Consider the following 56,130-nt stretch of genomic DNA (forward strand, 5'->3'; position numbering starts at 1 on the left):
CATGCGCGGTCGCCGCGCGCTCCAGGCGCTGCCGCCCGAGCGGCGCGCGAAGCTGCCGCCGGCGGCGCTCGCTCCCGCAGCCGTGGGGTACAAGCCGTGGTAGGTGACCGGCTCAACTGGCGCGCTGCGGCCGCCAAAGAAGGAATCTGACGATGGAAAACAAACCGCATGCGTTCTGGGCGGGCATGTTCACGATAGGCCTGCTCATCGTGATCGCGCTTGTCGTCATCTTCTTCAGCGCTGACCACACCGTGCGCGTGCCGTACGACCTCATCTCGCGCTCGAGTGTGACGGGCCTTTATCCGGACGCGTCGGTGCGTTTTCGCGGCATCGACGTGGGCAAGGTGCAGTCGATCAAGTTCGATACCCAGCATCCGGGCCAGATCCGCATTCGCATTCTCGTCGACCAGAAGGCGCCGATGACGCGCTCCACTTTCGGCTCGCTCGCGCTGCAGGGCGTGACGGGCATCGCCTTCGTGCAGCTCGACGACAACGGCGTGGACCTTTCGCCGCTGCATTCGTCCGCGGCGCATGTGGCCGAGCTGCCGCTGCGCCCGGGCCTGCTCGATCAGCTCCAGCGCCGCGGCGACGCGCTGCTGCGCAAGCTCGACAACATCGCCGGCGACATCGACGAAATGCTCTCCGAAGACAACCGCAAGCAGGTGATGGAGGCCGTCACCAGCCTGCAGCAGGCCGCGAGCAGCGTGAACGTGCTCGCCCAGCAGCTCCAGCCCACCGCGAAGCAGCTTCCTGGCGCGGTGACCGACCTGCAGCACGCGCTGCAGTCGACCAACACGCTCATTACGAGCATGAACCGCCCGGACGGCCCGTTCCAGACCAACCTGAACAAGGCCGGCACGGCGGCAGCCCAGGCGGGCGCGGCGCTCAGCTCGATCGACGTGTCGATCCAGGACCTGTCGGCGCGCGTGGGTTACGACACGCTGCCACGCGTCGATTCGCTTACCGACGACGTGCGCTCGGCCATGCGCGCCGTGGACCGCGCGGCGGGCACCTTCAGCACGAGTCCGCGCAGCGTGCTGTTCGGCGGCGCGCCGCAGCCCGCGCCCGGGCCCGGCGAGCCGGGCTTTGCGTGGCCGTCTGCCGGGGGCACGAAGTAGGCCGCGCCACGAGTCATACGGCCTTTCGCGACACCATTCGATGCACACCGCGCGGCGTATGCGCCGCGCGCCAAAGAAGGAAACGCAATGTCACGCACACCACGCCTGCCACGAACGATGCAACGTGCCGCAGCGGCCAGCACAGCCTGGCTCGCGGCGCTCGCGCTCGGTGCGCTCCTGGCCGCCTGCGCGGGCAATCCGGGTTCGATCAACGATGTTCGCTATGACCTTGGCCTGCAGTCGTCGCAGAGCCCTCAGGGCGCCCCCGCCGCGCAAGGCAAGCCGCTGCTGAAGGTGCTGGCGGTCAACGCGCCGCCGCCGCTCGACAACGACGGCATCCTCTACCGGATGAGTTCCGATTCCCAGCGCACGGCGCGCTACGCGAACAGCCGTTGGACGATGTCGCCCGCGCGTCTGCTCACGGAACGCCTGCGCACGTCGCTTGGCGCATATGCAACGGTGCTCGCAGGCGGCGACGCCGTGCAGGCGCCGATGCTCAAGGTCGAACTGTACGAGTTCGAGCAGGTGTTCGAGAGTCCGACGCAAAGCGCGGGCGTACTGGCCGCGCGCGCCACGCTCATGCAGGGCGGCCGCGTGCTGGCGCAGCGCTCGTTTGCCACGCGAGCGCCGGCGGCCACGCCCGACGCCGCGGGCGGCGTGCATGCGCTGCAGGCGGCCAGCGACGAGTTCGCGAGCCAGCTCGGCGCGTGGCTGAGCACGCAGTCGCTCGCGGGCACGCCTTGAGGGGCACGTTCAAGAGCGCATTCAAAAGCGCAGACCGGCGTTGCGCGATGGCGGCGCGCGGCGCGGCATCGGGGGCAAGGGCAGGATAGCGGCATGATCGAAGCGGGACGGCTCCGGCTGCGCGCCCCGCATGGCGGGCGGCGCGCGATGGACGGCGACGAGGGTGGCCAAAGCGGTGGCCAGAGCGCGAGCGGCGAGCGCGGTACGCTCGCCAGCGGCGACACGCCCGCGCCGCACGCTGACACGTTCGCGGCTCCATCGCCACCATCGCCACCACCGCCCGCCGCCCGCGAGCCCCTGCCGCGCCAGGCGTCGACGCTCTCGCGCCAGTCGCTCGCGCTTTACACGGCGCTGATCGTCTACGGCTCGTGGTATCCGTTCTCCGGCTGGCGCTCGCTCGGTCTCAGTCCGTTCGCCTATCTCGGCGATCCATGGCCGCGCTACTGGACGGTTTTCGACATCGTCACCAACGTGCTCGGCTACATGCCGTTCGGCGCGCTCGTCGTGCTCGCCGCGTGGCCGCGCTGGCGAGGCGTGCGCGCCGTGCTGCTCGCCGCCGTTGCGGGCACGCTGCTCTCGGGCGTGATGGAGGCTGTGCAGACCTGGCTGCCCACACGCGTGGCGTCCAATCTCGATCTCGCTTCGAACGCACTCGGCGCACTGCTCGGCGCGCTCGTGGCGGCGCCCGCCACCGGCGCGCTGCTCGAGCGCGGTTTCCTGCGCCGCTTGCGCTTTCGCTGGTTCGAGCGCGACGCGGCCGTGTTGATGGTGCTTGCAGGGCTCTGGCCGTTCGCGACGATGTACCCCACGCCGCGCCTGTTCGGTCTGGGCGAATGGGCGCGCGCGCTGTGGCAACGCCTCGACGGCTCGATGCAGGACGCCGTGCTCGCCTGGACGCCTGCCGCCTGGCATCTGCGCGCGCTGCCCGACATGCTCGCCGCGCGCCTGCCCGATAGCGGCTGGGAGGCAATCGTCACGACGCTCAACCTGTTCGGCGCGGCGGCGTTCGCGACGCTCCCCATGCGAGCGCGCGCGCCGCGTGCGCGGCTCGTCGTCGCGCTCCTTGCGGCGACGCTCGTCGTCAAGGTGGGCGCGACCTTTCTGCAGTCGCAAAGCGGGCTCATCTTCGACTGGGCCACGCCGGGGGCCCTCGCGGGCCTCGTATGGGGCACCTTGCTCGCGTTGCTCGCCTTGCGTCTGCCGCGCGCCTTGCGCGCTGCGGCGGCGACGCTTGCGCTTGCTGTGGCCCTCGTGTTCGTGAACGTGCTGCCCGTGAACCCGTACTTCGACGTCGTGCTCGCGGACTGGCGGCAGGGCCGCTACCTGCACTTCAACGGCCTCGCGCGCTGGCTCGCATGGACGTGGCCCTGGGCCGCGCTCGCGTGGACGGCGTTCTCGCTCGAACGCGCGTGGCTCGTGCGGCGCGCGCGCCGGGCCGCGAAGCGCGCTCGCCGCGGCGCATGAAGGCACGCGGCGCTCACCAGAGCGTTCGCGCCGCGCTCGTTATAATCGACCGGATCGCCGCACGGCCACGCCGGCGCGCAACACAATGCTCAAGTCATACCTCAGGCGGGCCACACGCTTTCAGCCAGCCTGCGCTCACTGCACGACACTCACCGGTGCCCCACGCCATGACCGATTCGTTCTACAAGTACCACGTCTTTTTCTGCCTGAACCAGCGCGAGCCTGGCGCGGACCGCCCGAGCTGCGCGAATTGCAATGCGCAAGCCATGCAGGAGTACGCGAAAAAGCGCGTGAAGCAGCTTGGTCTCGCAGGACCGGGCCAGGTGCGCATCAACAAGGCGGGGTGCCTCGACCGCTGCGAGGAAGGCCCGGCCGTCGTCGTGTATCCGGAAGGCACGTGGTACACGTATATCGATGAGAGCGACATCGACGAAATCGTCGTTTCGCATCTGCAGAACGGCCAGGTGGTCGAGCGCCTGAAAATCGATCGCTGATCGACCCTCATGCAAGGCCAATCTGTACCCGTAAGGACTGCCGCACGATGAACGCCCAGACACAAAAATTCCAGATCGACGGTCCCGTCGGCAAGATCGAATGCGCGCTCGACCTGCCCGACGCCGGCACGACGCCGCGCGGCATTGCGCTTGTCGCGCATCCGCATCCGCTCTTTGGCGGGACGATGGACAACAAGGTCGCGCAAACACTCGCACGCACGCTGGTGCAACTCGGCTACACGACCTATCGCTCGAACTTTCGCGGCGTGGGCGAAACGGCGGGCACGCACGACAACGGCATCGGCGAGCAGGACGACCTGCTCGAACTGATTGCACACATGCGCGCGCAACCGGGCCAGGCCGACGTGCCGCTCGTGCTCGCGGGCTTTTCGTTTGGCACCTTCGTGCTGTCGCACGTCGCGAAGCGCTATCTCGAAGCCGGCGGTGCCATCGAGCGCATGGTGTTCGTCGGCACCGCCGCAAGCCGCTGGGACGTCGCGCCGGTGCGCGACGACACGCTCGTGATCCACGGCGAACTCGACGACACCGTGCCGATTCTCTCGGTGTACGAATGGGCGCGCCCGCAGGAATTGCCGATTGTCGTGATTCCGGGGGCAGAACATTTCCTGCATCGCAAGCTGCATATCCTCAAGCGCATCATCGTCGAAGCCTGGCGCTGACAGTTCACGGGCATCGGGCGCCGATGTTTCGGGGCCCGATGCAAGCCGCTCGTCACCTGGCCGTCACGTCGCGTCTGGCGAGAGAAATGCGTGAAAAATGCACGACAGGTATGCGCAAACGTGTGACATCGCGAAAATTCGCCGCGACGTGACGCGTATAATGTTCGCCAATTTTGTGCTTGCTGCGCTGCGATCGGCGCGTGCACGGCACCCGCATTCCGGCTTTCTCCGACCGTGCGCCGCATGGCGCGCTACGTTCATCCCGTCCCCATTCAGCCCGACCTGAACCTATGCGTTTTCTCTCCTCCGGCCAACCGTCTTCTTTTGTTCCTTCTTCCCTCGTTCGCAATGTCACGCTCGCAGCGCTTGTGCCCGCCGCGCTTCTGGCGAGCGCGAGCGCGTTCGCTCGCACGCCCGCACACACTGCGGGCGTGAAAGTACAGGCGCAGCCGCAAGCAGAAGTGGCTGTCGGCACCCCTGCGGACAACGTACTCGGCGGGCTGCCGCCTCCGGGCGTGAATGCGCGCTCGTGGGTGCTCGTCGACGCCACCGCGAATCAGGTGCTCGCTTCCGGCAATGCCAATGAGCGCGTCGAGCCTGCGTCGCTCACGAAGCTCATGACCGCGTATCTCGTGTTCGAGGCGCTGCAGAGCAAGAAGATCACGATGGACCAGATCGTCACGCCGAGCGAAGCCGTGCGCCGCGTGAAGAACGACGAGTCGCGCATGTTCATCGAAGCGAACAAGCCGGTCTCGGTGCATGACCTCGTGTACGGCATGATCATCCAGTCGGGCAACGACGCGGCCATCGCGCTCGCCGAACTGGTGGGTGGCAGCGAAGCGAACTTCGTCACCATGATGAACGCCGAAGCGCAGAAGCTCGGCATGACGCACACGCATTTCGCCGACGTGAACGGCATGCCCGACCCGAATCACTACACGTCGGCTGGCGACCTCGCCACGCTCTCCACGCGTCTGATCCGCGACTATCCCGAGTACTACGAGATCTTCTCGGTCAAGGAATTCAAGTACAACAATATCAAGCAGCCGAACCGCAACCGCCTGCTGTGGATCGACCCGACGGTCGACGGCCTGAAGACCGGCCACACGCAAGCCGCGGGCTACTGCCTGATCGCATCGGCCCACCGTCCGCTCGCGAGCGGCGGCAACCGCCGTCTCGTCTCGGTGATGATGGGCGAGGAGAAGGAACACGACCGCGTGCAGGACAGCCTGAAGATGCTGAACTACGGCTATAGCGCGTACGACACCACGCGCATCTATCAGGCGAACCAGGCCGTGGCGACGCCGCGCGTCTACAAGGGCACGCTCGACGCCGTGAAGGTCGGCGTACAGAAGGACCAGTACGTGACGCTGCCCAAGGGCGCCGCCGACAAGGCCAAGCCGCAGGTCGAACTGAGCAGCCCGCTGATCGCGCCGTTCACGGTTGGCCAGCAGGTTGGTACCGCGAAGTTCGTGGGCGCCGACGGCAAGGTGCTCGCACAGGTTCCGCTCGTCGCACTCGAAGCCGTGCCGCAAGCCGGTATCGTCGGCCGCGTGTGGGATTCGCTCATGCTCATGGTCAACAAGAAGAAGTGATGACAGGCGCTCCAACGACGCAAGCCGCCGAGCCGCTCGTCTGGCTCAACGGTGAACTCACGCCGCTTTCCGAAGCGCGCATTCCCGTGCTTGATCGCGGTTTCATCTTCGGCGACGGCATCTACGAGGTCGTGCCCGTTTATGCGCTCGACGCAGCCGATGGTGAAAGCAAGGTGCGCGTGCCGTTTCGCATTGCGCAGCACCTCGCGCGGCTCAAGCGTTCGCTGGAGAAGGTTGGCATTGCGAATCCGTTCGACGAGGCGGGCTGGCGCGCACTCGTCGCGCGCCTGATCGAGGCGAACGAAACGGCGGGCGCGCTCGCGCGGGATGCGCACGCCAACTTCTACGTGCAGGTCACGCGCGGCGTCGCGCCGCGCGGCCACGCGTTTCCCGCGGCGGCCACGCCCACTGTGTTCGCGATGGTCAATCCGCTCAAGCTGCCCGGCCAGGCGCAGCGCGAGCATGGCGTGCGCTGCGTCACCGCTGAAGACAAGCGCTGGCTGAATTGCGACATCAAGTCGACTTCGCTGCTCGGCAACGTGCTGATGGCGCAGCACGCAGCGGAAAACGACGCGTTCGAGACGATCCAGCTGCGCGACGGCTGGCTGACCGAGGCTTCGTCGGCGAACGTGTGGGTCGTGAAGGGCGGTGCGCTCTTTGCGCCGCCGCGCAGCAACCGCATTCTCGAAGGCATCCGCTACGGCCTGATCGAGGAACTGGCCGAGGCGTGCGGCGTGCGTTTCGAAGCGCGCGAAGTGGCCGAGGCCGAACTGCGCGAGGCAGACGAAATTCTCGTGACGTCGGCAACGAAGGAAGTGCTGGCGGTCGTCGCGCTCGACGGCAAGCCGGTCGGCGCCGGCAAGCCGGGCCCGGTGTACGCCGCGCTCCATGCGGCGTACCAGCGCGCGAAGCAACGCGAGGCGGAGGCTGTGCAAGCACTGGCCGCCGAGCTACAGGTAGTGGAGAAATGAATATGACACAACAGGCAAGCAACCCCGAAGCGAAAGAATCGCTGATCGAATTCCCCTGCGACTTCCCGATCAAGGTGATGGGCAAGACGCATCCGGAATTCCAGGACACCATCGTGACGGTGCTGCGCGAATTCGACGGCGGCTTCGACGCCACGACCATCGAGACGCGTCCGTCGAGCGGCGGCAACTACACGGGCCTCACCGTCACGGTGCGCGCCACGAGCCAGGCACATCTCGACGACATCTATCGCGCCCTCACCGGGCATCCGATGGTGAAGATCGTGCTGTAAGCGCTGGCGCTTCGCTGGCAGTGATTCGAACGACAAGGGCCGCCATGCGCGGCCCTTGTTGCATCTGAGGCATTCGTTTCAGGGCACGTCGCCCACACGGGCGCGTTGCGCCGCCGCGGCCGCCGTCATCAGCGGACCGGCTTCGCAAGCGTCCTCGTAGAGCCGCCGAAAGCGCGCGACCTCGTCGAACACCCAGTCGCGGAAGGCCTGCACGCGCTCGGTCTGCATGCGTTGCGGCTGGCAGATGAAGTAGTAGCGCCAGGGGCTCGGCCCGTCGACGTCCTTGAAGAGGCGCACGAGACGCCCGAGCGTGATCTCGTGCATGGCGAGCGAGCGGCGCACGAGCGCGATGCCCTGGCCGTCCATGGCCGCCTGCAGCAGGTTCGACGAGTCCTGGTAGAGCACGCCGCGCTTCGGTTCGGGCAGGTCCTGGAGGCCCGCGGCGTCGAACCAGGGGCGCCAGAGTTCGTCGTCCGAGCGCAGCAGCGGCAGCTTCGCGAGGTCGCGCGGGTCGGTGGGCAGCTTGCCGCCGTTGAAATCGGGCGAGCAGGCCGGAAAGAAGATCTCGTCGAGCAGCAGCTCGGCGTGCAGGCCCGGATAGTGTCCGTAGCCGAAGCGGATGGCGACATCGACATCGTCGCGCGCGAAATCGGTGAGCGAATTCGTGGATTGCAGCTCGACGTCCCACTGGGGATGCGCCTCGATGAAGCGGCCGATGCGCGGCGTGACCCAGCGCGCCGCGAACGACGACAGCATCGACACCACGAGCCGCCGGTCGCGGTCGCCCGCGCGGATTTCCTGGGTGGCGTGCGCGAGCTGGTTGAGCGCGTCGCGCACCTGGCCGGCGTAGCGGCGGCCGGTGTCGGTCACGCGCACGCGCTTGCCGTCGCGCGCGAAGAGCGCCACGCCCAGCTCCGCTTCGAGCGCGCGGATCTGGTGGCTCACGGCGCCGTGCGTGACGAAGAGTTCGTCGGCGGCGCGCGAGAAGCTTTCGTGGCGGGCGGCCGCTTCGAAGGCCTTGAGCGCATTCAGTGCGGGTAGCTGGCGCAGATCCATATCGTATTTTTTCTCACATAGCCGTGAAAATTGATCGTTTTTCCCGATCCCTTATGGCGTCTACGATTGTAGCCATCGGAGCAGGTCATTCGGAGTCGAAAATGAGAGAAATTTCTTCGGATATCACGTTTGAAGTGGCGGCCGACCAAACGGCCTCGGTGCGCGTCACGCGCAGCACGCGGCTCACCGTGAAGTGCGGCACCGTCTGGGTCACGCGCAGCGACGACACCGCCGACTACTGGCTGGAACCCGGCCACACGCTGCGGCTGCGGCGCGGCGAACGCTTGTGGATCGGTGCGGAAGGCGGTGCGGCCGCGTGGGTTGGGTTCGCCGCGCCGGCGCGCCTGAGCGAGCGCGTGGTCGATATCGCCGCACGCGCTGCGCAGCGCGCAGGCGTTCACATTGGCGACGGCTGGCGCACGGTTTGAGCCCACGGTTTGACCCAAAAGCGGCGGCGATGGGCGGGCAACCCATCGCCGCCGTTATCCGCAGCATGCCCGGCGCGCTTGTCCCGAATTCGGTAAACTCCCGAAATCATGTGCGCCACCCCGGTTTCACCCTCGCAAATCTCTTCGGACCCCGGCATAGCCGCGGCCGATTCCCAAACGGCAGGTTCGTCCATCGTCGTGCGCTGGCGCGGCGACGAGGCTTATCAAACAAGCTTCGACGCCATGCGCGAGTTCACGGCCGCCCGTGACGCGCATACGTCCGACGAAATCTGGCTCGTCGAGCATCCGCCTGTGTTCACGCTGGGCCAGGCCGGCAAGCCCGAGCACCTGCTGGTCGCCAACAGCGGCATCCCGCTCGTGCAGATCGATCGCGGCGGGCAGATCACGTATCACGGGCCGGGCCAGGTGGTGGCCTACCTGCTGCTCGACTTGCGGCGCCGGAAGCTGATGGTGCGCGAGCTCGTCACGCTCATCGAGGACGCCGTGATCGAAACACTGGCGGCGTATAATCTCGCGAGCGAGCGCAAGGCAGGCGCCCCCGGCATTTACGTGCCGCAAGAGGCCAGCGGCGCGAGCGCCGCGCACAAGGGCGCGAAAGTCGCCGCCCTCGGGCTGAAGATCCGCAATGGCTGCAGCTATCACGGCGTGAGCCTGAACGTATCGATGGATCTGAACCCATTTCTCGCGATCAATCCGTGTGGTTACGCCGGTCTCGAAACCGTCGACATGGCCACGCTGGGTGTGGAGGCGAGTTGGCGCGATGTTGCCGCCACGCTGGCGGCGCGGCTCGAGGCGAATCTCGCGGCGCACGCAGCAACACTTCTCACGGTAGCCGAAGCGGCTGCCACAGACCCTTCGGCCGAAGCGGCTGGAGTGGAACCGGCCGTATCGGCCGTCTCCGGCGGGGAACCGCCGCAACCGCAGGCTGGCGTTGCACCGGCGGCCTGACTGGATCGAAAGCATGACTGACATCACTGCGAACCCCGCTGGCGCCAACGCCGACGCCGTTCCCTACGACGCCACCGCAAAACAGAAGGCGCAGGCCAAGACCTCGCGCATTCCGATCAAGGTCATTCCCATCGAGAAGCTCAAGAAGCCCGAGTGGATCCGCGTGAAGGCGGCCACGGGCAACTCGCGCTTCTACGAAATCAAGAACATCCTGCGCGAGCACAACCTGCACACGGTGTGCGAGGAAGCGAGCTGCCCGAACATCGGCGAATGCTTCGGCAAGGGCACGGCCACGTTCATGATCATGGGCGACAAGTGCACGCGCCGCTGCCCGTTCTGCGACGTGGGCCACGGCCGCCCCGATCCGCTCGATCCGGACGAACCGGCGAACCTCGCGCGCACCATCGGCGCGCTCAAGCTCAAGTACGTCGTGATCACGAGCGTTGACCGCGACGATCTGCGTGACGGCGGCGCCGGCCACTTCGTCGAATGTATCCGCCAGGTGCGCGAGCAGTCGCCCGAAACGCGTATCGAGATTCTCACGCCGGACTTCCGCGGCCGTCTCGATCGCGCGCTGCAGATCCTCAACGCCGCGCCGCCTGATGTGATGAACCACAATCTCGAAACGGTGCCGCGTCTCTACAAGGAAGCGCGCCCGGGTTCGGACTACGCGCACTCGCTCAAGCTGCTCAAGGACTTCAAGGCGCTGCATCCCGAAGTCGCGACGAAGTCGGGCCTGATGGTGGGCCTGGGCGAAACCGAAGAGGAAATTCTTCAGGTGATGCGCGACCTGCGCGCGCACGACGTCGACATGCTGACGATTGGCCAGTACCTCCAGCCTTCCGAGCATCACCTGCCGGTGCGTTCGTACGTGCATCCGGACACGTTCAAGATGTACGAGGAAGAGGCATACAAGATGGGCTTCACGCACGCGGCCGTTGGCGCCATGGTGCGTTCGAGCTATCACGCCGATCTGCAGGCGCATGGGGCAGGGGTGGTTTAAACCAGCCCCCGCTTCCTGCAAGCACGCAACACGAAAAGCCCGCTGAAAAGCGGGCTTTTTCGTTATGCGCTGCGCTCGAACAGCGCGTGTCGTGCGTCGATTTCCACGCCATCCATTGCGGCGCGAAAAGCAATGCTCCAGCAGCGTCATTAGCTAACGCGGATAAGTTAGAACCACCCGCCGCCAGACTCCCTATAGTCGGAACCTTCATTCACTCGAACGTCGTTCCGCCGGAGTCTCCCGATGAACCCACGCGCTCTCCCTGCCTTCGCACGCCGCCCGCACATCGCCGCCGTTGCATTCGCCGCCGCCTGCCTCGCAGCCACGTTCGGCGCGCCGCGCGCGCAGGCCGAAACGCGTGAGGTCGTGATCGCGTATCAGGACATGGTGGTGCCGTGGCGCTACGCGCAGGCCACGGGCGAAGTCGAGAAGGAAACGGGCTACAAGGTCACCTACCGCAAGCTCGCGAGCGGCGCCGACGTGATCCGCGCGCTCGCATCCGGCTCCGTGCAGCTCGGCGAGGCCGGTTCGAGCCCGATCGCAGCGGGCCTTTCGCAGGGTGTGGATCTCTCGCTGTTCTGGATTCTCGACAACATCAACGACGCCGAAGCGCTCGTCGCGCGCGACGGTTCGGGGGTGACGAGCATCGCGGGCCTCAAAGGCAAGACCATCGGCGTGCCGTATGTTTCGACCTCGCACTTTCACGCGCTCGTCGCGTTGCAGAACGCGGGCGTGAATCCCGCCGACGTGAAGATCGTCAACCTGCGTCCGCCCGAAGTCGCGGCCGCCTGGCAGCGCGGCAACATCGACGCGACCTACATCTGGGACCCCGTGCTCGCGCAGGTCAAGAAAAACGGCAAGGTGCTGATCACGTCGGGCCAGGTGGCGAAGGCCACGGGCAAGGCGACCTTCGACGGCTTCGTCGCGGACAAGCGCTTCGCGAAGGACAACGCCGATTTCGTCGCGAAGTTCGTCAAGGTGCTGGCCGCCGCGGACGCCGATTACAGCGCGCATCGCGGCGCCTGGAACGCGGCTTCGCCGCAGGTGCAGGCCGTCGCGAAGGAGTCGGGGGCGAATGCCGCCGAAGTGCCGGCGAGCCTCGCGCTCTACGCCTTCCCCACGCCCGCCGAGCAAGCCTCGAAGCAATGGCTGGGCGGCGGGGCGCAGTCGGGCGCGGCGCAGTCGCTGCTCGCCACGGCGACCTTCCTCAAGGAGCAGGGCACGATCCAGAACGTGCTGCCCGACTACTCGGTGGGCGTCGATCCGCAGTACGTGCAGCGCGCCGCCGCGCATTGAACGCAAGGAGCTTTACAACATGAGCGCGCTCGCGATCCGCGATCTCACCGTCATCTATGAGGGCGCGCAACGCGGTGCGCCGCCGAACGTCGCGCTCGCGAACGTGAACCTCGAAGTGGCGCGCGGCGAGTTCGTCGTCGCGCTCGGCGCTTCGGGCTGCGGCAAGACCACGTTGCTCAACTGCATCGCGGGCTTCATCGAACCCGCGCAGGGCGAGGTGCGCGTGAACGGCGCGCGCGTGGAGGGCCCGGGCGCGGAGCGCGGCGTGGTGTTCCAGAAGCATGCGCTGCTGCCGTGGCTCGACGTGCTCGACAACGTCGCGCTCGGTTTGCGTTTTCGGGGCGTGCCGAAGGCGCAGCGCGAGCGCATCGCGCGCGAGCAGCTTGCGCTCGTGGGGCTCGAAGCGCAGGCGCGCGAACGCGTGTATGCGCTCTCCGGCGGCATGCAGCAGCGCGTGGGCATTGCGCGCGCGCTCGCGAGCGACCCGCAGATTCTGCTGATGGACGAACCGATGGGCGCGCTCGACGCCCTGACGCGCGAGCAGGTGCAAACGCTCGTGCTCGACGTCTGGGCGCGCACGCGCAAGACGGTGTTCTTCATCACGCACAGCGTGGAGGAGGCGCTTTTTCTCGCGACGCGCATCGTGGTCATGACGCCGGGGCCGGGCCGTATCGAGCGCGAGTACGAAGTGCCGTTCGCGCGCCAATACCTCGCCACGCGCGATGCGCGCGCGGTGAAGTCGTCGCCGGAATTCATTGCGTGGCGCGAGCGGCTAGTCGATTTGCTGCACGCGGACGCGGGCGCACACGCACACGAGGAGCCGGTATGAGCGTGCCGCAGGAATCGTTGAGAGAAGTCGCGCTGAAGGCGCGTCGCGTACAGCCCCACGGCGGCGAGGCGCATGGGGCGCGCGAGGCGCAAGCCGCCCGCTCGAAAGTCTGGCGCATGCCCGGCGAAGGTCCGACCGCCGCGCTGAGCGCGGCGTCGGTGGCGGCGCTCGCGCTGCTCTGGTGGCTCGCCACGCACCTGCACTGGCTGCCGCCGCTTTTCCTGCCAACGCCCGAAGCCGTCTGGCAAGCGTTCGCCGACGCCTGGCACGGCCGCATCCAGGGCGGTCTGCCGCTTTCCGAGCATCTGTTCTGGAGCGCGCTGCGCGTGTTCGGCGCGTTCCTGCTCGCGGTCGTGACGGCCGTTCCCGTGGGCATCCTGATGGGCGTGTCGCGCATCGCGCGCGGCCTGCTCGATCCGCCGCTCGAGTTCTACCGGCCGCTGCCGCCGCTCGCCTATCTGCCGCTGGTGGTGATCTGGTTCGGCATCGACGAGACGGCCAAGATCGTCGTGATCTGGCTCGCCTGCTTCGCGCCCATCGCAATGGCCGCGCGCGCCGGTGCGAAGAGCGCGAGCGTCGAGCAGATCCGCGCGGCGGCGTCGCTCGGCGGCGGCTTCGCGCAGATCGTGCGCTTCGTCGTGCTGCCCGCCGCGCTGCCGGAGATCCTCACGGGCCTGCGCATCGCCATCGGCTTTGGCTGGACCACGCTCGTGGCCGCCGAGATGGTCGCCGCGACGGCGGGTCTCGGCCAGATGGTGCTCAACGCGTCGAGCTTCCTGCGCACGGATGTCGTGGTGATGGGCATCGTGCTGATCGGGCTCATCGCCTGGGGCTTCGATCTGGGCATGCGCGCGCTCGAAAAGCGCCTCGTGCCGTGGAAGGGGCGAGGCTGACGCAACACCCCCGCCGTTTCTGGAAATCCAAACAGCAGTAGGGCGCGATTCTGGAAAACCAGATTCGCGCCTTTGTTCATTGAGTAAAAGTCCTTATAAATCAACGTGATGAGCGTTGATGCTTGCTGGCATTCTCCTTGCAACTAAGAACGCGCGGCCACCCAGGCCGCGACAAAAAAACAGTCAGGAGACAGCCGATGTCCGATCCCATCTTCCGGTTTCGCTGATTCCCCAGTTTCGTCCTGTCGCGGCCCGAACCTCCTTCGTTCGGCCATTGGCTTAACTCATTTGCAGGAACCATCGTGAAGAAACCTCTCCACAAAGTCCTCTACGTCCAGGTGATCGTGGCGATCGTCATCGGCGTGATCCTGGGCCACTACTGGCCCGCCCTCGGCATCGACATGAAGCCGCTCGGCGACGCCTTCATCAAGCTCATCAAGATGGTGATCGGGCCGATCATCTTCTGTACCGTCGTGACCGGCATTGCGGGCATGGAGGACATGAAGAAGGTGGGCCGCGTGGGCGGCAAGGCGCTGCTCTACTTCGAGATCGTCTCGACCTTCGCGCTCGTGCTCGGCCTCATCGCCACGCACGTGCTCAAGCCGGGCGCGGGCTTCAACGTCGACGTGAACACGCTCGACGCCAAGGCCGTGGCGAGTTACGCCGAAAAGGCGCACGGCCAGAGCAGCGTCGACTTCCTGATGCACATCATTCCCGACACGATTTCCTCGGCGTTCGCGCAGGGTGAGATCCTGCAGATCCTGCTGATCGCGCTGCTGTTCGGCGCGGTGCTCACGCAGATCGGCGAGCGTGGCCGCCCGGTGACCGCGTTCATCGAAAGCGTCTCGGGCGTGCTGTTCGGCATCGTAAAGATCGTGACGAAGCTGGCACCGATCGGCGCGTTCGGCGCGATGGCGTTCACCATCGGCAAGTACGGCGTGGGCTCGCTCATTCCGATGCTCAAGCTGATCGGCACGTTCTACCTCACGTCGATCGTGTTCGTGCTCGTCGTGCTCGGCGCGATCGCGCGCTTCACGGGCTTCTCGATCATTCGCTTCGTTTCCTACATCAAGGAAGAGCTGCTGATCGTGCTCGGCACGAGCTCGTCGGAATCGGCGCTGCCGCAGCTGATGCAGAAGCTCGAGCGCCTTGGCTGCTCGCGCTCGGTGGTGGGCCTCGTGGTGCCGACCGGCTACTCGTTCAACCTCGACGGCACCAACATCTACATGACGATGGCAGTGCTTTTCATCGCGCAGGCGACCAACACGGACCTCACGTGGACCCAGCAGCTCACGCTGCTCGCGGTGACGATGCTCACCTCGAAGGGCGCGAGCGGCGTGACCGGCGCGGGCTTCATCACGCTGGCGGCAACGCTTGCCGTGGTGCCGACCATTCCGCTCTCGGGCATGGTGCTGATTCTCGGTATCGACCGCTTCATGAGCGAGTGCCGCGCGCTCACGAACATCGTCGGCAACGGCGTGGCGACGGTCGTGGTCTCGGCATGGGAGAAGGAGCTCGACCGCAACAAGCTGCGCGCCGTGCTCTCAGGCCAGACCGAAGATCTGAAGGAAAGCGCGGGCGCGTAAGCGGCGCCGGCGCGCAAGCCGCGAGGCGCGCGCCGCCCGCCGATGTTCCTTCTCTCGTTGTTTCGCGGCCATGGCCGTTGGGCGGCGCGCCCGTTTCCCCTGCGTGAGCGCACCGCCCGTTTTTGCCTGTATCGTCTGACGCGGCTGCACGTTTGCCTGAGCGCGCCCGGAGGCCGCTGTCCGCCCCGGACGAGCCGGACGCCCCAGCGCGGCCGTGTGCCACAATCTCCCTCATCCCCTTGACCGCCTGGAAGCCGCTCACGTGACGCGCCGCCTCATCATCCTCTTCGCGCTCGCAGCCGGTCTCGTCGCGGTCTGCGCGCTGACGTGGGCGCTCACGTGGCAGGCCGGCATCGACGCGCTGCGCCGCAACGCGGCCGTGCGCGGCGACCGCACCGCGGCTTCGCTCAAGAGCACGCTCGAGCGCTACGACTCGCTGCCCTATATCGTCGGCGAGCATCCGCTCGTGCAGAACGTGCTCGTCGATCCGCGACCCGAGTGGGTGGCCGCCGCGAACCGCTATCTCGAAGACGTGAACCGCCACGCGCGCGCCACGACGACCTACATCATCCGCGCCGACGGCATGAGCATCGCGGCGAGCAACTGGCGCGACCCCGATAGCTTCGTGGGCGTGGATTACCGCTTCCGGCCGTATTTCATCGGCGCGATGCAGGGCGGCGTGGGCCGCTTCTTCGGCATCGGCACGGTCTCGCACGATCCGGGCTACTACGTGTCGCAGCCGGTGCGGCGCGACGGCAAAATCGTCGGCGTGGCCGTGGTGAAGCTCAATCTCGAATGGTTTCCGGGCACCGATGCCTCGGAGCCGCTTCTCGTGACTGACGATCACGGCGTGATCTTTCTCTCCTCGGTGCCCGCGTGGAAGTACCGCACGGTGCGCCCGCTGCCACCGGCTGTCGTGGCCTCGATCGACGCCACGCGCCAGTACGCGAGCGAGCCGATCGCGCCGCTGCCGGCAAGCGTCGAGCGCGTGTTGCCGGGCGACGCCGACATCGTGCGCATGGGTGCGGGCATCCGCGCGCCGCGCTACCTGGAGACGCGCCGCTCGCTTGGCGAGCCCGACTGGCATCTCGTCACCATGTCGTCGATCGACCCGGTGCTCGAAGCCTCGCGCAATGCGACCATCATGACGGGCTTCGGCTATGTCTCGCTGTGCCTCTTTGGCTTTTACTGGCGCATGCGGCGCGCGCGCGTGAAGGAAGTAATGCGCAGCCGCGCGATGCTGCAAAAGGCCTACGCGATGCTCAACGAGCGCGTGGCCGAGCGCACCGCTGATCTCTCGCAGGCGAACGAGCGTCTGCAGAGCGAGGTGGCGGAGCGCACGCGCGCTGAAGGCGTACTGCGCGCGACCCAGGACGAGCTGATCCAGGCGAGCAAGCTCGCGGCGCTCGGCCAGATGGCGGCGGGCATCACGCACGAACTGAACCAGCCGCTTGCGGCGCTGCGCAGCTTCTCGGACAACACGCGTGTGTTTCTCGAGCGCGGCCAGTACGCGGCGGCCACCGAAAACCTGGAGGCGATCGGTGCACTCACCGAGCGCATGGGCAAGATCGTGAACCAGCTCAAGCTGTTCGTCGGACGCGCGCGGCCGAGGAGCGCGCGCGCGCCGGTTGCCCGCGCGCTGCGCAACTCGCTCGCGTTGCTCGGCAAGCGGCTCGACGGCGTGCGCGTGGATCTCACGTTGACGGAAGACGGCGCGCCGCCCGTGCCGCTCGATGTGGACGCCGAGTACCCGGACCTGAGCGCGCAGAGCGACGATTTGCGGCTCGAACAAGTGCTCATTAACGTGCTTGGCAATGCGCTCGACGCCGTGGCGGGGCTGCCCGCGCCGCGCATTGCGATCGACGTTCAGGCGAGCGCGGCGACGCTTGCCATCGCGGTGAGCGACAATGGACCGGGCATTCCCGAGGATGTGTTGCCGCGCCTCTTCGAGCCGTTTTTCACGACGAAGGAAATGGGGCAGGGGCTCGGCCTCGGACTCGCGATTTCCTCGTCGATCGCGCGTGATTGCGGCGGCTCGCTCACGGCGAGCAACGCACCGGAAGGCGGCGCACGCTTCGTGCTGACGCTGCGCCGCGCGCGTGCCGATGCCGCGAGCGCGGCGCGTGCGGCAGGATTGTGATCAAGCGCTCCGAAGCGCGCTTATGAATCAGGATGACGAACGAACATGGTGAACACGACGCCCGGCCGGGTGCTCTACGTTGAGGATGACGAACTCGTGCGCCGCGCGGGCGTGCAGAGCCTGCAGCTCGCGGGCTTCGACGCCGCCGGTTTCGCCAACGCGGAGGGCGCGCTGCCGCTGATCGACGCCGAGTTCGCGGGCGTCGTGGTAAGCGATATCCGCCTGCCGGGCATGAGCGGGCTCGATCTGCTCGCGCAATGCCATGAGCGTGCGCCCGAAGTGCCCATCATCCTCGTGACGGGCCATGGCGATATCTCGATGGCCGTGCAGGCCATGCGCGACGGCGCATACGACTTCATCGAGAAGCCGTTCGCCTCCGAGCGCCTGATCGAAACGGTGCGGCGCGCGCTGGAGCGGCGCCTGCTCGTGCTCGAAAACCTCGCGCTGCGCCGCGAGCTGGCGGGGCAGAACGCGCTCGCGCCGCGCATCATCGGCAAGAGTCCGGCTATCGAACAGGTGCGCAAGCTCATTGCGAACGTCGCGCCCACGGACGCCTCGGTGCTCATCAACGGCGACACCGGCGCGGGCAAGGAGCTGATCGCGCGCAGCCTTCACGAGCTTTCGCCGCGGCATGACAAACCGTTCGTTGCCGTGAACTGCGGCGCGTTGCCCGAGCCGATGTTCGAGTCGGAGATGTTCGGATACGAGGCGGGCGCATTCACCGGGGCGGCCAAGCGCCGGATCGGCAAGCTCGAGCACGCGAGCGGCGGGACGCTCTTTCTCGACGAGATCGAGAGCATGCCGCTTTCGCTGCAGGTGAAGCTGCTGCGCGTGCTGCAGGATGGCGTGCTCGAGCGCCTCGGCTCGAACCAGCCGGTGCGCGCCGACTTGCGCGTGGTCGCGGCGGCCAAGGGCGACATGAGCGAGCACGTCGCGGCGGGCACCTTCCGGCGCGACTTGCTGTACCGGCTCAACGTTGTGACGATCGCGCTGCCGCCGCTCGCCGAACGCCGCGAAGACATCGTGCCGTTGTTCGAACATTTTCTGCTCGACGCGGCGGTGCGCTATCAGCGCAGCGCGCCGCTCCTCACCGAGCGCGACCGCATGCGCCTTGCACAGCGCGACTGGCCCGGCAACGTGCGCGAACTGCGCAACGCAGCGGACCGGCGGGTGCTCGGGATTCCCGACGATCTTTCGGCAGGCGCGGTGGCCGGCGACGACGACGCGCTGCCGCTCAAGGAACGCGTGGAGCAGTACGAACGTGCGCTGATCGCCGACGCGCTTGCGCAGAGCAACGGGGCGGTCGCCCAGGCCGCCGAGCGGCTGCAGATGGCGAAGGCCACGCTGTACGAGAAGATTCGCCGCTATGGGCTGGTGGCGCGCGGCGAGGGTTAGCTCCGGTTCGCGACACGTTGTGCAGCGTGCAGGCGTAAAAAAAAGCAGCGGGGCTTCCGCTGCTTTTTTTTGGTTATTGGCCTACCGGCCTGGCCGCCCTTCAGGTCGCCAGCGCCTTCTGAAGCAGCTGGTCGAGCTCCGCGAACTGCGGTTCGCCCACGTAGCGCTTGAGAATCTTGCCGTCGCGGCCGATCACGAAAGTGGTGGGCGTGAGCTGGACGTTGCCGAACTGCTTCGCGGCCGAGCCGTCGTCCATTGCCACCTTGAACGGCAGCTGACGCGTTTGCGCGTAGTTGGCCACGTACATCGGCGCGTCGTAGTTCATTGCGACCGCCACGAACTCGAGCCCTTCGCCCTTGAAGCGGTTATAGGTCTGGACCATCTTCGGCATTTCCGCCATGCAGGTGGTGCAGCTCGTCGCCCAGAAGTTGACGAGATAGACCTTGCCCTTGAGGTCGTTCGTGGAGACCTTCTGGCCCGACAGAAGCGTGAAGGTGGCGTCGGGCACGCGCTGCTGGCTGCCGAAGAACGCGAAGTAGCCGGCGATGGCGATCGCGACGACGACCACCGCCGCGCCAACGCGCATGAGCACGCCGGAGCGCGATTTCGAAGAATTCGGGGATGCAGCGGTCATGAGCCTTGCCTCGTGCGCCGAAAGACGCGGGTGTTAAGCCAAAACATTGTAGCGCCGAATTTCCCGGCATAGCGGTTACGCGACAACATCCGGGTATGCGCCGGCGGATAATGTCGCGCACCTTTCACTCCCGTGACAAACCGCGCCCCATGGTCCTGGATATCCTTCGCCGTGCCCGCCTCCCGTTGAACCCGTCGCTGCGCGCTATCGTCGCTGCCCGCGTGGCGGTGCTGGGCCTGCTTGCCACGGCGTTCGCGCTGGCTGCGTGCTCGCCCACCTACGACTGGCGCACGATTTCGAACGACGCGAGCGGCTACTCGATCGACCTGCCGGCCAAGCCGGACAAGGACGAGCGCCGCATCGACGTGAATGGCACGCCGATGCGCATGCGCGTTCAGACGGCCGAAGTCGCCGGCGACGTGTTCGTCATCGGCACGCTCGATCTGCCCGACGCGCAGCCCGCGACGCAGCAAAAGGCGCTCGACTTCCTGCGCGCAGGCCTCGCGCGCAACGTGGGCGCGCCGCCCGACGCGCGCGCAGTGGCGGTGCCGCTTGCAACGGGCGGCTCGATCGAAGGCGTGGAAATGCACATGGCCGGCAAGGCGGGCGCCAACGGCGAGTCGCGCACGATCCACGCGCGGCTCGTCGCGAAGGGCGCACGGGCCTATCAGGTGGCGATTGTCGGTCGCACCGAGCCGCCGGTCGAGCAGGTCGACCAATTCTTCGGATCTTTCAAGCTGTACTGAGATTCGGGACTCCGCAGCACAGCTTGTGAAGCGATGTTTGGGTCTCGCTGCGGTGGGCGTTTGGCGGTCGAAGTGAATGTTGCGCAGCAGGTAAACACGCTAATTATCGGATTTGATTGAGGGTTTACCGGTTACCCACAGGAGCTGTGGGTAACTTTGTGGAAAACAACGCCGCGTTGGCCGGAAAGGGCCGTCCTGTGGGCTTTCTGTTAGTTTTGGCCGCTTTTCTGTAAATCCAGAAAATCAGAAGAATCAAGGAGTTATCAAACCAGCCGGCGCGTAATGCGAACCATGAACAAATCCGGGGCAAACACGACGAAGTGTGCATAAGTCAAGTCTTGACTTCGATTTATTGGTGCTATTCACATTCCCGGGCGGCACAAGCTCAGCGGCTTACGCCACCGAAATTGACTGTGCCTCGCTAACGTTCCGCAAACACCCGCCGGTATTGCACGGCCTCTGCCACATGCGCGGCCTCGGGCATGGACGCGCCGGCGAGGTCCGCAATCGTGCGCGCGACCTTGAGCACCCGATAGTGCGCGCGTGCCGACCAGCCGAAGCGCTCGCCCGCTTCGCGCAGCAGCGTTTCACCTGCAGCGTCCGGCTGGCAGACCGCGTCGGTCTCGCGGCCGGTCAATTCGCGATTGGTTTTGCCCTGACGCGCCAACTGCCGCTCGCGCGCCGCCTGCACGCGAGCGGCGATCGCGGCGCTCGGTTCGGCACGCGTGCTGGCGCGAGCGGCCAGTTCGGCGGGCGGCAGCGCGGGAATCTCGATCTGGATGTCGATGCGGTCCAGCAGCGGTCCCGAGAGCTTGCGCAAATAGCGCGCGGCGCTTTCGGGCGTGCAGCGGCAGCGCCCTGCGGGGTCGCCGCGCCAGCCGCACGGACAGGGGTTCATCGCGGCAACGAGCTGACACGCAGCGGGAAAGTCGGTTTGCCACGCGGCGCGCGAAATGGTGATCGACCCCACTTCGAGCGGCTCGCGCAGCGTTTCGAGCACGTGGCGGTCGAATTCGGGCAACTCATCGAGGAACAGGACACCTAAATGTGCGAGCGTGATCTCGCCCGGTTGCGGCGGATTGCGCCCGCCGATCAGCGCGGCCGCGCTCGACGAGTGGTGCGGCGCGCGAAACGGCCGCTGCCGCCACTGCTGCGGTGTGAAGCCGATCGCGCTGGCCGAGAGCAGGGCGGCGGAAGCTAGCGCTTCGTCTTCGGTCATGAGGGGCAGGAGTCCGGGCAGGCGCGCGGCGAGCATCGACTTGCCAGCGCCGGGCGGCCCGACCATCAACAGATGATGTCCGCCGGCCGCGGCGACTTCGAGCGCCCGGCGCGCGCCGCGCTGGCCCACCACGTCGGCCATATCGAGGGGCGTGGCGCCGGGGGCGGCGTCGAGGGCGCTCGCACGCACGGGGGCGAGGCGCGCTTCGGGGTCGGCGCCTGCAAGGTGCGCGCAGAGCGAGCGCAGGTCGGCCGCGCCGTACACCGCGACCCCCGGCACGAGCGCCGCTTCGACGGCGTTTTGTGCAGGCAGATAAAGCTCGGGCACGCCTGAGCGCTCGCGCGGCGTAGGCGCGAGAGCGAGCGTTGCTTCGTCGGTCTCAGTATCAGGAATGCGAAGGATCTCGCCCTGGCCGGGCGATGCCGCGTCGTCCACACGCGCTGCGCGCTCCCTGTGTGCGCGGGCGGTGCCGCATGCCATGGCGAACGCACCGCGCATCGGCCGCACGGCGCCCGTGAGCGAAAGCTCGCCCGCGAACTCGCGGTGCGCGAGCGCCGCAGCCGGAAGCTGCCCGCTTGCCGCGAGAATGCCGAGCGCGATTGGCAAATCGAAGCGGCCTGATTCCTTGGGCAAATCAGCCGGCGCGAGGTTGACGGTAATTCGCCTCACCGGGAAATCGAAGCCGCAGTTCGAGAGCGCGGCGCGCACGCGCTCGCGGCTTTCGCGCACTTCGAGATCGGGCAGCCCAACGATGGAAAACGACGGCAGCCCGTTGGCGAGATGGACTTCTACGGTGACTTCGGGCGCGCGGCCAGCAGCCGGCGCGCGGCTGCGCACCACGGCAAGCGACATGGGATTCTCCGGAAGGCTCGCATGCTGGCGTGGCGCGCGCGTTGTACTGACAAACTTCGCGCGCCATGCATGCGCCAGGCTGGTGAGGCGTATGCCCCTTTACGGTTCCATTGCGTTTCACGTACGAATCGCTTGCGGCGGTGCGGCAAGGGTGCTGCACTCAATTGCGCACAGGAATGCGCAACGAAATGATCAGGAGGACTGGCTAGTCACCGGCAGCTTTTGTTCGAGTTCGGCCACGCGGCGCTCGAGTTCTTCGAGGCGTTGGCGCGTGCGCACGAGCACCTGCGTTTGCGCGTCGAATTCCTCGCGCGTGACGAGGTCCAGCTTCGAAAAGCCTTGCGACAACATTGCGCGCACATTGCGCTCGACATCGCGCGCCGGCGAGTTCTTCAGCAGATCGCTCACGCGGGACTGCAGATCATTGAATACGTCGTTTGGTTGCTTCATTCGATTCCCCTTCGCTGCACAAAAAATGTGCAAGTTTTGTTTCGCCTGTGCCCCGCGACGAACCGTGATCGATCTTGGTGCGAACTCGCAGGGCCACGGCCACGTGTGCGCGCAACTGGTGCGCACCGTAGGCCAGTGTGCTTCGCGCGGCGGCGCAGCGGGCCAATTCCAGCCGCTATGCGGCTCCCAGCGCGGCAGCGATGCCTGAGAACACTGTAGCAACGTTCCCCCCGCCACGCCACCGCGCGCGCCTCACGCTGGCCGTTCGGCCAGGGCCTTGCGCGCCGCGCCCCTCAAGGCGCGGACCGGCATTGTCCACGGCTTTGGGCGCGCTTGCATCGAAGTCCATCAGATCGGCGTTGCAGACCGGGTGCAGCATATTGGCACGGGTGTTGCTACTACTGCCCCGCGCACCGAACGACGGTTGGCTCACGGTGCGCCAGCGGGGCGGTTACGCATCATGCGCCGCTCGCAAGGCGCCCGTTGCAGAAGCAAACAAAGGTATGAAGCAAACCACAGCGAGGACTACATGAAACTGATTACAGCAATCATCAAGCCCTTCAAGCTCGATGAGGCGCGCGAAGCCCTCTCGGCAATCGGCGTGTCGGGGATCACGGTGACGGAGGTGAAAGGCTTCGGTCGCCAGAAGGGGCACACCGAGCTGTACCGCGGTGCGGAGTATGTCGTGGACTTTCTGCCGAAGGTGAAGATTGAAGCCGCCGTGGCCGACGACATCGTCGAGCAGGCCATCGAGGCGGTCGAACGCGCGGCCCGCACGGGCAAGATCGGCGACGGCAAGATTTTCGTCACGCCGATCGAACAAGTGATCCGCATCCGCACCGGCGAGACCGGCGCCGACGCACTGTAAAGCCCGCAGTAAGGCCTAAAGAGACCGAGACAAGAGGAAAGAGGAAACCGAGATGCGCAAACTTTTGATGTCCCTGATGATGGCTGGCTCGCTGCTGGCCGGCGGCGTCGGCGCCGCGCTTGCGGACGACGCATCCGCGCCCGCCGCGGCTTCCGCACCGGCGGCCGCCGCTTCGGCGCCCGACGCAACGGCCGCCGCACCGGCTTCGGCGCCTGCCGCCGACGCCGCTTCGGCACCGGCAGCCGCCGCCAGCGCCCCGGCAGACGCATCGGCTGCAGCCGCAGCCGCCGCGCCCGCCGCACCGACCGCGCCGTTCTCGGTCGATTCGTCGAAGATCAATTCGGGCGACACCGCCTGGATGCTGACTTCCACCGCGCTCGTGCTGTTCATGACGATCCCGGGCCTCGCGCTGTTCTACGGCGGCATGGTCCGCAAGAAGAACGTGCTCGCCACGCTCATGCAAAGCTTCGCGATCACCTGCGTGGTCACGGTGATCTGGACGGTGGTGGGCTACTCCATCGCGTTCACGCCGGGCGGCTCGTTCATCGGCGGCTTCTCGCGCATCTTCCTTGAGGGTATGAACTACATCAAGGGCGACAAGGCGACGACGCTCACCGTGAGCCACCTCGCGCCGACCATCCCCGAGACCGTGTACTTCGTCTATCAGATGACGTTCGCGATCATCACGCCGGCGCTGATCACCGGTGCGTTTGCCGATCGCATGAAGTTCTCGGCGATGCTCGTGTTCATGTCGCTGTGGTCGATCATCGTCTACTCGCCGATCGCGCACATGGTCTGGGAACCGACCGGCTGGCTCGCCAGCGCCGGCATCCTCGACTTCGCAGGCGGCACGGTCGTGCACATCAACGCCGGTATCGCGGGTCTGGTGTGCTGCCTCGTGCTCGGCAAGCGGGTTGGCTACGGCCGCGAAGTGATGGCTCCGCACAACCTCACGCTCACGCTGATGGGTGCGGCCATGCTGTGGGTGGGCTGGTTCGGCTTCAACGCGGGTTCGGCAGTCGCGGCTGACGGCCGTGCCGGCTTCGCGATGCTCACGACGCAAATCGCTACCGCCTGCGCAGCACTCGGCTGGATGTTTGCGGAGTGGATCGCCAAGGGCAAGCCTTCGGTGCTCGGCATCGCTTCGGGCGCAGTGGCAGGTCTCGTGGCAGTTACGCCGGCATCGGGCTTCGTCGGTGTGCTCGGCGCGATCGTGATCGGTGTGGTGGCGGGCGTGGTCTGCTTCTGGTCGGCTACGTGGCTCAAGGGCAAGCTCGGCTACGACGATTCGCTCGACGCATTCGGCGTGCACGGCATCGGCGGCATCATCGGTGCGATTCTGACCGGCGTGTTTGCGGTGAAGGACATCGGCGGCGCGGATGGCAGCATCGTCCTGCAGATCAAGGGCGTGCTCACGACCCTCATCTACAGCGGCGTGGTGAGCTTCATCCTGCTGAAGGTGATCGACATGGTCATGGGCCTGCGCGTTTCGGAAGAAGACGAGCGCGAAGGTCTGGATGTGGTTCTGCATGGCGAGCGCGTGGAATAAACGCGCCGTTCTCGACGGTTTGATCTAGCAGGGCAGCAAGCAGCGACCTGGGCCCGCCTTTTCGGCGGGCCCTTTTCTTTTTGGGGCTGTGTTGGGGCCGGAGTGGGCCCGCGCGCAGGTCGACGCGCAAGGGAATAAGCGTCCCGCCCGCGCGTTCGCATAGTGCCCCTTCAATCCGTGTGCCCAATTGCGCCGGGCGGCGCGGGCGGTCCAGAATGGATATCCGGCGTGAATATCCGCACGGGCGGAACCGGCAATTGACCCTCCTGCACTGAAGGGATTTCATGACGGAATTCATGAGGGCAAATCCGTCTTGCAACTGGCGCAATCGTCCCCAGATAACCGACCGGTTTCCCTACAATCAAAGCATTTTGTCTGCGAGTCACCCCTTATGGTCCCGCATCTGGTTACGGCGTTGAATGGCCCGCTCCTCGAGCTGGAGCAGCGCATCCTCGACGCGACGCCGGCCATCGAGCGCTGGTTCCGCCTCGAATGGCAGGAGCACACGCCGCCGTTCTACGCTTCGGTCGACCTGCGCAACGCCGGCTTCAAGCTCGCGCCCGTCGACACCAACCTGTTTCCCGGCGCCTTCCACTGCTTGCCGCAGGAAGTGCTGCCGCTCGCCGTGCAGGCGGCCATGGCCGCCATCGAAAAGATCTGCCCGGACGCCAAGAACCTGCTCGTGATTCCGGAGATGCACACGCGCAACGCGTTCTATCTGGAGAATGTCGCGCGCCTCGCCACGATCATGCGCCAGGCGGGCCTGAACGTGCGCTTCGGCACGCTCGACGACACCATCGCCGGGCCGGTGACGATTTCGCTCGCGGACGGCCAGAAGATCGTGCTCGAACCGCTCGAGCGTTCGCAGCGGCGCCTCGGTCTGAAGAACTTCGATCCGTGCTCGATCCTGCTGAATAACGATCTTTCCGGCGGCATTCCGCCCGTGCTCGAAAACCTGCACGAGCAGTACGTGCTGCCGCCGCTGCACGCGGGCTGGGCGGTGCGCCGCAAGTCCACGCACTTCTCGTGCTACGACGACGTGGCGAAGAAGTTCGCGAAGATGGTGGGCGTGGACCCGTGGATGATCAATCCGTACTTCGCGCACGTGGAAGGCGTGGACTTCGAGGCGCGCACGGGTGAGGAGCAGCTCGCCACCGCCATCGACGCCGTGCTCAAGAAGATCGCGAAGAAGTATCGCGAGTACGGCATCACCGAAAAGCCCTATGTCGTCATCAAGTCCGACGCCGGCACGGACGGCCGCGGCGTGATGACGGTGCACGACGCCTCGGAGGTCGCCGCACTCACGAAGCGCGAACGTGCGAAGATGTCGGCCACGAAGGACGGGCTCGAAGTGCGCGACGTGATCGTGCAGGAAGGCGTCTACACGTTCGAGCATATCGGCGACGAAGTGGCCGAGCCGGTCGTGTACATGATCGACCGCTACGTGGTGGGCGGCTTCTACCGCGCGCACGGCAGCCGCGAGCGCGACCAGAACCTGAACGCGCCGGGCATGCACTTCGTGCCGCTCGGCTTCGAGCACACGGCGCTGCCCGACACGCGCGCGAAAGCGGGCGCGGCGCCGCCGAACCGCTTCTACATGTACGGCGTGGTGGCGCGGCTCGGTTTGCTGGCGGCGTCGGTCGAGCTGGAGAAGACCGACCCCGAGGCGATCCAGGTCTGACCGGCACCTACACCTCGTCCGTCATTATTCGGACAATTCAACGCAGCGCCCGCCCCGTGCGGGCGTTGCCGTCATGACACCAGGGACAACGCAGGGACGATATGGACATTCTCTTCATCGCCGATCCGCTCGAACGGTTCAAGATCTACAAGGACTCGACCTACGCGATGATGGCCGAGGCCGCGAAGCGCGGCCACACGCTTTTCGCGTGCGAGCCGCAGCACCTCGCATGGGTGAACGGCCAGGTCGAAGCCGATGTGCGGCGCTTCGAGATCGTCGGCGATACGGCGGACCTGCATCGTGAAACGTGGTTCAAGGACTCGCCCGATGCGCGCGCGCTCACGGGCTTCGACGCCGTGATCATGCGCAAGGACCCGCCGTTCGACATGGAGTACGTGACGTCCACATGGCTGCTGGAGATCGCCGAGCGCGCGGGCGCGAAGATCTTCAACAAGCCGCAGTCGATTCGCGATCACTCGGAAAAGCTCGCCATCGGCGAGTTTCCGCAGTTCGTCGCGCCTACGCTCGTCACGCGCAGCGCGGCGCGCCTGCGCAAGTTCCACGAAGAGCATCAGGACGTGATCTTGAAGCCGCTCGACGGCATGGGCGGCATGGGCGTGTTCCGCGTGAAGGCGGACGGCATGAACCTCGGCTCGATCATCGAGATGCTGAGCCATGACGGCGCGCGCAGCGTGATGGCGCAGAAGTTTATCCCCGAGATCAAGGCCGGCGACAAGCGCATTCTGCTGATCGGCGGCGAGCCGGTGCCGTACTCGCTCGCGCGCATTCCTCAGGGCAATGAGGTGCGCGGCAATCTGGCGGCGGGCGGACTGGGCGTCGCGCAGCCGCTCACGGCGCGCGATCTGGAGATCGCGAAAGCGCTCGGCCCGACGCTCGCGGCTCGCGGCCTGCTGCTCGTGGGGCTCGATGCCATCGGCGACTGGCTCACCGAGGTCAACGTCACGAGCCCGACGTGTTTCCGCGAAATCATGGAGCAGACGGGCTTCGACGTGGCCGCCATGTTCATCGACGCGCTGGAGCGTGCGGCGGCCTGAGCTGGGTTTGGCCCCGAAACGTTGGCCGGGGCGCATTTGAAGGCCGCACCTGGAATGCGCACTTGAAAGCCGCATGTATGGCGGCATCTGCCGGCTGTGGGCGTCTTGCAGGGCGGGCGCTCCATCAAGACCTTGGCTGGCGGGCAGTTTCGGACCACGAAAGGTCGCGTACTTGCCTGGCGTTTGTGAATCGCGCGCGACACCTGTCGCCGCTGTGAGCAAAACCGCCTCGCGTGCGCGAAAATGACCCTGCTACAATGCCGCGAGCCCGCGTTCCGGGCTGGCGAGCCTGCGTCGTAAAGCGATCTGGCTGCCGCGCGGCGCGTGTTCCGACCCTGCGAGCCCACGGCTGGCCGCAGGCTCGGCGCTGCAGGACGCGATTGACGAAACGTCCCGGCATCAACTGAGCCGTTTTTTGCAGTCAAGCTGACATGGCAGGGATTCTGATCATTGCGCACGCACCGCTCGCCACCGCGCTACGCGAGTGCATCGCGCATATCTATGGCGGTTGTCCGGCGCGTATCGGCGCGCTCGACGTGCTCCCCGACAGCGACCCGGCTGAAGTGGTCGCCAAAGCCAATTCGGAGATCGAGCGCTTGCGCGAGGATAACGGCGCGCTCGTGTTGACCGACATGTTCGGCGCTACGCCTTCGAACATCGCGGCGCGTCTTGCCACGGTGCCCGAGGTGCGCGTGCTGGCCGGCGTGAATCTGCCGATGCTGGTGCGCGCCGTGTGTTACCGCGCGACGCCGCTCGACACGCTCGTCGAAAAGGCGCTCGCCGGCGCGAGCAAGGGCGTCCAGACGATCGGGCCGACCATGCCGCCCGTTGCGGCCGCGGCGAGCGAATGCGGCTGCCCGCCCGCGCCCTGCGCCGAAGGCGCTGCCGACGCGACCAAGCTCGCCGCAACTCAGCCCCCCAATCAGGCCGCAGGCCAGGGCGCAAGCCAACCGGCCGCGGCAACGCTAGGCGCGGCTTGTACAGGCGGCGTCGCGGCGGGCGTATTGAGGCCGGCAGGCGCCGCCTGAAGCGGCGTCGCGGCACCAAAAGCCAACAACAAGGCACACCGAAAGACCCCAGTCACACTTCCACACACTGCGTCCGGATCGACCTATGCTGCAACAAGAAACGACCATCGTGAATAAACTCGGCCTGCACGCGCGGGCGTCGGCGAAGCTGACGCAGCTCGCAGGCAACTATCAGGCGGAAATCTGGATGAGCCGCAACGGCCGCCGCATCAACGCCAAGAGCATCATGGGGGTCATGATGCTGGCGGCAGGTATCGGCAGCACGGTGATGATCGAAACCGAAGGCCCCGACGAGGCCGACGCCATGAGCGCGCTGCTCAAGCTGATCGCCGACAAGTTTGGTGAAGGTCAGTAAGACGCGCACGGTCGTTGCGCCTTGCTTGAAACGCCGCGGTTTGCCGCGGCGTTTTCATTGGTGCGCCGGGCACTGCAGCACAACGCCGCAGTAAGGCGCGAACAGGTATGCATGGCCACATTTGGCCGCGCCGGAATTTATAATCATCGCCGGGGTCTGAGAGAGCGCATTGCAGCGGTTTGCCGCAGCATCAAATAACAGAGGAGGTGCGCGTGCCGTTCACGCTGCATGGAATTCCCGTATCACGCGGTATTGCCATCGGGCGAGCGTATCTGATCGCCCCGGCTGCGCTCGACGTCGACCACTACCTCATCGAGCCCGCGCAGATCGAAGACGAAATCGTGCGCTTTCGCGCCGCGCTTCAGGCCGTGGAGCTGGAGCTCGACACGCTGCGCGCCGACCTCGCCGCCGACGCCCCTTCCGAAATGGGCGCGTTCATCGGCGTGCACCTCATGATCCTGAACGACGTGATGCTCGTGCAGGAGACCATCGACCTCATCCGCACGCGCCGCTTCAATGTGGAGTGGGCGCTTACCGAACAGCTCGAACGCCTCTCGCGCCACTTCGACGACGTGGAGGACGAGTACCTGCGCGAGCGCAAGGCCGATATCGAACAGGTCGTGGAGCGCGTGCTGAAGTCGCTCGCGGGCGCCATGCCCCCGTCGCTGCACGGCGGCTGCGACGAGATGATCGTCGTCGCGCACGACATCGCGCCTGCCGACATGCTGCAGTTCAAGGGGCAAACCTTCCAGGGCTTCGTGACCGATCTCGGCGGGCGCACCTCGCATACGGCCATTGTCGCGCGCAGTCTGGGCATTCCGGCGGCCGTCGGTATGCAGCAGGCGAGCGCGCTGATCCGTCAGGACGATCTCATCATCGTCGATGGCGATCATGGCGTCGTGATCGTCGATCCCGCACCCATCGTGCTGGAGGAGTACACCTACCGGCAAAGTGAGATGGCGCTCGAGCGGCGCAAGCTCCAGCGCCTGAAGTTCTCGCCCACGCAAACGCTGTGCGGCGCGAAGATCCAGCTCTACGCGAACATCGAGCTGCCCGACGACGCGCAGGCCGCGCTCGACTCCGGCGCGACGGGCGTGGGTCTCTTTCGCACCGAGTTCCTGTTCATGAATCACAAGGACCACTTGCCGGAGGAGGACGAGCAGTTCGCGGCCTACCGCCGCGCGGTGGAGCTCATGAACGGGCTGCCCGTGACGATCCGTACGATCGACGTGGGTGCGGACAAGCCGCTCGACGCCATGAGCGGCAGCGACGGCTTTGAGACGGCGGCGAACCCCGCGCTCGGCCTGCGTGCGATTCGCTGGAGCCTTTCCGAGCCGCAGATGTTCCTCACGCAGTTGCGTGCGATCCTGCGCGCCTCGGCGTTCGGTTCGGTCAAGATCCTGATTCCGATGCTCGCGCACGCGCAGCAGATCGATCAGACGCTCGACCTGATCCGCGAGGCGAAGCGCCAGCTCGACGACGCCGGTTTCGCCTACGACCCCAACATCCAGATCGGCGCGATGATCGAGATCCCGGCGGCGGCGCTCGCGCTGCCGATGTTCCTGCGCCGTCTCGACTTCCTCTCGATCGGCACCAACGACCTGATCCAGTACGCGCTCGCCATTGACCGGGCCGACAACGCGGTGGCCGAGCTGTACGATCCGCTGCATCCGGCCGTGCTGCAGCTGATCGCCCATACGCTGCGCGAGGCGAAGCGCGCAGGGGTGCCGGTTTCGGTGTGCGGGGAAATGGCGGGTGACCCGGCGTTTACGCGCTTGCTGCTCGGCATGGGGCTCACCGAGTTTTCGATGCATCCGAGCCAGTTGCTCGTGGTGAAGCAGGAGATCCTGCGCTCGCAGCTCAAGGCGCTGGAAAAGCCGGTGTCGGAAGTGCTGGCCGCTTACGAGCCCGAGGAGTTGCAGGCGGCGCTGCAGCGTGTGGCGCAAGCCTGAACCTCTCCATGCGCACACACGCGCAAATGCAAAAAGCCCCGGCAGGTCCGGGGCTTTTTTGTGTCCAGATTCTTGAGCGCATCACGCGTGCCGGTGCCGCTCGCCGCACACCGGGCAATCGGGCTGGCGCGCCACGCGCATCGTGTTCCACTCCATGCGCAGCGAGTCGAGCATCATGAGCCGCCCGACGAGCGGCGCGCCGATGCCGCCAATCACGCGCAGCGCCTCGGCCGCCTGCATCGCGCCGATGATGCCCACGGTGGGCGCGAACACACCCATCGTCGAGCACGCCACTTCCTCGAAGGGTTGATCTTCGGGGAACACGCAGGCGTAGCACGGCGAGGCCTCGTCGCGGAAGTCGAACGTGCTGATCTGTCCGTCGAAACGCAGTGCCGCGCCCGAGACGAGCGGCACGCCGTGCTTCACACACGCGCGGTTGATCGCATGGCGCGTGGCGAAGTTGTCGGTGCAGTCGAGCACGACAGTCGCGCCCGGCACGTGTGCATCGAGCCACGCGTCGTCGATGCGCGTTTGCAGCGCGTTCACCTTCACCTCGGGATTCAGGCGCGCGATGGCGTCGCGGCCCGACTCGACCTTCGCGCGGCCCACCGACGCCGTCTCGTGCATGATCTGCCGCTGCAGGTTGGTGAGGTCGACCGTGTCGTTGTCGACGAGCGTGAGCGTGCCGACGCCCGAGGCCGCGAGATACATGGCCGCCGGCGAGCCGAGGCCGCCCGCGCCCACGACGATGGCATGTGCGTTCAGAAAGCGCTGCTGCGCCTCGATGCCGATCTCGTCGACGAGGATATGGCGGGAGTAGCGAAGGAGTTGGTCGTCGTTCATCGCGATGCGCTTGCTCGATGGCGCTGCGATGGACCTCGAGAGCCCGAATGGCTCTGAATGGGGAAGCGCGCGCCGGGGAAATTCCGTGCCGTTATTGTAACGACGCCAGCGGCTGGAGGAGGGGCGGCCTCGCGACCGGCGCACAAGACGCGCGGGTCGCGAGGCGGGTACGGCGTGTTACTTGGCCGGCGCCGGAGCGGAGGCCGGCGCGGCAGCGGAGCCCGGAGCCGGCGCCATGATGAGGGCGCCCGGCTTCACCGCGATCGGCGCGGAAGCCGAGGTCGGCGGCTTCTGCTGCGCGAGGCGGCGCTCCATCGGCGACTTCGACTCGGCCACAGGCTTGCCCTGGAGCTTGTTCAGCGCCTGCTGCAGCATGAAGTCGTCGGTGGAACCGAACTCGACTGGCTTGCGCTCGCGATCCTTCTGGCGCTGCTCCGGCGTCTTCTTGTCGTTCTGCTCTTCGAGCTGGCGCAGCATGTCCATGCGCTCCTGCTCGCGCACTTCCTGCTCCTTCTTCTCGTCCGGGTCCTGCGTGTTGGCGAGGTGGTTCTGGTAGTCCACTTCGCGCGTGACGAGTGCGTCGTCCGGATCGCCGTCGGAGTACTGGTCGACCGCGATGTCAGGACGGATGCCCTTGTTCTGGATCGAGCGGCCGCTCGGCGTGTAGTAGTACGCCGTGGTCAGGCGCAGCGCCGTGTCGGCCGTCATCGGGCGCACGGTCTGCACCGAACCCTTGCCGAACGTCGTCTTGCCGACGATGAGGGCACGCTTGGAGTCCTGCAGCGCGCCCGCCACGATTTCGGAAGCCGACGCCGAGTAGGCGTTGGTCAGCACGATCATCGGCACCGTCTTGAACTCGGCCGCCTCGCCCTTGAGCGGGTCGCCGTCGAACGACGGCAGGCGGTAGTTCTCGTAGGTGTCGCGGTAGACCTGCTTCGAGTCGGGGATCTGGCCGTTCGTCGAAACGACGACCGAATCCGGCGGCAGGAACGCGCCCGCGACGCCCACGGCGCTTTGCAGCAGGCCGCCGCCGTTGTTGCGCAGGTCGAGGATGATGCCCTTGAGGTTAGGCTCCTGGCGCGCGATGTCCTGCAGCTTCTGGGCGAGGTCGGGGACCGTGCGCTCCTGGAAGCTCGTGATGCGGATATACGCGTAGCCCGGCGCCACGATCTTCGACTTCACGCTCTGCACCTTGATGATGGCGCGCGTGATGGTGAGCGGGAAGGTGCGGTCGTCGGTCTTGCGGAAGATCGTGAGCGTGACCTTGGTGCCCGGGTCGCCGCGCATCTGCTTGACCGCCTGGTCGAGCGTCATGCCGCGCACCGGCTTGTCGTTGATGCGCGTGATGAGGTCGCCCGGACGAATGCCGGCGCGGTACGCGGGCGTGTCTTCGATCGGCGAGATGACCTTGATCAGGCCGTCTTCCGACGAGATTTCGATGCCGAGGCCCGCGAAGCGACCCTTGGTCTGCTCCTGGAGCTCCTGATAGTCGGTCTTGTCGAGATACGACGAGTGCGGGTCGAGGCTCGACACCATGCCCTTGATGGCGGCGGTGAGAAGCTTCTTGTCGTCGACCGGGGTGACGTACTCATGCTTGATTTGACCGAACACTTCGGCGAAGAGCCGCAGCTGGTCGAGCGGCAGCGGTTCGACGACCGTCTGCTGGGTTTGCTGCGCCTCGGCGGAAATCTGCAGGGTGGCAAATACGCCGGTCGCGAGGCCAGCGGCGATCAGGCCGATATTTTTCAGGTTCTTTCGCATAGAGTATGTTGCGTGCGGTCGAAAAGGCGCGTGGCAGCGTCTATTGGAAAAGCGACGGACAAGTATAACTGCACACCCGCCGTGGCTGTGTATAAGGCGCGTACGATGGGACTAAGACAGTGCGGCCGGCACCTGGTTCGCAAACCGTGTGCCGTCAATCCAGTGCTGGCGCGGTGCTGGCAGGGCGCTGGCAATCTTGCCAGCCAGGACCCGAAAAGCGGAAAAGGGGAATGTGCAACGAATTGCGGAGGCCGCCGGTCCGTCGGGCCGGCGGCTGCCTGAACGTACCAGGCACGTGAACGAGGCACGGCCGGGACGCGGCCGATAAAGGAAAACGCGGACCCTTAGCCTGCCTTCTTGCCCTGGTTCGCGACAGCGGCCTGCGCCTTCGCGATGGCTTCGGCGTCGCCCAGATAGTAGTGCGTGATGGGCTTGAGGTTCTCGTCCAGCTCATAGACGAGCGGCACGCCGTTCGGGATGTTCAGCCCGACGATGTCGTCATCCGAGATGTTGTCGAGGTACTTCACGAGCGCGCGGATCGAGTTGCCGTGCGCGGCGATCACCACCTTCTTGCCCGCCTTGATGGCCGGTGCGATCGACTCGTTCCAGATCGGCAGCACGCGCGCGACCGTGTCCTTCAGGCACTCGGTGAGCGGCAGTTCCTCGCGCGGCACCCTTGCGTAGCGCGGATCGTTGTACGCCGTGCGCGAGTCGGTCGGCTCGAGCGCGGGCGGCGGCGTGTCGTAGCTGCGGCGCCAGACCAGCACCTGCTCGTCGCCGAATTTTTCGGCCGTTTCGGCCTTGTTCAGGCCCGAAAGCGCGCCGTAGTGACGCTCGTTCAGGCGCCACGAGTGGACCACGGGCAGGTACATCTGGTCCATCTGGTCCTGCACGTGCCAGAGCGTGCGGATCGCGCGCTTGAGCACCGAGGTGTAGGCGATGTCGAACGTGTAGCCGGACTCCTTGAGCAGCTGGCCTGCCTGCTGCGCTTCGCGGTTGCCCTGCTCGGTGAGGTCGACGTCCACCCAGCCGGTGAAGCGGTTTTCCTTGTTCCACGTCGATTCGCCGTGGCGGATGAGTACGAGTTTGTACATGAGGATGCCGGTCGGTAGTGAAGGAAGCGGTAATCGGGGACGGGAGGCGCAACGCCGCGGCTACACCATGGCGGCCGTCCAGTCCGGCGGGCTGCACGCCCGGGCTGGGGGGCGGTAACCCTGCGACAAACGGTTATTTTATAATGAGCGGATTGCCCGAACCCGATTTCGCACGATTTCTCTGACTTTCCCTTTTTCCGGCGGACCCTCCGTGACGTTCTTCACCAATTACATCAACCTTGTACTCATCGCGATCGTCCTCATCTCAGGAGGGTTGCTCCTGTGGCCGACGCTCAAGCGCGGCGGCCGCGGCGGCGTTTCGACCGCCGAGGCGACGCAGCTCATCAACCGCCGCAATGCCGTGGTGGTCGACCTGCGTCCCGCGGGTGAATTCGCGAAGGGCCATCTTCCGTCGGCGCGCCAGGTTGAATTTGGCGAACTCGAGACGAAGATCGGCCAGCTCGTGAAGAACAAGAGCAACCCGGTGTTGCTGGTCTGCCAGACGGGCCAGCAGTCGCACAAGGCGCTGCGCCTCGTGAAGGACGCCGGTTTTGCCGAGGTCCACGTGCTGGACGGCGGCGTGAACGCCTGGCAGCAGGCCGGAATGCCGGTCGTGAAACAAGGAGGTTCGAAGTGAGCAAAGTGGTCATGTACAGCACCCAGGTGTGCCCGTATTGCCAGATGGCCGAGCGTCTTTTAAAGTCGCGCGGCGTCGAACACATCGAGAAAGTGCTGATCGACCGGGACCCGGCGCGGCGCGAAGAGATGATGACGCGCACCGGCCGGCGTACTGTGCCGCAGGTTTTCATCGGCGAGACGCACGTGGGCGGTTACGATGACCTCTCCGCGCTCGACCGTGCGGGCGGCTTGACGCCGCTGCTCGAAACCGTCTGAGGTTAGAGGCGCTGAGCCCAGGCTGATTCATAGCCTGATTAGCAGCCACGATCGCCGTGGGACCTCGTCCGCGGGCGGGCTGCGCAGCGTGGCGTAGCGACGCAGGGTTTCGGCCCGCGCGAGCCAGCGAGGCTTGCGCGGGCCTGTTGCCGTTCATTGCCGTAGTGCGGCGCATTTTCGGGACTTCAAGATGTCGCGATAATGCCGCCGTGATCCATTCAATCAGGGAAGCCATACACCATGTCTGACGAGAACAACCAGCCGTTCTTCAATATCCAGCGCATCTACCTCAAGGACATGTCGCTCGAGCAGCCGAATTCGCCGGCCATCTTCCTTGAGCAGGACATGCCTTCGGTCGAAGTGGAAGTCGACGTCAAGGCCGAGCGCCTCGCCGATACGGTGTTCGAGATCATCGTCACCGGCACCGTCACGGCCAAGGTCAAGGACAAGGTTGCGTTCCTGATCGAAGCGAAGCAAGCCGGCATTTTCGACATCCGCAACATCCCGGCCGAACAGGTCGATCCGCTCGTCGGCATCGCCTGCCCGACCATCCTGTTCCCGTACCTGCGCTCGAACATCGCCGACGCGATCACGCGTGCAGGCTTCCCGCCGATCCACCTGGCCGAGATCAACTTCCAGGCGCTCTACGAGCAACGCCTGCAGCAACTCGCCCAGCAAGACGGCGCAAGCAGCGCGACGCACTAAAGCGCGCGTTGATCGTTTCCACGAACTACCGGTGCGGAGTATCGGAATGAACATCGCCGTTCTCGGCGCCGGAGCGTGGGGCACCGCGCTGGCAGGGCACCTCGCCCAGGCGCATCACACGCTGTTGTGGGCGCGCGATGGCGCGCTCGTCGACACCTTGCGCAAGACGCATGAAAACGCCCGCTATCTGGCGGGCGTTGCGCTGCCCAAGTCTCTCGAATACGAAACCGATCTCGCTGCCGCGCTCGACCATGCTTCGGGCGAGGCAGATCTCGTCGTGCTCGCCACGCCCGTGGCGGGCCTGCGCGGCATGCTCTGCACGCTGCGCGACATGGGCCGCGTGCCCGCGCACTTCGTCTGGCTCTGCAAGGGCTTCGAAGCTGAATCGCAACTGATGCCGCATCAGGTCGTGGCCGCCGAACTGCCCGGCCACGCGAGCAACGGCGTGCTGTCGGGGCCGAGCTTCGCGCGCGAAGTGGGCGAGGGCCTGCCCGTCGCGTTGACGGTGGCAAGCACCTCCGCCGACTGCCGCGAGCGCACGCTCGCCGCGTTCCATCACCGCGCCATGCGCATCTATACCGGCGACGACGTGGTCGGCGTCGAGGTGGGCGGCGCGGTCAAGAACGTACTCGCGATCGCGACCGGCATCGCCGATGGCCTGGGCCTCGGCCTGAATGCACGCGCCGCGCTCATCACGCGCGGCCTCGCGGAGATGACGCGCCTTGGCGTTACGCTCGGCGGGCGTGCGGAAACCTTCACGGGGCTCACCGGCCTCGGCGACCTCATTCTCACGGCCACGGGCGACCTTTCGCGCAATCGCACCGTGGGCAAGCAACTCGCGAGCGGCCGCACACTCGACGACATCCTCGGCGCACTCGGCCATGTGGCCGAAGGCGTGCGCTGTGCGCAGGCCGTGCTGGCACTCGCGCGCGCGCATGGCATCGAGATGCCGATTACCCAGGCGGTATGCGCGGTGCTGTTCGACGGTGTCACGCCGCGCGACGCCGTGAGCGCGCTGCTGCGGCGCGACGCGAAGGCGGAGTAGGGCGCTTCGGTCCTGCTGCGCTTTGCGTGAACTACGCGCGTATTGCGTGGGACCCGAGCGCAAAGGAGGACTGTATGCTGACCATCGGAAAGTGCCGCATCGAGGCGCAGGCCGTCGACATCACCACGTTGAAGGTCGATGCGATCGTCAACGCCGCGAACGGATCGCTGCTCGGCGGCGGCGGCGTGGATGGCGCGATTCATCGCGCCGCCGGGCCGGACCTGCTGCGCGAGTGCGAGACGCTGAACGGCTGCCCGACCGGCGACGCCAAAATCACTGGCGGGTATCGCCTTCCCGCGAAACACGTGATCCACACCGTGGGCCCCGTCTGGTATGGCGGCGGCCGTGATGAAGCACATCTGCTGGCTTCGTGTTACCGGCGCTCGCTCGACTGCGCGCGCGAGGCGGGCGTGGCGAGCATCGCGTTTCCGGCAATCAGTTGCGGCATCTACCGTTTTCCCGCCGACGACGCGGTGAAGATTGCAGTCGCGACTGTGATCGACGCATTACCCAAATCGCCCGCGCTCGAGCATGTGATCTTCGCGTGCTTCGACAACGCGATGCTTGCGCGCTACGAGGATGAACTCGCGGCGCGGGGCAACGCGTAGCATTTGCTTTATTCGCCCCCTTCGAACCCGGCCTGACGCCACGCTTCGAAAACCACGACCGCGACCGTGTTCGAGAGATTCAGGCTGCGGTTGCCCGGCCGCATCGGCAGCCGTACGCGTTGCGGTGTTTCGAAGCGCTCGAGCACTGCATCGGGCAGGCCGCGCGTTTCCGCGCCGAACACGAACCAGTCGCCGGGCTGGAAGGCGTGCGAGTGAAAGCGGCCCGAGCCTCGCGTCGTGAACGCGAACATGCGTGCTGCATCCGGTGCTTCTTTGGCGATGAAGGCGTCCCAGTTGGCGTGGACGTGCATCTGCGCGTATTCGTGGTAATCGAGGCCCGCGCGGCGCAGCTTCGTGTCGTCGAGGGGGAAGCCGAGCGGCTCGATCAGATGCAGCCGCGCCCCGGTGTTCGCGCACAGGCGAATCACGTTGCCGGTGTTCGGCGGAATTTCGGGTTCGACGAGAACGACGTTGAACATGGCGATAAAACTCTCTCGATGTCTTGAATAGTGTGAGGCCGATCAGTCTTTCGGCGTGCGCAGCGCGACAAAATTCGTCACGCGCCGTGCGCCGGCGGCTTTGAGCGTACGTGCGAGCGCGTCGAGCGTAGCGCCCGAAGTCATCACGTCGTCGACCACGCCCACATGTTGGCCGCAAAGTGGCCGCGTGAGCGCGAACGCCCGGCCGACATTGCGGCGGCGCGTTTCGCGATCGAGCTTCGATTGCGGCGCCGTATGCAGAATGCGTCGGACGAGCGTGGCGTCCGCGTGCGTGCCCAGGCGCCGTGCGAGCGGCCGCGCGATCTGCCAGGCCTGGTTGTAGCCGCGCTCGATCAGGCGTTCGCGCGAGAGCGGCACCGGCACGACGATCTCGGGCATGCCCTGTTCGTCGGACATATCTTGTGCCGCGAGCGCGAGGCGTCGCGCGAATTCCTCGCCGAGCGCGAGGCGCGCGCGAAACTTCAGGCCCCGCGCGAGCAGGTCGAGCGGCGCGCGATAGTCGGCGAGCGCGAGCGTTGCGTCGAATGCGGGCGGCGCGTCGACGCAGGCCTCGCAGCGGTAGCGTGCGCGCGCCGCCGCACCGCGCCTGTGCGCGAGCGGCATGGCGCAGACCGTACAGCGCAGCCGTGGCTCATTCCAGTACGCCGCATCGCAGCACACACAGAGCGTGGCTCGCGTCAAATTGCCGCATAATGGGCACAGATTGGGCAGCACGAAGTGGGCAAGCCGTGACGGCAGCGCCCGCGCCTGTCGACAGACGCGCGCAACAACCGCATGACGAATGCGGTGCGGTGCGTGGTCCGAAGCGGTCGGCGTGACACGCGGTGGATTGCGTGGCTCACGTGAAATAGGGCGCGGCGGCATCGAAGGACGGCCCGGGCAGCGGGCTCGCGTGACTGAAAGGAAAGGAGTGAGCGAGTATACTTCGCAGACTTCGCCAATACGACCGACATGTCCCCGTCTCCCGCAAGAACTGGCCGTCCGGACTATGACACCCGGCACCTGCGGCGCATCTTCGATCGCCGCGCGGCGACTTTCGACGACGTTGCGTTCCTGCCGCGTGAAATCGCGCAACGCATGCGCGAGCGCCTCGAATACATCAAAGTGAATCCCGCGGCCGTGCTCGACATCGCGTGCGGCCAGGGCGACGATCTGCCCGGCTTGCGCGAGCGCTTTCCCGAAGCGCCCGTGTTCGGCACTGATCTCTCCCTCGCCATGCTGCGCCGCGCCCGCGAGCACGACGCCCCCGACACGAGCTGGCGGCGCTTTCTGCCCGCATCGGTTGGCCGCGCGCTCGGCTCGCGCGGTCCGCGTGTTGCGCAGGCCGACTTCGCGGCACTGCCGTTCGCGCATGACGCGTTCGAACTGCTGTGGTCGAATCTCGCACTGCATTGGCATCCGCGCCCCGACCTCGTGTTCGGGGAGTGGCAGCGCGTGCTCAAGGTCAACGGGCTGCTGATGTTCAGCACGCTCGGGCCCGACACGCTCAAGGAGTTGCGCGGCGCGTACGCCGAGGTGGAAGCCGCGCACGGCGTGCCGACGCGCGCGCACGTGATCGATTTCGTCGACATGCACGATCTTGGCGACATGCTCGTCGAGAACGGCTTCGAGATTCCGGTGATGGACCAGGAAACGCTCACCATCACCTACAAGACGCCGGAAAAGCTGCTCGCCGATGTGCGCCGCTGGGGCGCGTATCCGTTCGAGCGCCACGGCGATGGCGAGGGTGAAAGCGGCGGTACGCACGGCGCGCGGCGCCTGCACCGTGCGCTCGTGGCCGCGCTAGAGGCGCGCCGCCGTACGGATGGGCCGCACGCGGGCACGATCCCGCTGACCTTCGAGATCATCTACGGCCACGCGTGGAAGGCCGTGCCGCGCATGACCGCCGAAGGCCATGGCATCGTGCGCATCGAAGACATCGGCCGGGGTCCGGCAAGGAATCGGTAACGTGGTAAGGGGGCTTTCGTTATGCCTGAAATTAGCGCCTGAAAAGCCCCTGGAAAATGCTTGAAAAATCGCTGCAAGGCCCGTCTGTCATGGGTTTGCGGGCGATTGATGCTTGCTTGTGAGGGCTGGGGATCGCGCCTATAATGCGTCAGTTTGCTGCACGGAAGGGTCCCCAAAATCCATTGTGGCAAGTCCAGATGTTCCCGTAGTTGTGCGAGGCGCAGCGCGGCGATAGTCTGGCGAAGTTGCAAGTGGGGGAGGCGAGCGATGCAGGCGCCTGATCTGCTGGCGAGTCCGGAGCCGGTCCTGAAAGACTGGACCATGAAGCGCAACTGTTCGGTTTCGCCCAGGCAATTCGTGTTCTTCTATGTTTCGCTGGCGCTGGTTTCCATCGCGATCGCCGTTCTGTTGTTGATCCACGGCGCCTGGCTGGTTTTGCCGTTTACCGGTATCGATCTGTTGGTAGTAGGCGGCGCTTTTGTCATTTATGCGCGCCATGCTGTCGATTACGAACGTATCAGGCTTTATCCGAACCGGCTGGTGATCGAACAGATGAGCGCCGACGCGCTCACGCAGTTCGAATTCAATCCCCGCTGGGTCCGGGTCGAGCCGGGCGCGACCCCACGCGACCCGGTGCGTCTCGTGTCCCGCGGTCAGGCGGTCGCTGTCGGGTTGCATCTGCCGCAATATCGGCGTGCGCAGTTCGCGCGGGAACTGCGTGCATGGCTTGCGCGCGCGGGTTAATGCGCGGCGCGTGAGTTGCCCGGTTGGCGGTATGAGCGTCCCAGGGGGCGCCCTGGTTGCAAAACCTTCCTGCGGGGTCGAGGGTTTGAATGGAAATTATGGGTAAGGAAGCTATGAAAACAATCAAGCGAGCCCTCCAGGGCGTGCTGGCGTGCAGCGGATTCCTCGTCGCCGGCGCGGCACTCGCAGTCGGAGACAGCCCAGGCGGCCCTGCGGTGAACGAGATCAATTTTCAGCCGCCCGTCACGCGCATCGCCGAAGAGCTCTACAGCCTCCACATGATGATGCTGCTCTTGTGCGCCGTGATTTTTGTCGGCGTGTTCGGCGTCATGTTCTATTCGATCTACGCGCACCGTAAATCGAAGGGCCACAAGGCGGCTCACTTCCATGAGAGCACCACGGTCGAAATCATCTGGACGGTGGTGCCGTTCATCATCGTCGTGCTGATGGCGCTGCCCGCCACCAAGGCCGTCGTGGCGATGAAGGACACGTCCAACGCCGACCTCACCGTGAAGGTCACGGGGTACCAGTGGAAATGGGGCTACGACTACGTGAAGGGGCCGGGCGAGGGCATCAATTTCCTCTCCACGCTCAGCACGCCGCGCTCCGAGGTGAACAACCGGGTGCCGATCACCGATACGTATCTGCAGGAAGTCGACAATCCGCTCGTCGTGCCGGTGAACAAGAAGATCCGCATCATCACGACGGCCAACGACGTCGTGCACTCGTGGTACGTGCCCGCATTCGGCGTGAAGCAGGACGCAATTCCGGGCTTCGTGCGCGACACGTGGTTCAAGGCCGACAAGGTCGGCACCTATCGCGGCTTCTGTACCGAACTGTGCGGCAAGGAGCATGCGTTCATGCCGGTCGTGGTCGAGGTGCTCTCCGACGACGACTATGCAAAGTGGGTCGATACGCAAAAAGCGAAGATGGCCGCCGCCAACGACGACCCGAACAAGACCTACACACTGGCCGAGCTCAAGGAGCGCGGCGAGAAGGTCTATGCGTCGAACTGCGCGGTGTGCCACCAGCCCACCGGCAAGGGCGCGGGCGCGTTCCCGGCGCTCGACGGCAGCAAGGTGGCCAATGGCCCGGTCGCCGAGCACGTGAGCATCGTCCTGAAGGGCAAGAACGCCATGCCTTCGTGGGCGCCCACGCTCAACGACGTGGAGATCGCCTCGGTCATCACGTACGAGCGCAACGCGTGGGGCAACCACACCGGCGACATTCTGCAGCCGCGCCAGGTGGCCGACGCGCGTAACGGCAAGATGCCCGAGGGCGGCGACCATACCGCCGCGGCGGGTGCGGGCGGCGCGAGCGACGCGGCTGCGGCTAGCGGCGCGCAAGAGGCTAGCGGCGCTGCCGAAGCGAGTGGGGCCAGCGGTGCGGCAGCGGCAAGCGGCGCTGAACAGGCGCCGAGCGCGGCGGCACTGCCGGCAAGCGTGTACTTCGAAGTGGGCAAGAGCACGCTGCCCGCCGACGCGAAGGACGCCATCCAGGCTGCAGCCGACTACGCGAAGGCGCATCCCGACGCGAAATTCACGCTCTCGGGCTACACCGATGCGAGCGGCAACGCCAGCACGAATGCGGACCTCGCCAAGCGCCGCGCGCAAGCCGTGCGCGACGCGCTGAAGGCGGCAGGCATTGCTGAAGACCACATCATTCTGAAGAAGCCGGAAACGATCACGGGCGGCGCGAACGCGAAAGAGGCGCGCCGGGTGGAGATCAGCGCAGCGGCCTGAGCGGTCGCCACGCCAGTACGGCAAGCAGCACAGACGCAGGACAAGCGCTGCGCGAGCACATAACAAAGCAGGCAAACGCTGCAGCAAGAGACGCAAGGCCATTCGCTTTCGCAATCATTTTGCAAGGGATCGCAGTCAGCGCATCAGCGTGAGGCGGCGATCGACAGGAGATAAGACATGTCTAGCATCGGACACGATGTAGCTGGAGGGCACGGCCACGTGCACGGCGACCACGCGCACGCCACGCCCCACGGCTGGCGCCGCTGGCTGCTCGCGACGAACCACAAGGACATCGGAACGCTGTATCTGCTCTTCTCGTTCGTGATGTTCCTTTCTGGCGGCGTCATGGCGCTCGCGATTCGTGCGGAACTGTTCGAGCCGGGCATGCAGATCATGCGCCCCGAGTTCTTCAACCAGCTCACCACGATGCACGGCCTGATCATGGTGTTTGGCGCGATCATGCCGGCGTTCGTGGGCTTCGCGAACTGGATGATTCCGCTGCAGATCGGCGCCTCGGACATGGCGTTCGCGCGCATGAACAACTTCAGCTTCTGGCTGCTGCCCGCCGCCGCGTGCCTGCTGGTCGGCTCGTTCTTCTCGCCGGGCGGCGCGACCGCAGCGGGCTGGACGCTCTACGCGCCGCTCTCCACGCAGATGGGCCCGGGCATGGACTTCGCGATCTTCGCGGTGCACATCATGGGCGCCTCGTCGATCATGGGCGGCATCAACATCGTCGTGACCATCCTGAACCTGCGCGCGCCGGGCATGACGCTCATGAAGATGCCGATGTTCGTGTGGACGTGGCTCATCACCGCCTACCTGCTGATCGCCGTGATGCCGGTGCTCGCAGGCGCGATCACGATGCTGCTGTTCGACCGCCACTTCGGCACAAGCTTCTTCAATGCGGCCGGCGGCGGCGACCCGGTCATGTACCAGCACATCTTCTGGTTCTTCGGGCACCCCGAGGTCTACATCATGATCTTGCCGGCGTTCGGGATCGTCTCGCAGGTCATTCCGGCGTTCTCGCGCAAGCCGCTGTTCGGCTATAGCTCGATGGTGTACGCCACGGCGTCGATCGCCATTCTCTCGTTCATGGTCTGGGCGCACCACATGTTCGCGACCGGCATGCCGGTCACGGGCCAGCTCTTCTTCATGTACGCGACGATGTTGATCGCCGTGCCCACTGGCGTGAAGGTGTTCAACTGGGTCGCCACGATGTGGCGCGGCTCGCTCAGCTTCGAAACGCCGATGCTGTGGGCAGTGGGCTTCCTGATCGTGTTCACGTTCGGCGGCCTCTCGGGCCTGATGCTCGCCATGGCGCCGCTCGACATCCAGTATCACGGCACCTATTTCGTGGTGGCGCACTTCCATTACGTGCTGGTGGCGGGATCATTATTCGCGCTGTTCTCGGGGTGGTACTACTGGGCGCCAAAATGGACCGGCTGGATGTACAACGAAATGCGCGGCAAGATTCACTTCTGGTGCTCGCTGATCTTCTTCAACCTCGCGTTCCTGCCGATGCACTTCGTCGGCCTCGCCGGGATGCCGCGCCGCTATGCCGACTATCCGGCCCAGTTCACGGACTGGAATCAGGTGATCACGATCGGTGCGTTCGGCTTCGGCCTTTCTCAGGTGTACTTCCTGTTCGCGGTGGCGCTGCCCGCATACCGCGGCGGCGGCGAACTGGAGAAAGCCAGCGACAAGCCGTGGGACGGCGCAACGGGCCTCGAATGGACCGTGCCGAGCCCGGCCCCGTTCCACACGTTCGAGAATCCGCCGACGGTCGAATGAGTCGTTGAGTTTGTGGCGTCCGGCTGGACACGGCCGGACGCGAACGAAGCCCGCGGTCTCAACGCAGTCTTCGCGCAGTGTTCACCGCAGCACGCACAAGAGGCGATTCACGATGCAAGGAGAAGCCGCGGCCAGCCGCGTTGCACGTATGACCCGGGATCCACAAAAAAGACGTACGCCCGAGCAGATCCGCGCGGGCAATCTGCGGCTCGGCCTCATTCTGCTGGCCGTCGTAGTCGGCTTCTTTGTGGCTGCCGTCGTCAAGCAGGTGTATTTCCCCGGCCACTAACGCGAAGTGCGTTTGCCGGAAGATCGTTCGAGGAAGTCCGATGTCCACGCAAGCTGGAAATGATCGCGCATTCAACCGGTCGATGCTCATCAAGCTCGTCGTCGTGGCGCTGCTGATGTTCGGTTTTGGTTTTGCACTGGTGCCGATGTATCGGGCGATTTGCCAGGTCACGGGCATCAACAACCTCGTGCAGCGCGATACCACGGAGCGTGAGGCGCGCAACACGCAGGTGGACATGACGCGCACGATCTCGATCGAGTTCGACGCGAACGCGCGGGGCCTCCTCGGCTTCAGGCCGGAGCAAACGAGCCTCGACGTGCATCCGGGCGAAGTCATGACGGTGATGTACGACATTTCGAACAACGAAGGACGCACGATCGACGCGCAGGCCATTCCGAGCTATGCGCCGAAGCAGGCGACGGAGTACTTCCGCAAGATCGAGTGTTTCTGCTTCACGCAGCAAACCTTGAAGGCGAACGAGACGAAGCGCATGCCGGTGGTGTTCGTGATCGACCCGAAGCTGCCGAAGGACGTGAAGACGATCACGCTGTCGTACACGTTTTTCGAGTTGAACAAACCGGCCGTGCCGCCGCCGCCGAAACAGTCGGCGGGAGCATGAGGCTCTGGCAACGAAGCCAGGAGGCGAAAGGCGCATGAGCGACGAACGCGGCGGCGCAGGTACAGGGCCGGCGAAGAAGAAGGGCGGCATCCTGCAGGTGATGAAGGCGGTGGCGTGGTCCTTTCTCGGCGTGCGCAAACGCGCCGACCTCGAAGACGACGCCGCGAACCTGCACCCCGTGCAGCTGATCGTCGCGGGCATCATCGGCGCGGTGCTGTTCATCGTCGTGCTGCTCTTGATCGTGCACGCGGTGGTGGGATGAGCCTGGCGCGCGCAACGTCGCGCGATGCAGTGAATAACGAGGACACACTCGGGTACAAGCAGCCGGCGACGTCCGGTGCAACTGGAAATTGGAGAAACAGGCATGAGCGGCCAAAACGATAGCCCGTACTACTTCGTACCGCACCCGTCGCGGCATCCGATCAGCGCGTCCATTGGGCTTCTGGTCATGCTCTCTTCGCTCGCTTCGTGGATCAACGGCGAGTCGTGGGGGCCGATCGGCGTGCTCGCCGGCCTGCTGTGGCTGCTCTTCACGCTGTGGCACTGGTTCGGCGACGCCATCGCCGAATCCGAAGGCGGCATGTACGGCAAGCGCGTCGACGTGTCGTATCGCTGGAGCATGAGCTGGTTCATCTTCTCGGAAGTGATGTTCTTCGGCGCGTTCTTCGGTGCGCTCTTCTACGCCCGTGCGATCGCCCTGCATCAACTCGGCAGCCTCGATTACAAGCTGATCTGGCCGGACTTCTCGGCCGTCTGGCCGAACACGGGTCCTGCGGCACTGGTCTCGCACTTCCGCTCGATGACGCCGTGGCCCGTGCCGACCATCAACACGGCGCTGCTGCTTTCCTCGGGCGCGACGCTCACCGTTTCGCACCACGCGCTGCGCGACAACCATCGCTCGAAGGCCATCGCGTGGCTCGCCGCGACGATCGTGCTGGGCGTGTGCTTCCTGTTCCTGCAAGCGTTCGAGTACATCCACGCGTACGGCGAACTGAACCTCACGCTCGCTTCGGGCATCTACGGTTCGACGTTCTTCCTGCTCACGGGCTTCCACGGCTTTCACGTGTTCCTGGGCGGCACGATGCTGACGGTCGTGATGATCCGGCTCATTCGCGGTCACTTCACGGCGGAACATCATTTCGCCTTTGAAGGCGCGGCATGGTACTGGCACTTCGTTGACGTGGTGTGGCTCGGCCTCTACGTCGTCGTGTACTGGCTGTGACGCGTGTTGCGCCGCGCAGGCCGCGGCGCTTGCACAGAGAAGGGATGAGAATGAAACAAGGCGCCGCCCGACCTCGTCGGCGCGGCGCCTTGTGTTTTGAGCAGTGGATTTGCGCTGCGGTGTCCGGTGACGGCCAGCTTCGCTCAGCGGCCGTAAGGAATCCCGGTGGACTGAATCCAGCCCATCCAGTGCGCGAACAGAATGAACAGAAAGAGCGAGATCGACAGACCCACGCGCGTGGCGAGCGACCAGACCATCCGCTTGGTGCGGCCCCGGTCGTGCATCATGAAGTAGAGCGCGGAGATCATGCTCGCGATGATCAGCGCGAACGCAACGGGGACGAGTATGTGCATGAAGTTCACGGAATTTGGCATGCCTGAAAACGCCTGTCTCATTATCGCACCGTGCCACACGGCGCGGGGTTCGATCACTTGTATGTTTCGCATCGGACGTGCCCAATGAAATTCAGGCTCGTCCCCGCATTGCTCATCCTGATCGTGATGGCCGTGACGATCCGGCTCGGCTTCTGGCAGCGCGACCGCGCGCATCAGAAGGAGGCGCTGCAGGCGCAAATCACACAGTACGAATCGTCTACGCCGCAACCGGTAGGTGCCACACCGCTCGCGCTGAAGGCCATTGAGTTTCATCGCGTGCGTGCGACAGGCACATTCCTGCCCGAGCGCGTGGTGTATCTCGACAATCGTCCCTATAACGATCAGCCGGGCTTTTATGTCGTCATGCCGCTTAAACTCGAAGGCGGTGGCTACGTGCTGGTGAATCGCGGCTGGTTGCCGCGCAACATAGCAGACCGCGCCACAATCGCGCCCTATGTCACGCCGGCAGGGCCGGTCGTCGTGGAAGGCATTGCGCGCGCGGATGCCTCGCGTGCGTTCGAACTGGGTGCGGGCGGCTCTGCAGCGCATCAGAAGATACGGCAGAATCTCGGCGTCGCTTCCTACGCAGCGGAAACCGGGTTGCCGCTGCAACCGTTCGTGATCCAGCAAACCGGCTTCGTGCCGGCCTTCCAGGATGGGCTCGTGCGCGACTGGCCGGTGCCGAATACCGACGTCGAGCGCAACTACGGCTATATGCTCCAGTGGTGGGGCATGGCGCTCGCGGCCCTCGGGTTCGGTCTTTTTGCGGCTCGTAAAGCAGGGAAAGGCGCAGGCAAAGCCGCTGCGACAAAAGAGCGCACCGAAGGCGAGGTCAGGCAGGACGCCGAAGCGCCCGGAAGGCAAAACGCTGCCAGCGCGAAGGACGCCTGATGATTGGTCGGACGAATCAATTCCGTTCCGACACGATCCGGACAATGGCGCTGCACGTGCAGCACATGGACAACTGAAAGCGACAGAAGCGAGGTTCCACGAGAGTGTCGACGCAATCCCCCCGTTCCGCCCAGGTCGCACAGCCGGCCGCCACGCCCGCGCAGAAAGACGCGCACAAGGACGCAAAGCGGCGTGGCCGCTGGACGCTGCTCGCCATCGCGCTGATCTGCGGCGCGCCTATCGCCATTTCGTACTTCACGTACTACGTGATCAAGCCGAAGGGCGGTACAACGAGCTATGGCGCGCTCATCGAGCCGCAGCGGCCCATTCCCGACGCGCTCATGGTGACGGGCGACGACGGTCACGAAGTGCCGCTCGCCTCGCTCAAGGGCCGCTGGCTGATGATCTCGGTGAATGGCGGCGACTGCGACGAAGCGTGCGCCACGAAGCTCTACTTCATGCGCCAGGTGCGCGCGACGCAGGGCGCGGAGCGCGAGCGCGTCGTCACGGTCTGGCTGCGCACCGACGACGCAAGCGTTCCCGCGAAAGTGAAGGGCGCCTACGCCGACACCCGCATGCTGCGCGCCGATCCGGTTGCGGTCGCTGCGTGGCTGCCCGCCACGCAAACGTCGAAAGACACCGACCACATCTATCTGGTCGATCCGAACGGCAATCTCATGATGCGATTCCCGGCGAATGCCGATCCGTCGAAAATCAAACAAGACGTCACTAAACTGCTCAAGTGGTCCCGCATCGGTTAAGGTGCGCAGCGCGAGTCTGACAGAGAAGAGTAATAGAGATGTTTATCCTGGAGCTGGGCCTGATTGGCCTGTGCATCGCGTTGCTGCCGCTCTCGTGGGTCTGGGTGAAGGCCGACGACAACAAGTTTCGCAAGCTCGTGTGGCTTACGACGTTCATGACGCTCGACCTTGTGATGTTTGGCGGCTTCACGCGCCTGACCGACTCGGGTCTCGGCTGTCCCGACTGGCCGGGTTGCTATGGCACGTCGTCGCCGTTTATCGCGCATGCGCAAATTGCCGCAGCGCATCTCGCCATGCCGAGCGGCCCCGTGAGCATGTCGAAGGCGTGGATCGAGATGATCCACCGTTATTTCGCCATGGCGATCGGGGTCCTGATCATTGCGCAGATGGCGATTGCCTGGCGCGCGCGCATCAAGCGCCTGCCGCTCCACGTGTCGCCGTGGTGGCCCACCGCGCTGCTCGGGCTGATTCTCGTGCAGGGCGTGTTCGGCGCGTGGACGGTGACGATGAAGCTGCAGCCCATCATCGTCACGACGCACCTCCTGCTTGGCCTCACGCTGCTCGGCTCGCTCGCGTGGCTTGGCGCGCGCATGACGCCGCTGCCCGCGTACGAACCCGACGCCGCGCGCTGGCGCGTGGCCGCGCTGGCGGCGCTCGTGCTGCTCGTCGCGCAGATCGCGCTGGGCGGCTGGGTGAGCACGAACTACGCGGTGCTCGCCTGCACCGACTTCCCGACCTGCAACGGCGCATGGATTCCGCCGATGGATTTCCATCACGGCTTCCATCTCTGGCGCGCGCTCGGCATGGACGGCAACGGCGACGTGATCACCCAGGATGCGCTCGTTGCGATTCACTGGACGCATCGTACGTTCGCGTTCGTCGTAATCGCTTATCTGGTATGGTTCGCCCTCAAGTTGCGACGCTATGCCTCGCTGCGACGCCCGGCAAATTGGATCATGATCGTGATCCTCATCCAATTTCTGACAGGGCTTTCTAACATCGTGCTGCAGTGGCCGCTGCCCGTGGCAGTGGCGCACAACGGTGGCGCGGCGATCCTGCTGCTTTTGGTCGTCGTGCTAAACTTTCGAATTGCTTGTAGCCGCCCCGGCCGCGCCGTTCTCCCTGCGCGCGACACCGCTGCGGTGTGACCCCGCCCTATGGAAAGTACAACCCTATCCCAGACGCCCGGTAGCCGGATTTCCCAATATCTCGCGCTCACCAAGCCGCGCGTCACGCAACTGGCCGTGTTTTGCGCCGTCATCGGCATGTTTCTCGCCGTGCCGGGCATGGTGCCCTGGAAACAGCTGATCGGCGGCACCGTCGGTATCTGGCTCACGGCCGGCGCGGCCTTCGCGATCAACTGTCTGGTCGAGCAAAAGGTGGATGCGCGCATGCGTCGCACTGCCTGGCGTCCTTCGGCACGCGGTGAGATCACGAGCACGCAGATCCTGATCTTCTCGGCGGTGATCGGCGGCATCGGCATGTGGGTGCTGTACACGTTCGCCAATCCCCTGACCATGTGGCTCACGGTGGCGACCTTCATCGGCTACGCGATCATCTACACGCTGCTGCTCAAGCCGGCCACGCCGCAGAACATCGTGATCGGCGGCGCCTCGGGCGCCATGCCGCCGGCGCTCGGCTGGGCCGCTGTCACGGGCCACGTGCCCGGAGACGCCTGGATTCTCGTGCTGATCATTTTCGTGTGGACCCCGCCGCACTTCTGGGCGCTCGCGCTCTACCGCCGCAAGGACTACGAAAACGCCGGCCTGCCGATGCTGCCCAACACGCACGGCGAGAAGTACACGCGTCTGCATATCCTGCTCTACACCGTGATCCTGTTCGCGGTCACGCTGATGCCGTACATCTCCGGCATGAGCGGCGTGGTGTATCTGGCTTCGGCCGTGCTGCTCGGCGCGGTGTTCCTCGCCTACGCGTGGAAGATCTATGTCGAGTATTCCGATGCACTCGCGCGCAAGACTTTCCGCTATTCGATCGTCTACCTCTCGTTGCTGTTCATGGCGCTGCTCGTCGACCATTACGTGCATGCGCTCATCGCTGCGTAACGATATGGCCCACCGCACGCTTGCGCGCTTCGTGCGCGCCACGGTTGTTACGCTTGCCGCCGCAGGCGCACTTGGCGGCACGCTGGTTCTGGAGGGCTGCGGCCAGCAGCCTCCCTCGTTCACGAACCTCGACATTACCGGCAACACGCAGTTCGGCAAGGACTTCGCGCTGCCCGACACGAACGGCAAGACACGCACGCTCGCCGACTTCAAGGACAAGGTGGTCGTGCTGTTCTTCGGCTACACGCACTGTCCGGACGTTTGCCCGACCACCATGGCCGAGCTCTCGCAGGCGCTCCAGCAACTGGGGCCCGATGCGGCGAAGCGCGTGCAGGTGCTGTTCGTCACCGTCGATCCCGATCGCGACACCGCGCAGATCCTGGGCCAGTATGCGGCTGCGTTCAACCCGACCTTCATTGGGCTGCGCCCGGCGAGCGAGGACCAGCTCAAGCAGGTGGCGAAGGACTTCCGCGTGTACTACGCGAAAGTGCCCGGCAACACGCCTGACAGCTACACGATGGACCATACGGCCGCGAGCTACGTGTTCGACACGACCGGCAAGCTGCGCCTCTTCGCGCGCGACGGGCAGGGCGTCACGCCCTGGCTGCACGATCTGAAGATCCTCCTCGGCTCGAATCCCGACTAAGGGACACCTTGCGCGTTCGCCGCGAAAGGGCGAACGCGCGCCTCAGAGTCGCGCTGGCATACCAGTATGCGAATTCATTATTTCCAGCAACCGGCGCCATATGAGACGATTTATATCGTCCGGCAGACGGCGCATAACGCCGCGTGACCGGAGCAACAACAAAACCACGCAGGAACATCACCTCCATGCAGCGCAGAAATCTGATTAAAGCACTCCTCGCCGGCGTCGCCGCCACCACTCTCGCAGTCAGCTTCGGCGCCCACGCCGACGACCAGGTTATCCGGGTCGGCACCGTTTCGGGTCCGGACGCACAGGTCTGGGCCGTCGTCCAGAAGGTCGCCAAGCGCGAAGGTCTGAACGTCAAGGTCATCGAATTCAACGACTATGTGCAGCCGAACGCCGCGCTCGACGCCGGCGACCTCGACGCCAACAGCTTCCAGACCGGCCCGTACCTCGACAGCCAGATCAAGCAGCGCGGCTACAAGCTCGCGAACGCGGGCCTCACGTACATTTCGCCGATCGGCGTGTACTCGAAGAAGCTCAAGTCGCTGAACGATCTGCCGCAAGGCGCGAAGGTCGCCGTGCCGAATGACCCGTCGAACGAAAACCGCGCGCTGCTGCTTCTGCAGAACAAGGGCTTGATCAAGCTGCGCGCTGGCGCGGGCACGAACGGCAACAACGCCACGCCGCTCGACGTCGCAGAGAACCCGAAGAAGATCAAGCTCGTCGAACTGGACGCCGCGCAACTGCCGCGCGCGCTCGGCGACGTGGACGCCGCTGTGATCAACACGAACTATGCGCTGGCCGCCGGCCTGCAGCCGACCAAGGATGCCATCGCCATCGAGGACATCCACAGCCCGTACGCGAACCTGATCGCCGTTCGCACCCAGGACAAGGACAAGCCGTGGGTGAAGAAACTGGTTGCCGCCTACCAGTCGGAAGACGTGCGCCAGTTCATCAAGAACGAGTTCAAGGGCTCGATGGTTCCGTCGTTCTAAGGCACATTCGAGAAGCGGCTGCCTGCGTCTCACCCGAGGCGGGAGCCCAGCAGGACCCGAACGCCGTGGCGAAAGTCACGGCGTTTTTTATTGCGCGTGCCGTATCGGGATTGTTTGAAATTGAGGATCGCACCGCGCGGGTTTGATGTGACTCAATTGAGACGCTAGGGAATCGCTCGAGTGCGCGCTATCTTTCCTGCCGAAGTCACACGCTGGTCCTACGGCGGTACTACGGTGGGCTATGTCAGATAACGTGTTGATGCCACTTTGGTCCCATTGCGGAGCCCACGATTGCTTTCCAGGGTAAATCCCGATGCTTGGCTATCACCGGCTGGAGCCTTATGCGTTCGTGCAACACATTGATTTAAAATGATATTTTTCGATGCATTGCGACGGCCTTGCATCTGTTGACTGGTCTTATTGTGGTTATATAATGGGCTCGCTTTCGCACCGGACCAATCGGCATTGCCAGGTAACATGCCCGTCCGGCCCCCCACGATCGTCCAACCGCTGGCGCCAAGTCCATGGAAACCCGTTGGTCTGCCCTGATGCCCGATGCGCGCAATGTGACGCCGCTCTATCTGCAGCTGGCGCGCAACCTTGCTACGGCTATTCACTGCGGCGTGTGGTCTGCCGGCGAGGCTCTGCCCTCGGAGCGCACGCTGTCGGACGCCATCGGCGTGTCGCGCATCACCGCGCGCAAGGCGATCGAGCTGCTCGTGGAGCAGGGACTGATCCGGCGCGCACGCGGCGCGGGCAGCTTCATCACGCCGCGCGTGGAAGATCCGCTTTCGCGCCTCACGGGCTTCACGAAGAAAATGGAGCAGCGTGGCTTCACGCCCGACTCGGTGTGGCTCGCGCGCGAGGTACGGCCCGCGCACCGCGAGGAGATCGTGCAGCTCGGACTTTCGCCGGGCGCCTCGGTCACGAGCCTGCGCCGGCTGCGCCGCGCCGACGGCACCGTGATGGCCGTCGAGCATTCGGCGCTGCCCGTCTCGATCGTGCCGGACCCGGAAGCAATCGAGGGCTCGCTGTATTCGTACCTGGAGCAGCGCCGCGTGCCCGTGGTGCGCGCCCTGCAGCACTTTCGCGCGGTCAACGCGACGAGCGAGATCGCCACGCTGATGGGCGTCGAGCCGCGCGCGGCGCTGCTCGTCATCACACGCGTGGGCTTTTCCGCCGATCAGCGCGCCATCGAGCTGACCGACACTTATTGCCGCGACGGCTATTACGACTTCGTTGCGGAGTTGCGCCAATGAGCGCCCCGCGGGAACGGAACGCCGCCGCACACTCTCTCATGCACGTCACCGAAACGTCCTACCGCGCTTTGATGCGCCTCATCGGAAAACTCTCATGCTGAGCGGAAACATACTCACCCCTGAAGGCTGGATCCACGGCACGCTGTCGTTCGAGAACGGACGCATCACCGCGATCACGGGCGAGGCCACCGATCCGGCGAAGAACGACGAGCCCTATATCCTGCCAGGCTTCATCGACCTGCACGTGCACGGCGGCGGCGGCGCCGACGTCATGGAAGCCGGCGACGCGATCGAAACCATCGCGCGCACGCACGCCCGCTACGGCACCACGAGCCTGCTCGCCACCACCATGACCGCGCCGCGCGACGAACTGATGAATGTGGTCGCGGGCCTCGGCAACGTCACGCGCAACCGCACGGCGGGCGGCGCGCGCGTGCTGGGCGTACACCTCGAAGGCCCGTACATCAACCCCGGCAAGCTCGGCGCGCAGCCCGACGCCGCCGTTTCGGCCGTGCTCGACGAAGTGCTCAAGTACCTCTCGATCGCGCCGATTCGCGTCGTGACGGTGGCGCCCGAGATCGCGGGCCATATCGAGATCATCGGCGAGATGGCGGCGCGCGGCGTGCGCGTGCAGATCGGCCACTCGCTCGCGACCTACGACGACGCCGTGGCCGCGCTCAAGCACGGCGCCTGCGGCTTCACGCACCTCTTCAACGCGATGTCGCCGCTGCATCATCGCAATCCGGGCGTGGTCGGCGCGGCGCTTGCGCACGCCGAGTACGCGGAGATCATTCCCGATTTGCTGCACGTGCATCCCGGTGCGATCCGCGCCGCGCTGCGCGCCATTCCGCGCCTTTATGTGGTGACCGACAGCACCTCGGCCACCGGCATGCCCGACGGCGAATACCGCCTCGGCAGCCAGCACGTGACGAAATGCCTCGGCGGCGTGCGTCTTGCAGACGGCACGCTCGCGGGCAGCACCCTCACCATGGACCAGGCGCTGCGCAACCTCGTCTCGATCGGCCTGCCGATCGCGGACGTGTCCGCGCGCCTGTCGCGCTATGCCGCCGACTACCTCGGCATCGAAGACCGTGGCCGCCTCGTGCGCGGCGCATGGGGCGATGTCAACGTGTTCGATCGCGAACTGGCGCTCACCGCGACCTACGTCGAAGGAGAATCGATTGTCGAATATGCTTAAAGAAGCGCTGGCCTCGGCCGGCGTCGTCGCCGCGCAGCTCGCGGACACTTCGCGCGTCGAAGCGCTCGCCCGCGCGCTCGAGGCCGAGCCGCGCCACGTTGCGCTCACCGTCGCGCGCGGCAGCTCGGACCACGCGGCGAGCTACTTCGCCGCACTCACCATGAGCCGCATCGGCGTGCCGGTGGCCACGCTGCCGATGTCGATCGCCACGCTCCAGCAGGCGCCCTTACGTGTGCGCGGCCAGTTTGCCCTCGCTTTCTCCCAATCGGGTAGGAGTCCTGACCTCGTCGCGACGATCAAGGCGCTGCGCGAAGCCGGTGCGCTGACGGCGGCAATGGTCAACGTCGCGGGCTCGCCGCTCGCCGAGGCCGCCGGCACGGAACTGCCGCTGCTCGCCGGCCCCGAACTGAGCGTGGCGGCCACCAAGAGCTATATCGCGATGCTCGCGATGTCGGCGCAGCTCGTCGGCTTCTGGCAGGGCGACGCCGCGTTCCTCGACGCCGTGCGCGCGCTCCCCGACGCGCTCGGTCGCGCGGGCACGCTCGACTGGTCGAAGGCCGTGGAAGAGTTGCGCGACGTCAAACAGATGATTGTTATCGGCCGTGGTCCGGGTCTCGCGATTGCGCAGGAAGCGGCGCTCAAGCTCAAGGAAACGTCGGGCATTCAGGCCGAGGCGTTTTCGAGCGCCGAAGTGCGGCACGGCCCGATGGAGTTGATCGACCGCGATTACCCGCTGCTCGTGTTCGCACCGCGCGGGCCGGAGCAGGCGGGTCTGATCGAGTTTGCCCGCGACATG

General features: G+C 65.7%; 59 protein-coding genes (2 of these 59 cut by a window edge). 49 read left to right on the top strand and 10 right to left on the bottom strand.

Features of this window, described 5'->3' with window-relative positions:
- The 9 genes from U5A57_RS01555 to U5A57_RS01595 form a co-directional block, all read left to right on the top strand.
- Positions 1-103: the 3' portion of an ABC transporter ATP-binding protein gene (locus U5A57_RS01555; protein WP_321907811.1), read on the top strand. Its footprint begins 779 nt before the window's first position; 103 of the gene's 882 nt are visible here — the last part of the coding sequence; its start codon lies off the left edge, out of view; the stop codon is at positions 101-103.
- A gap of 49 nt (positions 104-152) precedes the next feature.
- Positions 153-1,118, top strand: a complete 966-nt coding sequence (locus U5A57_RS01560; protein ID WP_321907552.1) for an MlaD family protein — start codon at positions 153-155, stop codon at positions 1,116-1,118.
- Positions 1,119-1,223: 105 nt separating this feature from the next.
- On the top strand, positions 1,224-1,862 hold the full coding sequence (locus U5A57_RS01565; protein ID WP_415774569.1) for an ABC-type transport auxiliary lipoprotein family protein: 639 nt from the start codon (positions 1,224-1,226) through the stop codon (positions 1,860-1,862).
- Between the two features lie 93 nt (positions 1,863-1,955).
- Complete coding sequence (locus U5A57_RS01570) at positions 1,956-3,326, top strand: VanZ family protein (RefSeq protein ID WP_321907554.1); 1,371 nt, start codon at positions 1,956-1,958, stop codon at positions 3,324-3,326.
- Positions 3,327-3,493: 167 nt separating this feature from the next.
- Positions 3,494-3,820 carry a (2Fe-2S) ferredoxin domain-containing protein gene (locus U5A57_RS01575; protein ID WP_321907556.1) on the top strand — a complete coding sequence of 109 codons (327 nt, stop codon included), beginning with the start codon at positions 3,494-3,496 and terminating at the stop codon, positions 3,818-3,820.
- A gap of 47 nt (positions 3,821-3,867) precedes the next feature.
- The gene (locus U5A57_RS01580; protein ID WP_321907557.1) at positions 3,868-4,500 is read left to right on the top strand and encodes an alpha/beta hydrolase; all 633 of its coding nucleotides are present in this window, start codon (positions 3,868-3,870) and stop codon (positions 4,498-4,500) included.
- Positions 4,501-4,790: 290 nt separating this feature from the next.
- Complete coding sequence (locus tag U5A57_RS01585) at positions 4,791-6,095, top strand: D-alanyl-D-alanine carboxypeptidase family protein (RefSeq protein ID WP_321907558.1); 1,305 nt, start codon at positions 4,791-4,793, stop codon at positions 6,093-6,095.
- A complete protein-coding gene (locus U5A57_RS01590; protein ID WP_321907560.1) occupies positions 6,095-7,066 on the top strand; it encodes a D-amino acid aminotransferase in 972 nt (323 codons plus the stop codon). The genes U5A57_RS01585 and U5A57_RS01590 overlap by 1 nt, the downstream gene beginning before the upstream one ends.
- Positions 7,067-7,068: 2 nt before the next feature.
- Positions 7,069-7,356 carry a DUF493 family protein gene (locus tag U5A57_RS01595; RefSeq protein WP_407671784.1) on the top strand — a complete coding sequence of 96 codons (288 nt, stop codon included), beginning with the start codon at positions 7,069-7,071 and terminating at the stop codon, positions 7,354-7,356.
- 78 nt (positions 7,357-7,434) lie between these two features.
- Here U5A57_RS01595 and U5A57_RS01600 read toward each other — a convergent pair whose 3' ends face one another.
- Positions 7,435-8,412: a transcriptional regulator GcvA gene (locus U5A57_RS01600; RefSeq protein ID WP_321907563.1), complete on the bottom strand. Its 978-nt coding sequence runs from the start codon at positions 8,410-8,412 to the stop codon at positions 7,435-7,437.
- A 101-nt stretch (positions 8,413-8,513) separates the two neighbouring features.
- Between U5A57_RS01600 and U5A57_RS01605 the strand changes: the two genes are divergently transcribed.
- The 9 genes from U5A57_RS01605 to U5A57_RS01645 all read left to right on the top strand — a co-directional run bounded on the left by U5A57_RS01605 (position 8,514) and on the right by U5A57_RS01645 (position 18,951).
- Positions 8,514-8,840, top strand: a complete 327-nt coding sequence (locus U5A57_RS01605; protein WP_321907564.1) for a DUF2917 domain-containing protein — start codon at positions 8,514-8,516, stop codon at positions 8,838-8,840.
- A gap of 108 nt (positions 8,841-8,948) precedes the next feature.
- On the top strand, positions 8,949-9,809 hold the full coding sequence (gene lipB / locus U5A57_RS01610) for a lipoyl(octanoyl) transferase LipB (protein WP_321907565.1): 861 nt from the start codon (positions 8,949-8,951) through the stop codon (positions 9,807-9,809).
- A gap of 13 nt (positions 9,810-9,822) precedes the next feature.
- Positions 9,823-10,812 carry a lipoyl synthase gene (lipA, locus tag U5A57_RS01615; RefSeq protein WP_158756805.1) on the top strand — a complete coding sequence of 330 codons (990 nt, stop codon included), beginning with the start codon at positions 9,823-9,825 and terminating at the stop codon, positions 10,810-10,812.
- A gap of 243 nt (positions 10,813-11,055) precedes the next feature.
- A complete protein-coding gene (gene tauA, locus U5A57_RS01620) occupies positions 11,056-12,108 on the top strand; it encodes a taurine ABC transporter substrate-binding protein (protein ID WP_321907568.1) in 1,053 nt (350 codons plus the stop codon).
- A gap of 19 nt (positions 12,109-12,127) precedes the next feature.
- Positions 12,128-12,937 carry a taurine ABC transporter ATP-binding protein gene (locus U5A57_RS01625; RefSeq protein WP_321907570.1) on the top strand — a complete coding sequence of 270 codons (810 nt, stop codon included), beginning with the start codon at positions 12,128-12,130 and terminating at the stop codon, positions 12,935-12,937.
- Positions 12,934-13,830, top strand: a complete 897-nt coding sequence (locus tag U5A57_RS01630; RefSeq protein ID WP_321907571.1) for an ABC transporter permease subunit — start codon at positions 12,934-12,936, stop codon at positions 13,828-13,830. Before U5A57_RS01625 ends, U5A57_RS01630 begins: the two co-directional genes overlap by 4 nt.
- Before the next feature lie 302 nt (positions 13,831-14,132).
- Positions 14,133-15,416, top strand: a complete 1,284-nt coding sequence (locus tag U5A57_RS01635) for a dicarboxylate/amino acid:cation symporter (protein WP_321907572.1) — start codon at positions 14,133-14,135, stop codon at positions 15,414-15,416.
- A 214-nt stretch (positions 15,417-15,630) separates the two neighbouring features.
- A complete protein-coding gene (locus tag U5A57_RS01640) occupies positions 15,631-17,556 on the top strand; it encodes a sensor histidine kinase (RefSeq protein ID WP_321907573.1) in 1,926 nt (641 codons plus the stop codon).
- Positions 17,557-17,601: 45 nt separating this feature from the next.
- Positions 17,602-18,951, top strand: coding sequence for a sigma-54 dependent transcriptional regulator (locus tag U5A57_RS01645; RefSeq protein WP_321907575.1), 1,350 nt, complete (start codon positions 17,602-17,604; stop codon positions 18,949-18,951).
- 100 nt (positions 18,952-19,051) lie between these two features.
- On the opposite strand, the gene U5A57_RS01650 is transcribed toward U5A57_RS01645, so the two are convergent.
- Complete coding sequence (locus U5A57_RS01650; protein ID WP_415765071.1) at positions 19,052-19,537, bottom strand: TlpA family protein disulfide reductase; 486 nt, start codon at positions 19,535-19,537, stop codon at positions 19,052-19,054.
- Between the two features lie 197 nt (positions 19,538-19,734).
- On the opposite strand from U5A57_RS01650, the gene U5A57_RS01655 reads away from it, so the two are divergent.
- Positions 19,735-20,331 carry a hypothetical protein gene (locus U5A57_RS01655; RefSeq protein ID WP_321907579.1) on the top strand — a complete coding sequence of 199 codons (597 nt, stop codon included), beginning with the start codon at positions 19,735-19,737 and terminating at the stop codon, positions 20,329-20,331.
- Positions 20,332-20,752: 421 nt separating this feature from the next.
- Here the strand turns inward: U5A57_RS01655 and U5A57_RS01660 are convergent, their stop codons facing one another.
- Positions 20,753-22,402, bottom strand: coding sequence for a YifB family Mg chelatase-like AAA ATPase (locus U5A57_RS01660; RefSeq protein ID WP_321907581.1), 1,650 nt, complete (start codon positions 22,400-22,402; stop codon positions 20,753-20,755).
- Between the two features lie 192 nt (positions 22,403-22,594).
- Entirely contained in the window at positions 22,595-22,852 is a 258-nt protein-coding gene (locus U5A57_RS01665) for an accessory factor UbiK family protein (protein ID WP_028201802.1), read from the bottom strand.
- 64 nt (positions 22,853-22,916) lie between these two features.
- On the opposite strand from U5A57_RS01665, the gene U5A57_RS01670 reads away from it, so the two are divergent.
- The 8 genes from U5A57_RS01670 (at position 22,917) to ptsP (ending at position 31,340) form a co-directional block, all read left to right on the top strand.
- The gene (locus U5A57_RS01670) at positions 22,917-23,060 is read left to right on the top strand and encodes a hypothetical protein (protein ID WP_321907584.1); all 144 of its coding nucleotides are present in this window, start codon (positions 22,917-22,919) and stop codon (positions 23,058-23,060) included.
- A gap of 321 nt (positions 23,061-23,381) precedes the next feature.
- Positions 23,382-23,720: a P-II family nitrogen regulator gene (locus U5A57_RS01675; RefSeq protein ID WP_028201804.1), complete on the top strand. Its 339-nt coding sequence runs from the start codon at positions 23,382-23,384 to the stop codon at positions 23,718-23,720.
- Between the two features lie 52 nt (positions 23,721-23,772).
- Positions 23,773-25,269: an ammonium transporter gene (locus U5A57_RS01680; protein WP_321907586.1), complete on the top strand. Its 1,497-nt coding sequence runs from the start codon at positions 23,773-23,775 to the stop codon at positions 25,267-25,269.
- A 391-nt stretch (positions 25,270-25,660) separates the two neighbouring features.
- Positions 25,661-26,950: a glutamate--cysteine ligase gene (gshA, locus tag U5A57_RS01685; protein ID WP_321907588.1), complete on the top strand. Its 1,290-nt coding sequence runs from the start codon at positions 25,661-25,663 to the stop codon at positions 26,948-26,950.
- Positions 26,951-27,051: 101 nt separating this feature from the next.
- Positions 27,052-28,005, top strand: a complete 954-nt coding sequence (gene gshB, locus U5A57_RS01690) for a glutathione synthase (protein ID WP_321907589.1) — start codon at positions 27,052-27,054, stop codon at positions 28,003-28,005.
- Between the two features lie 431 nt (positions 28,006-28,436).
- Entirely contained in the window at positions 28,437-29,033 is a 597-nt protein-coding gene (locus U5A57_RS01695) for a PTS sugar transporter subunit IIA (protein WP_321907591.1), read from the top strand.
- A gap of 85 nt (positions 29,034-29,118) precedes the next feature.
- On the top strand, positions 29,119-29,388 hold the full coding sequence (locus tag U5A57_RS01700; protein WP_028201809.1) for an HPr family phosphocarrier protein: 270 nt from the start codon (positions 29,119-29,121) through the stop codon (positions 29,386-29,388).
- 212 nt (positions 29,389-29,600) lie between these two features.
- Positions 29,601-31,340 carry a phosphoenolpyruvate--protein phosphotransferase gene (ptsP, locus tag U5A57_RS01705; RefSeq protein ID WP_321907594.1) on the top strand — a complete coding sequence of 580 codons (1,740 nt, stop codon included), beginning with the start codon at positions 29,601-29,603 and terminating at the stop codon, positions 31,338-31,340.
- Positions 31,341-31,421: 81 nt separating this feature from the next.
- Here ptsP and U5A57_RS01710 read toward each other — a convergent pair whose 3' ends face one another.
- The 3 genes from U5A57_RS01710 to gpmA form a co-directional block, all read right to left on the bottom strand.
- On the bottom strand, positions 31,422-32,183 hold the full coding sequence (locus tag U5A57_RS01710) for a molybdopterin-synthase adenylyltransferase MoeB (RefSeq protein WP_321907596.1): 762 nt from the start codon (positions 32,181-32,183) through the stop codon (positions 31,422-31,424).
- Positions 32,184-32,360: 177 nt separating this feature from the next.
- Positions 32,361-33,944, bottom strand: coding sequence for a S41 family peptidase (locus U5A57_RS01715; RefSeq protein ID WP_321907598.1), 1,584 nt, complete (start codon positions 33,942-33,944; stop codon positions 32,361-32,363).
- Positions 33,945-34,288: 344 nt separating this feature from the next.
- Positions 34,289-35,038, bottom strand: a complete 750-nt coding sequence (gpmA, locus tag U5A57_RS01720; protein WP_321907599.1) for a 2,3-diphosphoglycerate-dependent phosphoglycerate mutase — start codon at positions 35,036-35,038, stop codon at positions 34,289-34,291.
- Positions 35,039-35,249: 211 nt separating this feature from the next.
- Here gpmA and U5A57_RS01725 point away from each other — a divergent pair, with 211 nt between their 5' ends.
- The 5 genes from U5A57_RS01725 (at position 35,250) to U5A57_RS01745 (ending at position 38,290) form a co-directional block, all read left to right on the top strand.
- The gene (locus U5A57_RS01725; protein ID WP_042270087.1) at positions 35,250-35,675 is read left to right on the top strand and encodes a rhodanese-like domain-containing protein; all 426 of its coding nucleotides are present in this window, start codon (positions 35,250-35,252) and stop codon (positions 35,673-35,675) included.
- A complete protein-coding gene (gene grxC / locus U5A57_RS01730) occupies positions 35,672-35,932 on the top strand; it encodes a glutaredoxin 3 (protein ID WP_321907600.1) in 261 nt (86 codons plus the stop codon). Before U5A57_RS01725 ends, grxC begins: the two co-directional genes overlap by 4 nt.
- A gap of 240 nt (positions 35,933-36,172) precedes the next feature.
- A complete protein-coding gene (gene secB / locus U5A57_RS01735; protein ID WP_133185322.1) occupies positions 36,173-36,637 on the top strand; it encodes a protein-export chaperone SecB in 465 nt (154 codons plus the stop codon).
- Positions 36,638-36,683: 46 nt separating this feature from the next.
- Positions 36,684-37,682, top strand: a complete 999-nt coding sequence (locus tag U5A57_RS01740) for an NAD(P)H-dependent glycerol-3-phosphate dehydrogenase (RefSeq protein WP_321907603.1) — start codon at positions 36,684-36,686, stop codon at positions 37,680-37,682.
- Positions 37,683-37,756: 74 nt separating this feature from the next.
- The gene (locus U5A57_RS01745; RefSeq protein WP_321907605.1) at positions 37,757-38,290 is read left to right on the top strand and encodes an O-acetyl-ADP-ribose deacetylase; all 534 of its coding nucleotides are present in this window, start codon (positions 37,757-37,759) and stop codon (positions 38,288-38,290) included.
- An 8-nt stretch (positions 38,291-38,298) separates the two neighbouring features.
- On the opposite strand, the gene trmL is transcribed toward U5A57_RS01745, so the two are convergent.
- Together trmL and U5A57_RS01755 are read right to left on the bottom strand one after the other, a co-directional pair.
- Positions 38,299-38,769 carry a tRNA (uridine(34)/cytosine(34)/5-carboxymethylaminomethyluridine(34)-2'-O)-methyltransferase TrmL gene (gene trmL, locus U5A57_RS01750; RefSeq protein ID WP_321907606.1) on the bottom strand — a complete coding sequence of 157 codons (471 nt, stop codon included), beginning with the start codon at positions 38,767-38,769 and terminating at the stop codon, positions 38,299-38,301.
- Positions 38,770-38,811: 42 nt separating this feature from the next.
- Positions 38,812-39,573 carry a ComF family protein gene (locus tag U5A57_RS01755; protein ID WP_415774570.1) on the bottom strand — a complete coding sequence of 254 codons (762 nt, stop codon included), beginning with the start codon at positions 39,571-39,573 and terminating at the stop codon, positions 38,812-38,814.
- A 168-nt stretch (positions 39,574-39,741) separates the two neighbouring features.
- Between U5A57_RS01755 and U5A57_RS01760 the strand changes: the two genes are divergently transcribed.
- The 8 genes from U5A57_RS01760 (at position 39,742) to U5A57_RS01795 (ending at position 47,144) form a co-directional block, all read left to right on the top strand.
- The gene (locus tag U5A57_RS01760; protein ID WP_321907608.1) at positions 39,742-40,737 is read left to right on the top strand and encodes a methyltransferase domain-containing protein; all 996 of its coding nucleotides are present in this window, start codon (positions 39,742-39,744) and stop codon (positions 40,735-40,737) included.
- A gap of 267 nt (positions 40,738-41,004) precedes the next feature.
- Complete coding sequence (locus U5A57_RS01765; protein WP_158756827.1) at positions 41,005-41,481, top strand: DUF2244 domain-containing protein; 477 nt, start codon at positions 41,005-41,007, stop codon at positions 41,479-41,481.
- A gap of 89 nt (positions 41,482-41,570) precedes the next feature.
- Positions 41,571-43,223: a cytochrome c oxidase subunit II gene (gene coxB / locus U5A57_RS01770; protein ID WP_321907610.1), complete on the top strand. Its 1,653-nt coding sequence runs from the start codon at positions 41,571-41,573 to the stop codon at positions 43,221-43,223.
- A gap of 177 nt (positions 43,224-43,400) precedes the next feature.
- Positions 43,401-45,014 carry a cytochrome c oxidase subunit I gene (gene ctaD, locus U5A57_RS01775; RefSeq protein WP_158756829.1) on the top strand — a complete coding sequence of 538 codons (1,614 nt, stop codon included), beginning with the start codon at positions 43,401-43,403 and terminating at the stop codon, positions 45,012-45,014.
- A gap of 148 nt (positions 45,015-45,162) precedes the next feature.
- Entirely contained in the window at positions 45,163-45,303 is a 141-nt protein-coding gene (locus U5A57_RS01780; RefSeq protein ID WP_208867222.1) for a cytochrome oxidase small assembly protein, read from the top strand.
- 40 nt (positions 45,304-45,343) lie between these two features.
- Entirely contained in the window at positions 45,344-45,922 is a 579-nt protein-coding gene (locus U5A57_RS01785; RefSeq protein WP_321907614.1) for a cytochrome c oxidase assembly protein, read from the top strand.
- Positions 45,923-45,956: 34 nt separating this feature from the next.
- A complete protein-coding gene (locus U5A57_RS01790; protein WP_321907615.1) occupies positions 45,957-46,184 on the top strand; it encodes a DUF2970 domain-containing protein in 228 nt (75 codons plus the stop codon).
- Between the two features lie 102 nt (positions 46,185-46,286).
- Positions 46,287-47,144 (top strand): cytochrome c oxidase subunit 3, encoded by an 858-nt coding sequence (locus U5A57_RS01795; RefSeq protein WP_321907617.1) that lies wholly within the window; start codon positions 46,287-46,289, stop codon positions 47,142-47,144.
- A gap of 143 nt (positions 47,145-47,287) precedes the next feature.
- Here U5A57_RS01795 and U5A57_RS01800 read toward each other — a convergent pair whose 3' ends face one another.
- Positions 47,288-47,497, bottom strand: coding sequence for a twin transmembrane helix small protein (locus tag U5A57_RS01800; protein WP_028201826.1), 210 nt, complete (start codon positions 47,495-47,497; stop codon positions 47,288-47,290).
- Between the two features lie 105 nt (positions 47,498-47,602).
- Here U5A57_RS01800 and U5A57_RS01805 point away from each other — a divergent pair, with 105 nt between their 5' ends.
- The 9 genes from U5A57_RS01805 to U5A57_RS01845 form a co-directional block, all read left to right on the top strand.
- A complete protein-coding gene (locus tag U5A57_RS01805; protein WP_321907620.1) occupies positions 47,603-48,409 on the top strand; it encodes an SURF1 family protein in 807 nt (268 codons plus the stop codon).
- A gap of 104 nt (positions 48,410-48,513) precedes the next feature.
- Positions 48,514-49,170: a cytochrome C oxidase subunit I gene (locus tag U5A57_RS01810; protein WP_321907622.1), complete on the top strand. Its 657-nt coding sequence runs from the start codon at positions 48,514-48,516 to the stop codon at positions 49,168-49,170.
- Positions 49,171-49,208: 38 nt separating this feature from the next.
- A complete protein-coding gene (locus tag U5A57_RS01815) occupies positions 49,209-50,318 on the top strand; it encodes a COX15/CtaA family protein (RefSeq protein WP_321907623.1) in 1,110 nt (369 codons plus the stop codon).
- A 9-nt stretch (positions 50,319-50,327) separates the two neighbouring features.
- Complete coding sequence (cyoE, locus tag U5A57_RS01820) at positions 50,328-51,233, top strand: heme o synthase (RefSeq protein ID WP_321907624.1); 906 nt, start codon at positions 50,328-50,330, stop codon at positions 51,231-51,233.
- A 4-nt stretch (positions 51,234-51,237) separates the two neighbouring features.
- Positions 51,238-51,879 (top strand): SCO family protein, encoded by a 642-nt coding sequence (locus tag U5A57_RS01825; RefSeq protein WP_321907625.1) that lies wholly within the window; start codon positions 51,238-51,240, stop codon positions 51,877-51,879.
- A gap of 185 nt (positions 51,880-52,064) precedes the next feature.
- Complete coding sequence (locus U5A57_RS01830; RefSeq protein WP_321907627.1) at positions 52,065-52,877, top strand: MetQ/NlpA family ABC transporter substrate-binding protein; 813 nt, start codon at positions 52,065-52,067, stop codon at positions 52,875-52,877.
- A 524-nt stretch (positions 52,878-53,401) separates the two neighbouring features.
- On the top strand, positions 53,402-54,136 hold the full coding sequence (locus tag U5A57_RS01835) for a GntR family transcriptional regulator (RefSeq protein ID WP_321907629.1): 735 nt from the start codon (positions 53,402-53,404) through the stop codon (positions 54,134-54,136).
- A 94-nt stretch (positions 54,137-54,230) separates the two neighbouring features.
- Entirely contained in the window at positions 54,231-55,334 is a 1,104-nt protein-coding gene (gene nagA, locus U5A57_RS01840) for an N-acetylglucosamine-6-phosphate deacetylase (RefSeq protein ID WP_321907631.1), read from the top strand.
- A protein-coding gene (locus U5A57_RS01845) for an SIS domain-containing protein (RefSeq protein WP_321907821.1) crosses the window boundary here: on the top strand, positions 55,327-56,130 show its 5' portion. Its footprint extends 204 nt past the window's final position; only the first 804 of its 1,008 coding nucleotides appear in the window; the start codon lies at positions 55,327-55,329; its stop codon lies beyond the right edge, outside the window. The genes nagA and U5A57_RS01845 overlap by 8 nt, the downstream gene beginning before the upstream one ends.

This window comes from Paraburkholderia sp. J11-2 (assembly GCF_905220185.1).
In the GTDB taxonomy this organism is placed as follows: domain Bacteria; phylum Pseudomonadota; class Gammaproteobacteria; order Burkholderiales; family Burkholderiaceae; genus Paraburkholderia.

Coding starts and splice junctions, on each gene's coding strand:
- U5A57_RS01560 (WP_321907552.1), top strand. CDS start 153: ATGGAAAACAAACCGCATGCGTTCTGGGCGGGCATGTTCACGATAGGC.
- U5A57_RS01570 (WP_321907554.1), top strand. CDS start 1,956: ATGATCGAAGCGGGACGGCTCCGGCTGCGCGCCCCGCATGGCGGGCGG.
- U5A57_RS01575 (WP_321907556.1), top strand. CDS start 3,494: ATGACCGATTCGTTCTACAAGTACCACGTCTTTTTCTGCCTGAACCAG.
- U5A57_RS01580 (WP_321907557.1), top strand. CDS start 3,868: ATGAACGCCCAGACACAAAAATTCCAGATCGACGGTCCCGTCGGCAAG.
- U5A57_RS01585 (WP_321907558.1), top strand. CDS start 4,791: ATGCGTTTTCTCTCCTCCGGCCAACCGTCTTCTTTTGTTCCTTCTTCC.
- U5A57_RS01590 (WP_321907560.1), top strand. CDS start 6,095: ATGACAGGCGCTCCAACGACGCAAGCCGCCGAGCCGCTCGTCTGGCTC.
- U5A57_RS01595 (WP_407671784.1), top strand. CDS start 7,069: ATGACACAACAGGCAAGCAACCCCGAAGCGAAAGAATCGCTGATCGAA.
- U5A57_RS01600 (WP_321907563.1), bottom strand. CDS start 8,412: ATGGATCTGCGCCAGCTACCCGCACTGAATGCGCTCAAGGCCTTCGAA.
- U5A57_RS01605 (WP_321907564.1), top strand. CDS start 8,514: ATGAGAGAAATTTCTTCGGATATCACGTTTGAAGTGGCGGCCGACCAA.
- lipB (WP_321907565.1), top strand. CDS start 8,949: ATGTGCGCCACCCCGGTTTCACCCTCGCAAATCTCTTCGGACCCCGGC.
- lipA (WP_158756805.1), top strand. CDS start 9,823: ATGACTGACATCACTGCGAACCCCGCTGGCGCCAACGCCGACGCCGTT.
- tauA (WP_321907568.1), top strand. CDS start 11,056: ATGAACCCACGCGCTCTCCCTGCCTTCGCACGCCGCCCGCACATCGCC.
- U5A57_RS01625 (WP_321907570.1), top strand. CDS start 12,128: ATGAGCGCGCTCGCGATCCGCGATCTCACCGTCATCTATGAGGGCGCG.
- U5A57_RS01630 (WP_321907571.1), top strand. CDS start 12,934: ATGAGCGTGCCGCAGGAATCGTTGAGAGAAGTCGCGCTGAAGGCGCGT.
- U5A57_RS01645 (WP_321907575.1), top strand. CDS start 17,602: ATGGTGAACACGACGCCCGGCCGGGTGCTCTACGTTGAGGATGACGAA.
- U5A57_RS01650 (WP_415765071.1), bottom strand. CDS start 19,537: ATGCGCGTTGGCGCGGCGGTGGTCGTCGTCGCGATCGCCATCGCCGGC.
- U5A57_RS01655 (WP_321907579.1), top strand. CDS start 19,735: ATGGTCCTGGATATCCTTCGCCGTGCCCGCCTCCCGTTGAACCCGTCG.
- U5A57_RS01660 (WP_321907581.1), bottom strand. CDS start 22,402: ATGTCGCTTGCCGTGGTGCGCAGCCGCGCGCCGGCTGCTGGCCGCGCG.
- U5A57_RS01665 (WP_028201802.1), bottom strand. CDS start 22,852: ATGAAGCAACCAAACGACGTATTCAATGATCTGCAGTCCCGCGTGAGC.
- U5A57_RS01675 (WP_028201804.1), top strand. CDS start 23,382: ATGAAACTGATTACAGCAATCATCAAGCCCTTCAAGCTCGATGAGGCG.
- U5A57_RS01680 (WP_321907586.1), top strand. CDS start 23,773: ATGCGCAAACTTTTGATGTCCCTGATGATGGCTGGCTCGCTGCTGGCC.
- gshA (WP_321907588.1), top strand. CDS start 25,661: ATGGTCCCGCATCTGGTTACGGCGTTGAATGGCCCGCTCCTCGAGCTG.
- gshB (WP_321907589.1), top strand. CDS start 27,052: ATGGACATTCTCTTCATCGCCGATCCGCTCGAACGGTTCAAGATCTAC.
- U5A57_RS01695 (WP_321907591.1), top strand. CDS start 28,437: ATGGCAGGGATTCTGATCATTGCGCACGCACCGCTCGCCACCGCGCTA.
- U5A57_RS01700 (WP_028201809.1), top strand. CDS start 29,119: ATGCTGCAACAAGAAACGACCATCGTGAATAAACTCGGCCTGCACGCG.
- U5A57_RS01710 (WP_321907596.1), bottom strand. CDS start 32,183: ATGAACGACGACCAACTCCTTCGCTACTCCCGCCATATCCTCGTCGAC.
- U5A57_RS01715 (WP_321907598.1), bottom strand. CDS start 33,944: ATGCGAAAGAACCTGAAAAATATCGGCCTGATCGCCGCTGGCCTCGCG.
- gpmA (WP_321907599.1), bottom strand. CDS start 35,038: ATGTACAAACTCGTACTCATCCGCCACGGCGAATCGACGTGGAACAAG.
- secB (WP_133185322.1), top strand. CDS start 36,173: ATGTCTGACGAGAACAACCAGCCGTTCTTCAATATCCAGCGCATCTAC.
- U5A57_RS01740 (WP_321907603.1), top strand. CDS start 36,684: ATGAACATCGCCGTTCTCGGCGCCGGAGCGTGGGGCACCGCGCTGGCA.
- U5A57_RS01745 (WP_321907605.1), top strand. CDS start 37,757: ATGCTGACCATCGGAAAGTGCCGCATCGAGGCGCAGGCCGTCGACATC.
- trmL (WP_321907606.1), bottom strand. CDS start 38,769: ATGTTCAACGTCGTTCTCGTCGAACCCGAAATTCCGCCGAACACCGGC.
- U5A57_RS01760 (WP_321907608.1), top strand. CDS start 39,742: ATGTCCCCGTCTCCCGCAAGAACTGGCCGTCCGGACTATGACACCCGG.
- U5A57_RS01765 (WP_158756827.1), top strand. CDS start 41,005: ATGCAGGCGCCTGATCTGCTGGCGAGTCCGGAGCCGGTCCTGAAAGAC.
- coxB (WP_321907610.1), top strand. CDS start 41,571: ATGGAAATTATGGGTAAGGAAGCTATGAAAACAATCAAGCGAGCCCTC.
- ctaD (WP_158756829.1), top strand. CDS start 43,401: ATGTCTAGCATCGGACACGATGTAGCTGGAGGGCACGGCCACGTGCAC.
- U5A57_RS01780 (WP_208867222.1), top strand. CDS start 45,163: ATGACCCGGGATCCACAAAAAAGACGTACGCCCGAGCAGATCCGCGCG.
- U5A57_RS01785 (WP_321907614.1), top strand. CDS start 45,344: ATGTCCACGCAAGCTGGAAATGATCGCGCATTCAACCGGTCGATGCTC.
- U5A57_RS01790 (WP_321907615.1), top strand. CDS start 45,957: ATGAGCGACGAACGCGGCGGCGCAGGTACAGGGCCGGCGAAGAAGAAG.
- U5A57_RS01795 (WP_321907617.1), top strand. CDS start 46,287: ATGAGCGGCCAAAACGATAGCCCGTACTACTTCGTACCGCACCCGTCG.
- U5A57_RS01800 (WP_028201826.1), bottom strand. CDS start 47,497: ATGCACATACTCGTCCCCGTTGCGTTCGCGCTGATCATCGCGAGCATG.
- U5A57_RS01805 (WP_321907620.1), top strand. CDS start 47,603: ATGAAATTCAGGCTCGTCCCCGCATTGCTCATCCTGATCGTGATGGCC.
- U5A57_RS01815 (WP_321907623.1), top strand. CDS start 49,209: ATGTTTATCCTGGAGCTGGGCCTGATTGGCCTGTGCATCGCGTTGCTG.
- cyoE (WP_321907624.1), top strand. CDS start 50,328: ATGGAAAGTACAACCCTATCCCAGACGCCCGGTAGCCGGATTTCCCAA.
- U5A57_RS01825 (WP_321907625.1), top strand. CDS start 51,238: ATGGCCCACCGCACGCTTGCGCGCTTCGTGCGCGCCACGGTTGTTACG.
- U5A57_RS01830 (WP_321907627.1), top strand. CDS start 52,065: ATGCAGCGCAGAAATCTGATTAAAGCACTCCTCGCCGGCGTCGCCGCC.
- U5A57_RS01835 (WP_321907629.1), top strand. CDS start 53,402: ATGGAAACCCGTTGGTCTGCCCTGATGCCCGATGCGCGCAATGTGACG.
- nagA (WP_321907631.1), top strand. CDS start 54,231: ATGCTGAGCGGAAACATACTCACCCCTGAAGGCTGGATCCACGGCACG.